The organism is Moritella viscosa, assembly GCF_900120065.1.
GTDB lineage: Bacteria > Pseudomonadota > Gammaproteobacteria > Enterobacterales > Moritellaceae > Moritella > Moritella viscosa.
In genome coordinates this window covers 115,343-173,013 of sequence record NZ_FPLG01000156.1, presented here as the reverse complement: position 1 = coordinate 173,013, position 57,671 = coordinate 115,343, and the positions used below count along the sequence as shown (strand labels likewise).

Here is a 57,671-nt window from a genome sequence, read left to right as displayed (position 1 = left end):
AATAATGCCTCATGAAAAGGTGTTTCTGGAATAATGCGGTTGATAATAGTACGTAAAGCATCGAAAGGTGACGATGACTGTAAGCGTGAATCTTCATCAAGGCTATCGTCAGTCGCTGCAAATATTAGTGCTAGTTTATTATGACTCAGAGCGGTAATGGCATCGTTGCCAAATTGGGCTTTAAGCTCATCGGCTAAGAAGGGCAGAAGGTTCTCACCGTTCAGCGTTAATGCAGTGAATTCAACCATACGTCCAAAACAGGCAATTTTAACGGCAGCATCGAGCAAAATTAAACTTTGCAGTGCGGTTTTTGTGACTATATCAGCCGATTCTAATAATAGGCTGTTACCGCTTGGGCGATACATGTGGCGATAGAAGGCAAGGGGATCGTTAATGTGAGGGCAATCTTGCTGAATCGAATGTAATTTTCCTGGCGCTAATAGTTGCGTCATCGCACTTTCCTTGCTTTAGTTTGTCTAAATTTCCAATAAAAAAGCCCGCTTCAATGAAACGGGCTTTAATGTTTGTTATTTTTTGTAGATTTACATTTACTGCAGATATCACAAAATCACATGCCCGTTTAGAGAGGGATGTGCCACCACCAACTGATTGTTTGGTTTGTAATATTTTGCATTGCGTTTGAGCCATAAAGTTATCTAAGTAGGTTAAACTTAGGCGGTTAGGGCTATTATTGTCAATACATTTATTAATTTTTGTGTGAAATTGTTAAATAAAACTTATAATAGGGCCTTATTGTGCCTTTTTCTGACTTTTATCGCTGGATACGCTTTATTTTTATGATATACGATTTACATTCTCATACGACAGCCTCTGACGGTTCTTTAAGTCCCGCTGAATTAGTCCAACGTGCGGTTCTACATCGCGTTGATGTGTTAGCTATTACCGATCACGATACCACGGCTGGTCTCCAAGAAGCCCATGATACGATTGCAGCCAATCAATTGCCGCTTACTTTAGTTAATGGTGTTGAAGTTTCAACCAATTGGCAAAACCATGAAATTCATGTGGTTGGCTTAAATGTCGATCTCGAGAATACCGTGTTTCAGACATTCTTAGCAGAACAGCGTAATAAGCGTGAAGAACGCGCGGTTGAAATGGGGAATCGTTTAGCCAAAGCGCGTATTCCAAATGCGTATGAAGGTGCTAAAGCACTTGCTGGCGATGCCAGTATTACTCGCAGTCATTTTGCGAAATATTTGGTTGAGCAAGGCGTTGAAAATACCTTTCAAAATGTATTTAAACGTTTCTTAGCGAAAGGAAAAACTGGTTATGTGCCACCCAACTGGGCAACAATTGAACAAACGATCGAAATAATTCATCAATCTGGTGGGCAAGCTGTACTGGCTCATCCGCTGCAGTATAAACTGTCAACTAAATGGTTTAAAAGATTATTAGCTGCCTTCGAAGAAGCAGGTGGTGACGCTTTAGAAGTGGGTCAGCCACAACAAGGTATTACCGAACGTACTCAGTTAGCCAGTTATGGTCGTGATTATAATTTGTCCGGGTCTGTTGGATCTGATTTTCATCGGCCAAGCAGCTGGACTGAATTAGGTCGAAATTTATATATCCCTAAAGATTGTACCCCTGTGTGGTCGTCTTGGCCTGAAGGTGATGCGAAACCTGCCTCCGCAGTGGAGCAAGGCGCTTAAGTTTACCGAGTGGTAATTAAGGTGTGTCAGCGATGGTCATTAAATAGTTAAGGAGTAATAATTTATGAGTCAATTTTTCTATGTGCATCCTGATAACCCGCAAGCGCGTTTAATCAGTCAGGCGGTTGCTATTTTACGTAATGGTGGTGTGATCATCTATCCAACAGATTCTGGCTATGCGCTAGGTTGTCATATTGGTGATAAAACTGCGTTAGAGCGTATTTGTCAGATTCGTAAATTAGATAAAGAGCATAACTTTACCTTGTTGTGTCGTGATTTATCGGAATTGTCACTGTACGCACGTGTTGATAATCAAGCTTATCGTGCGCTTAAAAACAATACCCCTGGTCCTTTTACGTTCATTTTTAAAGGGACCAAAGAAGTGCCGCGCCGTTTAGTTAACCCTAAGCGTAAAACAATTGGTATTCGTGTACCAGACAATACAATTGCGTTAGCATTATTAGATGCGCTCGGTGAACCTATGATGTCGACGTCGTTAATCTTACCGGGTAACGAAGGTGCTGAGTTTGATCCAGAAGCGATCCGTGACCAACTTGAAAACAAAGTGGAACTTATCATCAATGGTGGTTACTTAGGCGAGCAAGCAACAACGGTTATTGATTATTCGGAAGGTGATGCCGTTATTCTTCGTCAAGGTGCCGGTGATGCATCCTCTTTCGTGTAACCAGTGGTAGAGTCTAGCACTGCTGTTGCCAAGGTTAATGGCGAACTATTACGTAAAGTACCGAAGGATTTGTTTATTCCGCCAGATGCGTTAAGTGTATTCTTAGACGCATTTGAAGGACCGTTAGATTTATTGCTGTATTTAATAAAAAAGCAAAAACTCGATATTTTGCAACTACCGATGCAAAAAATAACCGCACAGTATATGGAATACGTGGATCTAATGACTACGTTGAAAATTGAACTTGCCGGTGAGTATTTGGTAATGGCTGCTTTGTTAGCTGAAATTAAATCACGGCTGTTGCTTCCTAAATTAGTGGTGGCAGAAGAAGAGTTAGACGATCCACGTCTCGTGCTGATCCGACAGCTACAAGAATATGAAATCTTTAAGAACGCGGCTGAAAATCTAGATAATCAACCTAGGATCCAGCGCGATATTTTTGTTGCTAACGCCGAGCTACCTGAAAATATTACGACAACCCCGTTATTAGCTGAAGTATCTCTGCGTGACTTGGCGTATAATCTGCAAAAATTACTCAAGAAAGCAGAACACTTCGAGCATCATCAGATTCAACGCGAGGTATTAACCACACGTGAAAAGATGACCCATATACTGGCATTACTGGAAGATGGTAAAGTGCGAACTTTCCATCAAGTACTCGATCTTAAAGAAGGTCGACGCGGTATTGTAGTGAGTTTTCTGGCGATCCTTGAGTTACTTAAAGAGTCTTTAATTAGCCTTATCCAGAATAATCCTTTGGGTGAGATATACTTAAGTTTAGCCGAATAAGTATGAGACCTGAGTGTGAATACAACACCTTATAAACAGATTATTGAAGCGGCTATTTTTGTTGCTAAGAAACCGTTATCATTAGCGGCTTTATGCCGTGATGTACTTGGCGATGATGATTTAAGCCGTCAGCAAGTATCTGCCTACATTGCCGAGATAAATGCCGATTATCATGATAAAGGTATCGAGCTGGTGGAAGTCGCCAGTGGTTATCGCTTTCAAGCGCGTTCATATTTAACGCCTTGGTTGCAGCGTATGTTGCAAGATAAACCAGCAAAATATTCGCGTGCGACATTAGAAACATTAGCACTGATTGCTTATCGTCAACCCGTGAGTAGGGGGGATATTGAAGCAGTCCGTGGGGTCGCTGTAAGTAGCCAAACGATTCATACGCTTGAAGAGCGTGAATGGATCAAAATGATTGGCCGTAAGGAAGTACCGGGGAGACCGGCTTTGTATGCGACAACGACCCAGTTTTTGGATTACTTTGGTATTAAAAGTATCCAAGAATTACCCCCATTGGACGAAGCGTTATTGGCTAAATTAGCCGCCATGGACGAAGAAAAACAGTTAGATATTTAACGGTATCAAAAAGAACATTGTTAGATATTTAATACATACAACATTTTATAATTGCGAAATAAGATCGTAACTTAATATTTAGGAAAACTGATGAGTGAAAAGCTACAGAAAGTACTAGCACGTGCTGGTTTAGGTTCCCGTCGTGAGATGGAAGCTGTGATCGCAGAAGGCCGTGTCAGCGTTAATGGTGACATTGTGACATTGGGTAGCCGCGTTGAAGAAGCGGATAAAATACGTTTCGACGGCAACCCTGTAAGCGTGATTAAAGAAGAAGACGCTGTATGTCGTATTCTTGCATACCATAAGCCTGAAGGTGAGTTATGTACGCGTAAAGATCCAGAAGGTCGTAAGACTGTATTTGATCGTCTACCACCACTTAAGAGTGGTCGTTGGATCGCGATTGGTCGTCTAGATATTAATACATCTGGTCTGTTATTATTTACGACAGATGGTGAGTTAGCAAACCGTCTAATGCACCCTAGTCACGAAGTAGAACGTGAATATTCTTGTCGTATCTTTGGTGAAGTAACGCCAAAAATCATTCAAAACCTGCGTATGGGTGTTGAGTTAGAAGATGGTCCAGCTAAGTTCCAAAAGATTAAAGGTGTTGCTGCCGGTACTGGTGGTGAAGGTCTTAACCAATGGTACAACGTATTATTGAGTGAAGGGCGTAACCGTGAAGTACGTCGTTTATGGGAATCTCAAGGTATTCAGGTAAGTCGTCTTATCCGTATCCGTTATGGTTCATTAGTACTTGATCGTCGTTTACCACGTGGCGGTTGGTCTGAGTTAGCACTTGAAGAAATCAACTACTTACGAACTCTCGTTTCATTAGATCCAGAAACAACAGCACGTAGTTTAGAGCGTAAAGAAACACGTATTCGTCAAGGCCGTATCCGTCGTTCATTGAAAAATAATGACGCACGTCAAAAGCCGACTAAAAGCGGTCGATTGGGTAAAGAGATTGAAGAAATCAATGAACCTCGTGGTAAAGGTCGCACTAAACCTACTGGTTCTGGTGTACCTATCCACAAAGGTAAGAAAGGCCCAACTAAACAGCAACGAGGCCCTAAAGCGAAAAAACGTACTCGTATCTAATGACACGTTTTTAATTACAACGCGCTATTTATAACAAAATAGACGTGACTGTATAACGCGTTATCCCTGCCTGTAATCGGCACTGGGTTAACGCGTTTTTTTATGCCTTACTCTCTGTCACCTTACTGTCAAAAAACTGCAATACGTTAGTCATTAACAAGCTTTAATATCACAATTTAAATTGACGTGAAATTATTATAATTGGAAGGGTCCTAGAATGAAAAAAACGCTTGTACTAACGATGGCAATTTTACTTGGTGGCTGTGCAGCAACTGATAGAGCCTCAACTACATCATCCCAAATTGTAAATGCACAAACTGAACAATTCTTTGAAGTACACAAAGATGGCCGTATTTATCTGTTTAGCGATTTCGATCTTTATCAAGATTTCATGCAATTAGGTCACACTGCTTACTTTAAAGCATTCATTGGTGAAGGTCCGCATGGTGAAACACTTAAATTCGGCCTAACTGGCGAGCAGAAAAAGAAACTTGAAGGCGTGAAGCATGTCGATTTATATCAAGGTCAGCGTGAAGTAACTGGTCCTTTCTATGGCGAAATGTTCATGGATAATCGTTACTATGTATTTAGCTCGTGGGCAGACATGAAATTAACACGTGATTCTGGTGAAGCTGCATTACGCTTTAGTGACATCGGAGCAGGTCCTGGCGGTAAAACCGTTATTTACGTACTCAATAGTAAAAACAAAAAGCAGCGTCCAGACGCATTAATGGCAGAGTTTAAAGAAAAGCATCAGATCTGAACGTCGAGCCGATAAACGCTAAGCAAACGGAATACATGAAGTTGAATAAAAAGGTGGCGCTGATGCTCCACCTTTTTCGCTTCTATTGCTTCAAGATTGACTGTATATCATTGCCACTGGGTTGCTGAAAAGCGTGTAGGTCAAATGCAGGTAATACCGAGAAGATATGATCAAAGATATCTGATTGTATGTCTTCATAAAAAGCCCAACGTGTTTCATTGGTAAAAATATAGATCTCGATTGGCATGCCTTGTGTCGTTGGTGCTAATTGTCTCACCAATAATGTCATGTCTTTACGTACTTTCGGATGCTGCTGTAAGTAAGCTAACAAGTATGCGCGGAATGTCCCTATATTGGTCAAACCACGGCCGTTCACCGCTTTCTCATCTTCATTGAAATCCAAATTGAAAGTATTGATGTCAAAGTTTTTATCCGTGAGGTAGTTTTTTAATAAACGAATATTGCTAAGACGTTGTAACTCATCTTTGGTTAAAAAACGGATGCTTTGAATATCAATAAAGAGACTACGCTTGATACGACGGCCACCTGATTCACTCATACCACGCCAGTTCTTAAACGCGTCAGATACCAAGGCATAGGCAGGTAACATGGTAATGGTTTTATCAAAGTTACGCACTTTAACTGTAGTCAATGATACTTCTTCAACGGTCCCGTCAGCACCGTATTTATCCATTTGGATCCAGTCGCCTTTGGTCACCATCTGATTGGTCGCTAACTGAATACCCGCAACAAAACCTAAGATAGTATCTCGGAATATCAACATGATGAAACCTGTCGCCACACCCAGACCACTTAAAAAGTAGATCGGTGATTGATCAGATAAAATTGATACCATAATAATGCCGGCGACAAAGAACAGGAACAGTTTAAGTAATTGGGTGAAACTGGTAATAGGTAATCGTTGTGTGGCCTTATGCTTATCAGCTATCTCGGCAATGGCATTTAATACCGCATAAACCGCCCGTATAAATAGGATCACTAGCAGTGCGCTAAGAAGGCGACCAACAACTTCGGTGATAAAAGCTGATATTGAGGTAAATAGTGGTAGCAGTAGGTCAATGACGAGTAAGGGCACTAATAAAGCAAACTTCTCTAAAACACCATGCGCAACGAAGGTATCATCCCAAGTGACTTTAGAACGAACTGATACCACTTTCATGGCTTTAACGACAATACGTTTTACAATTAAATAGGATATGGCTGCGAAGCTCAAACATAATATCGCGAGTATGACATAGTAAGTATTTGAATCTGCACTATTTAACGTATCGCTGTCCGCGAGCCACTGAGAAATCACTAACCTAAGTTCTTTATCCAATGTAATTATCCTACTACTACAAATAAAACGACATAATATTCATTATGGTTGATGAATAGCAATAGCTATTGTGAAATTGATGACTTTGCGTTGAACTTATTAATTGATAAAGAGCATAAAAACGGCAACTAGGTCACTAAAAACGATTTTCCAATAGCCTCAAACAATTTTATAACATACATTAAACAGGTTTTTATCATTTTGAGAGGGAAGGCACATCACATGGCAATGAAGCTTATTTTAGTTATCTTGTTTGGACTAGCACCTGCTACGTTTGCGTTTGCATCGGGTGGCGGTGGAGAAATTATTGATCTTACTGCGTCCAGAATAGGCTATTTTGCTGTAATTATCTTTACCTGCGCATACTTGCTGGTAATGGCGGAAGAGCACTTACATTTACGAAAATCAAAACCAGTTCTCGTGGCTGCGGGTATTATTTGGGCCCTTATTGGTTGGCACTATGCTAGCTTAGGCATGTCAGATGTCGCCGAGGCCGCATTTAGACATAATCTGTTAGAGTATGCCGAACTATTGCTGTTCTTACTGGTTGCGATGACTTATATCAATGCGATGGAAGAACGCCAGTTATTTGATGCATTACGCAGCTGGATGTTAGGTAAAGGTCTCGATCTTAGGGGCTTATTTTGGTTAACGGGTATTCTCGCATTCTTTATTTCGCCGATTGCCGATAACTTAACCACGGCACTACTTATGTGCGCAGTGGTAATGAAAGTTGCCGGGGAAGACAAAAAGTTCATTAACCTTGCCTGTATTAATATCGTTGTTGCTGCGAATGCGGGTGGTGCGTTCAGTCCATTTGGTGATATTACAACGCTAATGGTATGGCAAAAGGGCATGGTCGAATTTAATGAATTCGCGGCGTTATTCTTACCATCTGTGGTTAACTTTATTGTACCTGCGGCGATCATGACGTTCTTTATTCCTAAAAATGCCAAGTTATCTGGTGTACAAGAAGTCGTACATACCAAACGTGGTGCCAAACGTATCGTCTTGTTATTCCTACTGACTGTTGCATCTGCAGTTGCTGCACACAGCCTGTTACACATGCCGCCAGTATTAGGCATGATGACAGGTTTGGGTTATCTACAATTCTTCGGTTACTTCCTGCGTAAAACGCTGCCAATATCGTTAGAGCGTAAACGTGCAAAAGCAGAACTTGCTCAGGACGAAAAAGCCTTGCAACAGCTTGGTGGTGTTGTGCCATTTGACGTATTTAACAAAGTTGCTAAAGCCGAATGGGATACCTTATTATTCTTCTACGGCGTGATCATGTGTGTGGGTGGTCTCGGCTTTATGGGTTACCTCAGTCTGGCTTCTGGCATTATGTACGGCACGTGGGATACCACAGTTGCTAACGTGGTAGTCGGTATTCTGTCTGCGATTGTTGATAATATTCCGGTGATGTTTGCGGTACTAAGCATGGAACCTGACATGTCATTGGGCCAATGGCTGTTAGTGACCTTAACAGCGGGCGTGGGCGGTAGTTTACTTTCTATTGGTTCAGCTGCTGGTGTAGCGCTGATGGGGCAAGCACGTGGACTGTATACGTTTGCAGGCCACTTACGCTGGGCGCCAGTCATTGCACTGGGTTATGCCGCGTCTATACTTTGCCATTTATGGCTGAATGATACGTTGTTTTAATTTATAAAAATTAAAGTTAGCACTAACTAAATACACTGTGTTTAGTTAGTGTTTTTCAATTCAGTTCATCTTTAATACAAGATTTAGCTACTCTTATCAACCTCATCCGCTTGCGTTTGTACCGCGTATTGTAATTGCTCTTCTAGTGCATCATGTTCAGGTTTATCCTTAATAGACATACTCAATTCACTGTCATCGAATACGTCAGAGCATTGTAATATCTCGACCATGTCGGATGCGACATCAGGAACGGAGTCAATCATAGTACTGGCGATATCGACGGCATATTCAGGGATACTTTCTGCAAGTTGACTCACGTATTCATTAACCGCACTTTCAATGTTGGCAGTTGCATCACCCGGTGTTGCTTCTTCACTTTCAATTAGGTTGCTGACGTAGGCTTCCGCGACCACATTTGATGACTCTGGTAACGCTTCTGATACCGCCAAAGCGAAGTCGGCTGATTGGGTTGGAGATACATCGGTTAAACGACTATACAGTTCGGTTGCGGTCTGTTCAGATGCGGCAGCAGCACGATCAACAGGACGCATTTCATCTAACGAATTAGATAGGTTGGTCATGTATTGGTCGGTCATTTCTAACAATTCTTCTTGGTTATCTTCAACCATATTTTCAGCTGCAACTTCCATTACATCAATCCCGTTGTCTGGCATTGAGTTGGCGATAGCAACAATAATATTGGTAAATTGATCTGGACGCTCGGTTGTGATCCAGTCGACTAATTCTTCAGCTTGTTCCGGAGAGGCGTTGGTAAGCGCTTCGGCAATATGAATGCTCATTTCTGGTGCGGCAGCGGTGATGGCGCGATACAGACGGCTAATATCAATTTCGTCAATGGTACTTAATGCCGCAGCTAAGTTTGAGGCATCATTTGGATCGCGCATGGCTAAGGTTTTTGCCATGTTGACAGCGGCGGCTGGATTGTTAGCGGCTAAACTAATCGCCACTTCAACTTCTGACGTTGGTTCAAAAGAAGGATGTGCATACTGGGTTCTAGGATCCAGTTCTGATGCCACACCTGATGGGGTTTGCATAATGAAGTTTTCTTGTTCATCACGTGGCAACGCTGTTTGCTTGACCATATTGCCGATGATAAAACCCAGTAAGGTAATCGCTGCCATGCTTATAAATGAAAACAGTGCTGCGCTACCAAACTGCTCCATGGCGATAGACGCGAGATTGGGACCCAGAATACTACCCAGTGCATAAATGAGTAATAACGATCCCATTGCCGCGAGGATCTGCTCTCGTAACACTTTATCGAAGGTTTCTGACATGCTCATCGGATAGAGGCAAGCGGTTAGCCCCATCACGACCGCAATCGTTAGCAGGGTGAGATTAAATTGTGATGAATTAATCAGTTGCGGTACTAGTAAAGATAATGCTGCAATGGTTAATACCATACCGATCATGGTTTTACGACGATCAAAATGATCGGACAAATAGGCTATCGGATATTGGAAAATAATAGCACCAAAGATAGATGCTCCCATGAAGATGGATAAACTGAAACCTTGAATACCATTATCATTGGCAAAAATAGGCAGCATGTTGACTAAGCCAGCATAAAGAAACCCGCCATAAAAACAACAGATAACACCGAGCGGTGATAACTTTATTATGGTCATTAATGACATAGACTGACTGTCTTCAATCTGTGGCCCTTGATGCTTGCTGATCACTATAGGGGTAATAGAAAGACTAAATAGAATACCGGATATAACAAACAAGGTGACATCGCTGATCGGTGCCACGTTCAGTAAAAATTGCCCAGAGAACAGTGCAGACATGATCACCATCTGGTTAATCGATAATATTCGTCCACGGCTTTCTTCTGTTGCACTATGACTTAACCAGCTATCGAGTGTGGCGTTGGCACAGGCCATACAAAATCCAGTGAGCATACGCATTGCAGCTAACATTAACGGCTCTGGATACAGGCCTGAAAGCAAGATTGCCACCGAGGTTAAGCTACCGCACATGGCAAATATACGAATGTGGCCAACCCGCTGTAATAGCGTTCGACTATAGATAGCACCCAGTAAGAAGCCCACTGACAGCATAGATAAGATGATACCTATGTTATCGACGCTGATACCGTCATTTTGCATGCGTACAGGCAATAGAATATTACTTAAGCCATAGCCAAGCATGAGCAAAAAGCCACTGATAAGTAGCAATATGAAAGGTTTCAGGGTCGTGGTCACAAGCGTGTTCTCTTTTCTATTTAATCTAAAATTGTTAATTAGTAATTTCTATAAGCTTTATAACATATAACTAACAATTGATGTTATCCGATTACGTCTTTGTGTAAATATTTTCACACCTCAAAAAATGCTGTACACTTAACCAGTCTTAAACAACTTTTTCTGGTCAATTTTGTCTGCTACATATCTGGGTTTTTTATTATCGCGCCATAGCCGTGATCGTAATGGTAACAATGAATTAAGCTACTGGTTAGCATCTGAAATGGGTGCGGTTAAACTGATCCCGGCAACCCAGCAGCTGGTGATGTTCATTCCTCAAGATCAACTTACCACTGCATTAGCTTGTTTAAGTGAGTTGAATCCGCGCTTTACCTTTAAAGACTTGAAAATGCGTAGCTTTGATTTAGAACTTATGAGCGCCTTTTATTTCCGTACTTCCCATGATTTTCACCGCGCACAAGAGTTATTAAGACGTAAGCTGGTTACGGTATTAGAAGCCGATATTCGCCCACCTGAGCGTTACTTAATGGAGCGTTTTATCAAAGGCGCAGTCGAGTTCACTGGTACGCCTGTACAACGTAAAGGCTATGTTGAATTTCAACAAGCACAGCTTAAACCAGCTGAACTGCCAGATAACTTAGTCGATAAAATAAAACAGATCTCACTGGATATCGAATGTTCAGAACACGGAGAGCTTTACTCTATCGGTTTGTATTCCCTAAGCCCTGCTTATTGCCCAGATGGTCAGCCCTTTAAACGGGTATACATGATAGGTGAGCAGCCTGAGCGCGATTTAGCACAAACTCCTGAAAGCGAGCCGTTAATCCATTGGGTTGCCGACGAGAAAAGTTTATTACTGGCGCTGCAAGCATTCGCGATCAGTTACGATCCCGACATTTTTATTGGTTGGAATGTAATTAACTTTGATTTCCGTTTATTAGCCCAACGTGCCACATTCCATAATCTTAAATTAGCATTGGGTCGAGGTGGGCAAAACCTGCATTGGCGAGATGGCCGTACCCCACAGCAACAAGGCTTTCTGACTTTACACGGTCGGGTGGTCGTTGATGGTATTGATAGTTTAAAAACGGCAACTTATAGCTTCCTAAGTTTTAGTTTAGAAAACGTGGCACAAGAGATTCTCGGTGTTGGTAAAGATACTGATGATGTCGATAATCGCATGGAACAGATTAACCACGACTTTCATTTTAACAAGGTAAAACTGGCGAAATACAACCTGCAAGATTGCGTCTTAGTGTGGGATATTTTTGTTAAAACCCGTTTGTTAGATTTTTTATTACTACGCTCGCAGTTAACCGGTTTAGAACTAGATCGTAACGGTGGATCGGTATTGGCGTTTACCAATGTGTATCTTCCTAAGTTACATCGCGCGGGTTATATCGCGCCAAATCTGCGTGAGAGTGGGGTAATGGCAAGTCCTGGCGGTTATGTGATGGATTCATTTCCTGGCTTGTATGATCATGTCATCGTACTGGATTTTAAAAGTCTGTATCCGTCAATTATTCGCACCTTTAAAATTGATCCGGTAGGGTTGCTAGAAGGGGTTCAAAACCCGACTGAGGCGATTCCGGGTTTCCGTGGTGGTTTGTTTGATCGTGAAAAGCATTACCTTCCCGATATTATTACCGAACTGTGGTCGCAGCGCGATCAAGCCAAACTCGATAAAGATGCTGCCCGTTCACAGGCCATTAAAATCTTAATGAATTCGTTTTATGGTGTGTTAGGGTCGGGCGGTTGTCGTTTTTATGATACTCGTTTAGCCTCGTCGATCACCATGCGTGGGCAAGAAATCATGCAGACTACCGCAAAATGGATCGAAGAGCAGGGATATAAGGTGATTTATGGCGATACCGATTCCACCTTTGTATTACTCGATGCCGCCAAGTTTACCGAGGGTGATCGTAGCGAACAAGCCGATCGCATGGGCAAAGAGCTGTCAGAATATATTAACCAGCAGTGGCAACGACACCTACGTGAAGATTACGATATCGACTGTTTCTTAGATATTGAATACGAAGTGCATTATCACAAGTTTTTAATGCCGACTATCCGTGGCTTGGATAAAGGCAGTAAAAAGCGCTATGCCGGATTAGTGAATACCAAAGATGGTGAAAAACTTATTTTTAAAGGGCTGGAAACCGTACGTACCGATTGGACTGACTTAGCCAAGATGTTCCAAATGGAGTTATACCATCGGGTATTTCATGGCTTAGCAGTCGAAGATTATGTGCTGGAAATTGTAGAAAGGACCTTAGCTGGTGAATTTAACGATAAGTTAGTTTATCGTAAGCGTTTACGCCAAGAATTGTCTGCTTATGTGAAGAACGTGCCGCCACATGTAAAAGCGGCGCGTGCTGCTGATGAGAAGAATCGCCAATTAGGGCAACCGTTACGTTATCAGCATAAAGCGTGGATCAGTTATGTGTTAACCCTAAGTGGCCCTGAAGCTGTCGAGCATCAACATTCGGTACTCGATTTTGAGCATTACATTGAAAAACAAATTAAACCCATTGCTGATGGTATCTTGCCTTTTATTGGCTTGAGTTTTGATTTGATAACCGATCAACAAATGGGATTATTTTAATCCTACCACAACTCCCCTGACAGTACTTTACCCGCATTTGTGAAACGTATCCTGACATATTAAGACAAACTAGTTTATCTTAATATGTTATGGATTTATCAACATGGGTTATTCATTCATCAATATTAGTTATGCTCACTATAAATGACGGCTAATTGTTTTGACATAATATCGGCAATTTTAGGTTGTGCAGTGCGGTTAGGGTGAATACCGTCGTTTTGCATTAAGCTTGGGTCGATAGCGATCTGCTCCATGAAAAACGGTAACACGGTAATGTCTTTTTCACTGCCAACCTGCGTAAATACATCGGTAAACATTTTACTGTAGCGTGGGCCATAATTAGGTGGAATACGAATATTCATCACATATACAGGAATATTCTGCGCGTGTGCTAGCTCTACCATTTTAGTCAGATTTTTTTTGATTAACTTGGGAGAAAAACCACGTAAACCGTCATTGCCACCGAGTTCGATGATCAGTGCATCAATGGATTGCTTAGCCAAAATACCCGGTAATCGAGACAGGCCGCCAGCGGTAGTTTCACCACTGATACTGGCATTGATAATATTATACGGGGCATTTTGCTTTACTAATTGTTGATTAAGCAGGGTTACCCAGCCTTCGCTTTGTGTCATGCCATAACTGGCACTAAGGCTGTCACCCAATAACAAGATTTTATGGTTAGCTGTGGCATACGCTGCAGGTAATAAGATAACTATCAATAATAATACTTTAAAGGCATTTTTAAACATGAAGCTAAATTCCGACGTTATATTAAAAGTAAGTGCCTTAACTAAATCAGTTAAAACAGAGGCTAAAATCCTCGATATATTATATCCGATGGATTTAACTGTGACCGCAGGTGATTCATTAGCGATTGTTGGTGCGTCTGGCTCTGGTAAGTCTACCCTATTGTCTATTATAGCGGGACTCGATTTACCTTCGAGCGGTGAAGTTTTTCTTAAAAATCAGCCATTGCACCAATTCAATGAAGAACAACGAAGTGCGGTTCGTGCGAAACATGTTGGTTTTATTTTTCAACAGTTCTTACTTATCAATAGCTTAACAGCATTGGAAAATATCATGTTACCGGCTGAGTTAGCTGGTATGGATAATCCCGAACAATTGGCGCGAGAATTATTAGCCAAAGTTGATTTAACGGACAGAGCCGAACATTACCCATCACAATTGTCGGGTGGTGAGCAGCAACGAGTGGCGATTGCCCGTGCCTTTATTTCTAAACCCGATATTCTTTTTGCCGATGAGCCGACAGGTAACTTAGACACTAAAACAGGGTTACATATTGCTGACTTGCTGTTTGAAATTAACAAGCAAGAGGGGACCACTTTAATATTAGTTACTCACGACCCTAAATTGGCCGCGCGTTGCCAGCGCCAAGTGATCATGGAAAGTGGCCAGTTAACAGAAGCGAATGTAGAGCCTTTGGTTGTTGAGCCTTTAGCTACAAAACAGCAGTTAAGTGAGTCGTTATGAGTTATTGGCGCAAACACTCCCTGCGTTTATTAAAACACGAATTAAAACGCGGGGAACTGACGATCATCTTACTGGCGATCGTATTAGCTGTGTCTGCGGTATTTGCTTTGTCGGGTTTTTCTAGCCGTGTTAAACAAGCATTAACCGCCGAGAGTAGTACCTTTATTGCTGCTGACAGAGTATTGGATACCGGTAGTGTTATTGAGCCAGCCGTATTGGCCAAAGCGACCAGTTTACAGTTAGCCCAAGCTCAGCAGATACAAATGTCATCGATGGTATTCACTGATAATCAGATGGCATTGGCAGCTTTGTCGGCGGTGTCGGATACCTATCCATTACGTGGTAAATTATTGGTAAGTCCGTCGTTAGATGCCTCACAAGCGGTTGCGGCTAATTCACCGAAATCCGGTGAAGCTTGGTTAGAAGCGAAAGGATTAAGACAGTTAGGCATTAAGCTTGGCGATAGCATTGAAGTCGGCGTCATGCGTTTTAAAGTCACAGGGGTGATCACGCAAATACCGGATGCGTCGTTTAGTGTGTTTAGTTCTGGTCCTGTGGTGTTTATTAATACTCAAGATGTACAGCGAACCAAGCTTATTCAACCGGGTAGTCGACTAAGTTATAAATACCTGTTCGCCGGAGAAGCCGACAATATTACCGCATTTGAGCAATGGTTCAAACCACAGTTGACTGATAACCAGCGCTGGTATGATATTAAATCACAAAATTCCCCCTTGGCGAGAGCGTTAACTAAAGCGGATAAATACTTGTCATTAGCTAGTATGCTGGGCATTGTTTTAGCCTCTGTTGCTGTTGCGGTCGCAAGCCGTCGTTATAGTCAGCGCCATCAATCTGTGGTGGCGGTGTTCAAAGCCATGGGCGCATCCAAGCGTTATGTGACTAAACTATATTGCCTGCATTGGTCGCTATTGAGTGTACTGAGTATCAGTTTAGGGCTAATTGTGGGCTATCTGATATTGAATATTGGTTTGTATGCCATGCGCGATTATCTTGATACTTCGAGCACAGGTAATATGGCATATCCCTTCTTAGTCGCGATTGTTACGGGCATTATTTGTGCTGTGGCTTTTGCAATCACGCCATTAAGAGAGTTGGTAAACACTTCGCCTATGACCCTGTTACGCGGTCGTGATAGTGGCGCTGAAAATAGTTTGTTGACGCGGCTGATAGGTCCGTTACCTGCGATATTCGCTATTTTTACGCTGCTGTATTTATTTAGTCAAGATGCGGTGCTCAGTGCTGCATTATTAATTGGCGGTATGCTGGTTGCATTCGTACTGCTCGTTATTGGTCGTTTGTTTATGTCTGCGGGACGTTCTGCGGGCAGTAAGGCTGGAAAATCGTGGCATTTAGCGCTAGCCAATTTGAAACGTCGTGCTAATGAAAATGCGGTGCAATTGATTAGCTTTACCATCGCTATTCAACTGCTATTGGTTATTGTGGTCATGAAGAATGGCCTCATTGATGACTGGCAGAAGCAATTACCGGATAACAGTGCCAATCGATTTTTAGTCAATATTACGGCCAGCCAAGTCGAGCAAGTAGACAATTTTGTTGATACGTTAGGCATTGAATCCAGCGGCCTATTTCCCGTTGTTCGTGGTCGATTAACCAAAATTAATGATGACCAAGTGACTAAACGTGTGAGTAAGGAAGAAACTAAATCTGCTGATAATGGTCGCCGTGGTGTGGGTCGAGAGCTAAACCTGACTTGGCGTGATGTGATCCCTTATGAAAATAGTTTAATTGCTGGTAGCTGGTGGCAGCCAGAAGATACCCGCGCGTTAGTGTCTATCGAATCGACATTAGCAGATAAGTTAGATGTCGCTGTCGGGGATAACTTAACTTTCCAATTGGGGAGTGAAGAAGTGCAAGTGACGGTAAGCAGTATTCGTAAAGTGAACTGGCAAACGCTGCAACCTAACTTTTACATGATCTTTAATCAGCATGTGTTAGCTGATTTCCCTGCAACTTATATTTCATCGTTATATGTGCCAGATGATGCAACTGATGCTTTGCAGGATTTTTTGAGCCAGTATCCGACCATTACCTTAATAGATGTGGACGCTATCATTACCCAGCTAAGAAGTGTGATAGGGCAAGTATCTATTGCCATTGAGTTTATTTTGGTGCTGGTGGTATTGGCTGGCAGTCTAGTATTAGTGGCGCAGGTACAAGCCACTATGGAAGAACGTGAACGTGAACTTGCTATTTTACGTACGCTTGGTGCTAGTGGACGCTTACTTCGTCATAGTGTGTTATTTGAATTTGTAGCCTTAGGCGCATTAGCTGGACTGATGGCGAGTATTGCCATGGAGCTGGGCGTGTATATTTTACAAAGTCGTATCTTCGAGATGCCAGGGACGTTCCATTTTCAGTATTGGTTGTTAGGGATAGGTGCAGGTGCGGGCTTTGTTGGTCTGATTGGTTTGCTTAGTTGTTGGCGTTTATTAAATATGTCGAGTGTGATGCTAATTAGGCGGACTATGTAATTTAAATTTATTCAACTAACCGAGACGCTGTGCCATTACGTTCATCATGGCACAGCTAAATGATCAGTTATCTGGCTGTTTGTATCTTAGTGTTTACTTTCGTATTAGGACGAGAAAGTATCACGAGTGCTGGGATTGCAGCCAGTGCGACGTACAGGCCAACAAACGCAAACCCTTTTGGAATTAATAATCCAATGATGAGCGGTGTTGCTCCACCAAATAATGATAGTGCGATGTTGTACCCAAAACCGAGCGAAATAATATCACCTTCGGACTCTTGCCATAATACCGCTGCCAGATTACCCAATAGCGCGCCTGAAATAAGTGTAAATAGGAAAATTGAAATCCCCATGTAAACCTGATCACCGCTTGAAAGCAGCAAGAATAATGGGATAGAGCAGAGAGCTAATGCGATACTCGAAAAACGGAATACTTGCGTTACAGAGCTATATTTGTCGGTAAACCAACCTACAAATGCTAACGTTGATAATAATAATAATGAGTTAATTAAAGGTAAATTTTCAATTTTTAACTCTTCGCCAATCATTTTACTGGCAAAGTTTTGGGTGTAAAAAATTACAGCGCCAATAATTGTCACCATAAATATACGGAAAATTAATCGCGAGCGCTGCATTGGTCGAATAACCGTTTTAACGAGTGGTAATGCTGGTAGAGACAAACGAACATACAGGCTCATAAGTGTATTTAAAACACCCACCAGTAATGGTAATCGCCAACCATAATTATTCATTTCTTCAACTGTTAATAGCTGATTTAAGGCGTAAACAACAACTAATGATATGACAACACCGGCTAATGAACTCGCGACAATTAGGCTACTGGTTTTGGATTTGTCTGCTTGGTCTGTACCTTGGTGTAGATAAGATATCAAGGTTGGGTATTCACCACCGAAACTAAATGCTTGTACAATTTGAAGTAATAAAAAGGCGACAACTATATATTTTCCAAGTGCTTCAACCGGCATGAACGCCATGCTCAAGGTGGCAAGGCCAATCATTAAGTTAGTTAATATTAATGCTGAGCGTACACCGTGATTTTTAGCATAATGGCCAATAACTAGCCCTCCGAGGGGGCGTACTAAAAATCGTAATGCGAATATTCCCCACACGACGTACTCGGCGTGCTCAATCCCCTGATGGGAAAATAAGACTGAAATGAAGCCTGAAATTGAGGCGAAAACCGCAATGTCATAAAACTCTAAGGCGTTACCTGTCACGGCTCCAATTTTTTGTTTCCATGTTAATCTGATCATTTTATTCCTTTAATATATTGATTAGTTTTAATAATTTCAATTTGATTACCATCTGGGTCATAGCAAAAAAAATAATTAAATGACCCTAATCGAGCTTGCTTGATCGGGGTTACGGTTGTCGTTGTCGATAATGCTTGGTGTATCTTTATTAAGTCATCGACTTCAATTGCTAAATGACGAATGCCAATGGCTTTAAGGTAGATTAAGTCTTCGTGATCTTGAGGCGATACAGCATCAGCAAAAGTAAACAATTCAATATGTGTGTTTCGGTTTTCCAGCAATACTATAGTGCACTGTTTATCTTGAAACTCTTGCTCAATGGTAAAGCCAAACTTGTGATAAAACGCGATGCTGGCAGTCAGCGATACGCATGTTATTGAGACATGATGTAGGCGTCCAGACATGCCAGCGTTACTCCCTGTATTCTTAGTGCGTTAAATAAGAAGGATAAAGGTAAGTTCGCACAATTGAATTTCTCTTTAATGACGTTCACGCGTTTGCGTTCATTTGCTTCACTGCAATGATGATAACGTGCGATTTCTTTAATACTTTTAAGCTCAAGTAAGCAATGAATAGTTGCCATTTCTTTGGCTGTTAATATTACATCTCCAAATTGAATTTTATTGGTATGCACTATTTTAGTTATTGGTAGTGTGGGAATACTGTTGTGTTGTAGATGATCAAACATAGGTAAAGTTATGTCTTTTTTATCGAACCAGAGTTGATTTGCTACTTTACTGACCTTAGGTTTCAGCTGACCAAGAGCCATAATTGCTGATGGGGATAAATGCTTATTAGAAGTAAATGAAAACAGTTCAAAATAATCATCGTGCTTTGTGCAAATATCAATTTTATTTGCGTTATGCAGATATTTTTTTGAAATGTTGCAGTGCTCATCGCTAAATGTATTCCACAAATGGACGCCATGGTGAAGCCGTTCATCTAAGCGACGATATAGCCCTGAATCCCAATATTGTAAATGCCATTCATATTTCGTTGATAAAGTTAAAACTGTGCGTTTTTTTATATTGATTATAGAAAAACTTATATGTTCTTTACTATCCTTGTATGTGAATATATCTGCAAAATTTTGACATCGTTTTTCGTTATCTAAATTATGAACGATCCAAGATCGCATCCTTCAATCTAATCACTTTGGGATAGATGGTACCTGCAAATCTGGGTTAATAACACTAAAATATACTTAAAAAGTCATATTTTTAGTATTGAGAACCCACGTTAAGTAACATTAGGTGAAATTCATTAACATATCTTTGTGCTCAATTATAGGTGTAATTTATGCCACTATTAAACGGGCCAATTGTTGGTATTATGCCATTCGTTAATGGGAACACTGTGTCTCAATTTAAACTAGCAAAGGTAAAAGGGATATTTATGGCTTTCTATTATTATGCAATATTGGCTGTCTTTATGATGCTCATGCCCTGTCTGTTTTTTGTTAATGGGATTATTAATTACAACCGTAATTCAAATTAAAGCTATTACTTATAAGCGTTGTCGAAGCATTAATTATTGACTTGGTTTAAGCACATAATTAGCGGAATCTGCTGTTAGATTTACTTTTAATTATAATAAACCTTATTCATTCTTATCTATGTGGATAATAGATTATTAAATGAACTGTGAGCATTCACATATAGATCTTCTATCGGTAAACTATTGCTCTTAATGATTATTTACTAATTTATTTAGCGATTACAGAGGTTACTGAATACAGTGATTTTTTGGAATCAAGGGGAATGGTTTGCCGATAATTCGACCAATGGTGTCTAGATTTCTTATTATTTTGATGATTGCGCTGATCCCCGCATTATCTTTTATGTCATATAATATTTGGCATGAATTTATGGCTGAAAAACAAAAAATACGTGATAAAGCATTTCTATTTGCTGAAAAGGTGGTAAAACAGCAAAAAAATAAAATTCGGTATACTAAAAATATCCTATTTAATTTAGCGGAAGACCAAGCCATACTTAACCCCGAAAACCCTAATTGTTCTCTGTTTATTTCTAGAATCCAACGCCTTAATCCTATTTTAACTGATATCAAAGTACCGCTAGCCAATGGTGACCTGCTGTGTAATGCGCTGCCATTGCAACAAACAACTAATGTTTCAGGCCGTTGGTACTTTCGTAATACCATTGAAAATGGTTTGTTTTCGATGAGTAAATTCCAGATTGACAGAGAAACTGGCCTCGCTTCAATGAACTTTTCGGTGCCAGTCTATGATAAAGATAACAATATTATAGCCGCTGCTGTGGCAGTTCTATCGTTAAAATGGTGGGGTGAACAATTAACAGATAATTTTTTCCCTAAAGATGGTGCTGCTTTTATTGTTGATCGCGACGGTCAAGTCGTCGCTTCACACTATGGTATTGCTACCGAAAATGAAAGTTTAGCCATGATCCTTACTGATTCACTGCCACAAAAAGAAGGTGTTTATGAAGTAAAGTCGGCAGATAATATACGCCGTTTAGTCGCCTATAAACCTATGTTTCCAGCCGATAGTGGTAGTGATGCATTTGTTCTTATTGCACTGCCGTTAGAAAGCGCTTATGCAAGAGTATATGCAGAATTACAAGAAAATATAATAGCCTTGCTATTTAGCTTAGCCACATTAAGTTTTATATTGCTCTGGGGTTCACGGGTTAAAATTATTCTTCCAATTTATCAACTGTTTGATACAGCCAAAAGTTTGATCTCTGAGCATTTAGAATATACAGAGTCAACGCAAAAAAATAAGGCTTTAGATAACAAATATAATAGTGAATTATGGGCTGTATCAGATCATTTTAATTTGGTTATTGCAGAGCAAAAGAAGCAGCGACAAGAATTGAAAGACTTAGTTTATCTCGACCAATTGACTCAACTACCAAATCGACACGCATTATTAAATAGTATCGAGAATAAACTTTCTTGTCCTGACGATAAATTCGCGATTGTTCTTATCGACATCGATAATTTTGGAGTGTTAAATGATCGTTTCGGGCATGATATTTGTGATGGTCTATTAGTCGAAATTGCTAATAAATTGCTTTCATTGTGCCAACACGATGAAGAGGTTGGCCGTTGGTGTGGTGATGAATTTGTTTATATTCTCCCTTCCCATAAGCGCGATCTTTTGGACCATAGAATTAATTCTATTTTAGCGTCGCTCTCTGAGCCTATTCAATTAGAGATTATTTCTTATGCTTGCCAGGCGCGTTGTGGCGTTGTAGTCAGTCATGAGTTAGCTATAAAAGATGCGAGTAAATTGATGCATTTTGCCGATTTAGCCGTATCAAAAGTGGGAGATAATAAGGCTTATAAGATTACTTACTTTAAACAAGATATGGAAACTGCAGGTCATGAGCGGTTCGAACTTGAGGCTGAGTTACGTCATGTAATATCGCGTGGTGAGCTACGATTACACTATCAACCTATTATTAATTTTAAAACGGGTAAATATGAACTAGCGGAGGCATTAGTCCGCTGGCAACATCCTCGTCGAGGTTTAGTTGAGCCATTGCAATTTATTGAATTGGCTGAAAGAACGGGATTGATTATTAATATTGGCCGTTGGGTTCTATGTGAAGCTATTCGTCAGTTAGCCATGTGGCGTAGTGATGAGCTAATTGATATTAATGAAGTGGCTGTAAATTTATCTCCAATACAGTTACAAGATAATGAGCTAATTCAGATGATTACGGCGACATTAATAAAGTATGATATTGAACCTAAATGGTTAACATTGGAGATCACTGAATCTGTGTTACTTGATGGTGGTGATGAAGCGTTAGCAACAATTGCCCAGTTTAGAAGCATGGGAATTAGAGTCGCGTTGGATGACTTTGGTACGGGTTACTCAAGCCTTAGCTACCTGTCTCGTATTCAGCTGGATAAAATCAAAATTGATCGTTCATTCGTTAATGAGATCGGTAATGCACGTGATGATATTTTAATTGAAACAATAATAACAATGTCGCATCGGATGAATTTAGCGGTTGTCGCAGAGGGGATTGAAACCGTATCACAATCAATGCTTTTGGAGAAATTAGATTGTGAATATGGGCAAGGTTACTATTTTAGTAAACCGCTTGAGGCTAGCGCTATAACAAAATTTTTTAAAACATTAAATGAACCTTGTATAAACTCATGAAGAATAAGGAAATCGTAATGAATAAAACGGTAATTAAATATGGCCTTATATTAGCTGCGCTGGTTAATATTGGTGGGGTACTTACGTTCTCGAAATTGTTTAGTAATACGGCAATTAATGATGCAGATCCAGTTGTGATGTCTAACTTTGGTTTAGTTATGATTGTGGTATGGGGACTGGCATATTTTGCTGCCGCGATGACTAAAGGTAATATTCGTTTGTTAGTCTCAGTTTTTGCGGTAGAAAAGCTGGTATACGTGGGCGCATGGGTGTATTGGTTAACAACAAATAACTTATTTAACTTGTACGAAGTAGATTTACTTGCCGGTATCTTTTATACCATTTACGGCTTAAATGATTTGTTGTTTATGGTGTTCTTTATCAAGGTTACTATGTATAAAGGCACTGATGTTTAATGATAAATTAGCGTTAATAGAAGCTAATAAGCGTAATCACAGTGCCTTTTCTTATTTAAAACGATTAACTGACTTGATCTAACTGTGCGTTACGATAAGTCACAATATCTTCAATCGTTAATACCGGTAAGTCGTGCTTTTCACCAAAAGTAATGATTTCTGGTAGACGTGCCATTGTACCGTCAGGATTGGTTACTTCACATAATACGCCAGCAGGTTTTAGCCCCGCGAGTTTCATTAAATCAATTGTCCCTTCGGTATGACCACGGCGCGTTAATACACCACCTGGTTGTGCGCGTAGTGGGTAAACGTGACCTGGACGTGCCAAATCACTTGGCATTGCATTATCGGCAATCGCGGCTTTAATTGTGGTGACACGATCCGCAGCAGATACGCCTGTTGTTACGCCAACGGCCGCTTCGATGCTAACTGTAAATGCCGTACCATATTGGCTTGAGTTATTCTCAACCATAGGTGCAAGCTCTAAATGCTTAACACGCTCGTCAGGTAGACAAACACAAACAATACCACTGCCTTCTCGGATCAGTAGCGCCATTTGTTCATTGGTAAGCGACTCAGCCGCATACACCATATCACCTTCATTTTCACGGTCTTCATCATCAACAACTAAAACCCCTTTGCCTAAACGTAATGCGGTTAGTGCTGTTTCAACACGCGTGATTGCGTCGCCAAAAGGGGAAAGTAAAGACTGATTCATGGTTTAAATCCTTAATATACAACTATATAAAATATTGGGTTCCAGAATCAGGGCGTACAGAATTAGAGGTGCGTGATTAATCATCTACCAAGGTAAATGTTAACGCATCTTATATTCTCTCTCATCCGGACTTAGACATATTCGTGAATATGTCATTACCGTCGGCTCTGGACTAGGCTATATGGCATAGCATTCACCAGATCTGCTGACCCTAAGTGATGACTTTATTAAATCATATGCCACTTAGGCGCTCGCGGGCTGAAATAGGTGACGAATAAATCGACCGCCTGATTATTACCGCCGGTGGGGAATTACACCCCGCCCTGAGAATTTAATCGATTAATGATCATGTGATCACCGTCGACAAGGTTATGTTGCCTTGATTTTATGCAAATGACAAGTGTTTAAAAGCTGACGGGGTGTACTGAAAAATCTAAGTAATAATATCGTGCAAACACCAAACTGTTGTTTGACATCAGATATAGAAATGGCGCTGTGAGTGAGACTCATAACGCCATTCTTTATATCGTATAAATTAATAAGAGCAATTGAAATTATCCGCCTGCGAGTTTCACAGTGTAGCCTTTCTTCTCTAAAAATTCTTTTGCCATGTCACGCTGATCACCTTGGATCTCGATGATAAAATCTTTGACACTGCCACCCACACCGCTTTTCTTTTTCAATTCTTTTGCGAGTGCTTTTAATTCTTTTTCGGGTAATTCTATACCGCTAATCGTCGTCGCACCTTTACCTTTACGGCCTTTTGTTTCGCGGCGGATACGTACAATGCCATCACCTTCAGGTGCAGTTTCAACTTGTTTTTCTTCTTTAATACGACCGCTTTCGGTTGAGAAAACCATGCGGATATTGTCATCGAAATGCATATCAATACTCATTAACAGTCAATAAAAGGGATTATAGCAAATAAAAGTAAAAATGATAACGCTAGAAGTGAGCCCGCTCCAACTGTATTCGTGAGTTTAGAGCGAATTTTTTACGCTGATGTTTCGTTAGTCATTATCATATTCATGAATGATATGATTGAGTAGGCTTCCTTCCAATAGTGCCTTGCGAACTAACGCCACACCGGCCATAGAGGGTTCATTTTGAAACTGTGCTTCGTTAATCACGACGTTGGGTACAAAACTACCTAATGCATGTTGTTGCACACTGTGTTCAATGATTGGGAAGATTAATTCTTTTGCTGCGACAATCTCGCCCTTGATTAACAACTTTTGCGGATTGAACAAGTTAACTATGATTGCGATTGCTTGACCGAGTAACTTACTCACTCGTTGTAATACTTGTACGGCTAATTCGTCACCGCTATTTGCAGCATTACAAATGCCTTCGATAGTTAAGCCCTCGATAGTGAGACTTGTTTCGTGGCCTTGATTAATTAATCCTGTTATCTGTTTAAGGATTGCTTCATTAGAGGCGATCGTTTCTAAACAACCATGGCTGCCACAATGACAAGGTAAACCGAGAGGATCAATGCGAATATGGCCTATTTCACCGACTTGATTATTGTAGTTGGTAAAAATTTTACCGTTATTAATAATACCAGAACCAACACCATCATGAACGGACAGTAATACACTGTCTTGGCAATCTTGCGCCGCACCAAAGTACAACTCAGCTAATGACAGAGATTGGGTGTGGTTGGCAATATACGCAGGAACACTAAACTCTTTGGTGAGTAGGCTTCCGAGTGGGATATCTTTTAGATTATGTTTTGGTAGATAGACAATTGTACCTGACTCTCGGTCGATCAAACCGGGTGACGTCACCGCAATAGCGATTAAGCGTTGTAAATCAGTATTGATATTAGCGTCAATGAAGTCGGCAATTTGTGCTAATAAAAATGGGATTACATCGTTGTCTGGTGCAGTGTCTAAAGCAACACGGTAAGTGGTGAGCTTCGTTCCTGCAATATCATGCAACGCGATGGTTAAATTATTACGACCAAGTTTACAACTTACAAAGATAAACTTTTCTATCTCGCAGGTCAGTGATATGGCTGGTCTACCGCCAGTCGAGGCTTGCTGTGCTACTTCTTTAATTAACCCTGCCGCCATTAATTGACGTGTCATCTTAGTAATACTTGCAGGCGCTAGCTCGCTTAATTTTGCTAAAGCGACCCGTGAAATTTGCTTTTTTTCATCGATAAGGCGATAAACAGAAGCGGTATTTACTTGTTTAATAAATTCAATATTGGCGACTGGGCTATGTTTCATAATTAGAAGCTTTTCACTTGTCCGTTTACAATCGTTTTGATAACGGTGAAGTCGGCATTGAAGGCTGTTAAATTCGCAACTTTGCCTTTTGCAATGCTGCCAAGTTTATCTGCTACACCAATTGCTTTTGCTGGGTATAGGTTCGCCATACGCAGTGTTTCTGCCAGCGGTAAGCCAACATGTTTCACTGTATTTTCAACTGCTTCGATCATCGTTAATGCTGAACCGCCTAGTGTACCATCGGCACCAACACATTTACCATCACGATAGAACACTTCCGTGCCAACAAAGTCAAAAGATTCGATGTTGGCCCCGGCTGGCGCAACAGCATCAGTCACTAAGACTAATTTTTCGCCCATTAATTTATGGCTCATACGTACATTAGCGTAATCGACATGGTGGCCATCAACGATAATACCGGCGTAAACGTCTTTATGATCGTAAATTGCGCCAACCACACCTGGGTCACGACCCGTAATCGAGCTCATGGCATTAAACAAATGCGTCGCAAAACGCGCACCAGCTTCAAAACCTTGCATGCATTCGGTGTACGTTGCGTTAGTGTGACCAACTGATACTAATATGTCTGCTGCGGTTAATTGTGCAATGTGTGTCGCGTCAGTATTCTCTGGTGCTAAGGTTACTTTGCTGATCACTGCACTGTTGGTACAGATATGGTCGATCATCGTTTGTTCACTGCGGCGAATAAGGTTAATACTGTGAATGCCTTTTTTCGCTGTAGACAGGTAAGGACCTTCTAAATGCAAGCCGAGTGCTTGGTTGCTGTGTTTTTCTAAATACGCCGTCATGGTATCAATCGCAGACTTCATTTCTGCATCGGTAGCCGTGATCAATGTTGGCAAGTAGCTAGTACAGCCAAAGCGCTCGTTGGTTTTTTGCATAATTTCAAGGGTGTTAATACTGATATCAGTATTAAACAATACGCCACCACAACCATTCAGTTGCAAATCAATAAAGCCAGCTGTTAAGCTTGCACCTACAAGGTCAATACGTTCGATATCTGTTGGGCAATCTGCGATAGCAACCAAGTCATGAATGTATTCACCATCGACAATTACACAGTGCTCAGTTAGCACACTGTCGTTTGTGTAGATAGTACAATTAGTGAGTGCATACATAGAGTTACTCCGCAATAAAGCTTTGAATGTTTTCCGCTTCTAGTTCTTTAAAGTAGCGTACCGTTTTCACTTTTAATTCCATCGTTGCAGGCTCGTCACACGCAATAATTGATTTAGGGTGTAACTGTAGCGCAGAAATAGTCCAAAGGTGGTTTACACTACCTTCAACAGCGGCTTCAAGTGCCTGGGCTTTATTGTGACCTGTGATTAACACCAAGATTTCTTGTGAGTCTAATAGTGTGCCGACACCAACGGTCAGTGCTAATTTTGGCACTTGGCTAATATCGTTGTCGAAGAAACGTGAATTAGCAATACGTGTATCTTCTGTTAGTGTTTTGATGCGTGTGCGTGAAGCCAGTGATGAAGCTGGTTCGTTAAATGCGATGTGACCATCAACGCCTACGCCACCCATGAACAGATTAATTTGACCGTAGCTCTTCATTTTATCTTCATAACGCTGGCATTCAGCATCCAGATCGTCAGCATTACCATTCAGTAAGTTAACGTTTTTATCTTGAATGTTTACGTGATTGAAAAAGTTGCTGTACATGAATGTGCGGTAGCTTTCTGGGTGATTTTTATCTATACCTACATATTCATCCATGTTGAAAGTAACAACGTGTTCAAAACTAACTTCACCTTCAAGGTGTAATTTGATTAACTCTTTATAAGTTGTGAGTGGAGTACCGCCTGTTGGTAGACCTAATACAAACGGCTTGTTTGCAGTTGGATTGAATGCATTAATCTTGTTAGCTATATAAGCAGCGCTCCAGCGACCAACTTGAGCAGGGGTAAGTAAAGGAATTAATCTCATGCGATACTCTCTATAATTTTTTGGTTGTGAACTATTCTTTTTTTTAATTGTAAATTAAGTTTTAAGATCCAGCTATCAAAACTTGCCTTTTTCTGCTCAAATCGTTGAAATAGATCACACTGCAGGGAATTAAAAGCGAATTAGGTTTGTCATCATGGCTATCTTACTTTACATTACAAAATAAGTTGTGTGGTGAGCGAAAAGTATGTTCTTTTAATGAAACCGAAACAGTTTTATAACAAGAATAAAACATTTATTTGGATTTTAAACTTAAACGAGGGAGATGGCTGTATGTTTAGCTATTTGCAAAAAATTGGTCGTGCACTGATGGTTCCGGTGGCAGTTCTACCTGCTGCTGCGGTATTAATGGGTATTGGTTATTGGATTGACCCAGTCGCTTGGGGCGGTGAAAATATGCTTGCAGCATTTTTCATCAAATCGGGTGCTGCGATTATTGAGAACATGTCATTACTGTTTGCTGTTGGTGTTGCTTACGGAATGTCAAAAGACAAAGACGGTTCAGCCGCGCTTGCTGGTCTTGTTGGCTTCTTAGTGGTGATAACGTTACTTTCACCGGGTTCAGTTGCTGCAATCCAAGGTGTGAGTGCTGACCAAGTGTCTGCTGCATTCGGTAAAATCAATAACCAGTTTGTTGGTATTTTAGTGGGTGTTATCACTGCTGAACTATATAACCGTTTCAGTGAAGTTGAGTTGCATAAAGCGCTGACCTTCTTCAGCGGCCGTCGTTTAGTGCCAATTATTACTTCTTTTGTCATGATGGGCCTGTCATTTGTACTGATGTACATCTGGCCAATTATTTTTGATGGTCTGGTTACTTTTGGTACTAGCATTAAAGATATGGGGCCTACTGGTGCTGGTATCTACGCGTTCTTTAACCGTATGCTGATTCCGGTTGGTCTTCATCATGCACTTAACTCAGTATTCTGGTTTGATGTTGCAGGTATTAATGATATCCCTAACTTCCTTGGCGGTGCAAAATCACTTGCTAATGGTGCTGCAACTGTGGGTATTACTGGCATGTATCAAGCTGGTTTCTTCCCTATCATGATGTTTGGTCTACCAGGTGCGGCGCTTGCATTCGTGCATACAGCTAAGCCGGAAAATAAAGCGAAAGTAATGTCAATCATGATGGCTGCTGGCTTTGCAACATTCTTTACGGGTGTTACTGAACCACTTGAATTCTCATTCATGTTCGTGGCGCCAGTTCTATTCGTTCTACACGCATTCTTAACGGGTGTGTCTGTATTCATCGCTGCATCTATGCAGTGGATTGCAGGCTTTGGTTTCAGTGCGGGTCTGGTTGATTTAGTATTATCATCACGTAACCCACTAGCAACACAGTGGTACATGTTGCTTGTTCAAGGTGCTGCATTCTTCGTAATTTACTACGTTGCATTCCGCGCTATCATCATTAAGTTTGACCTTAAAACGCCAGGTCGTGAAGACGCCGGTGAAGAAGCGGCTGCTCCTGCTAAAGCGGGTAAGGCTTCACACGTTGAAGTTGCGGCTAAAGTTTTCGAACTTGTTGGTGGTAAAGACAACTTAGTACATGTTGATAATTGTGCAACACGTTTACGCCTTGACGTTAAAGATTCATCACTAGTAAACGACGCAGAACTTAAACGTCACGTACCAGGTGTGATCAAGCCAAGTAAAACAGCGGTACAAGTTGTAATTGGTCCACAAGTTGAATTCGTTGCTAACGCACTTAAAAAACTTGTTTAATATCCTTGCCATGAGATTAGCTATTTTGTAGTTAATCTTTAGGTACAAAAAGGGCGATACATTTAATGTATCGCCCTTTTTTTATCAGTGTGATCTTATTCTCAAGCGGGTCTTGGTTATTCAACCTTAACGTCGTTTTCGCATAAATATTGAGTTTAATATAGCACTGTTGAATCTATGTAAGGTATTGTTATTTATAAAGATTGTAAAAAACCCTTTGACAGTGTAAATATTGCAGGCATCATGTTGAGTCAGGTGAAATACCTAGAGCATTTAAATTAAATCAAGAAAAAAGGATGAGTAATGAAACATCACTGCAAGATATGAATAGTATTTTTATTATTGACGATAGTGGGCTGAAGCTCCCACCCTGTACAATTAACATACATAAAAGAAATACTTTAAGTGAATATGAAAAATTACCACGAGCCATGTTAGTGCGCATAGTTTTGCATTATTCGGCGTTATACCTATAAGCTTTACTACTCGAGAAGTTAGAGCTCGTAATGAATTCTTACGTATTTCGACATTATTGACCCCTCGGTATCATCAAAATATATTTGGACACTAATAGGTCCAATTGTTCGGTTCACACTAGAAGCAACCCAATAAGAAAAATATTAAGACACGCGTTGTCTAAACATGAGTGCATTAAATGATCAAGTTAAATACCTTAAAAAGACGTTTTGCTGCTTTATCCGGGATAGTTGTTATTCTTATGATAATAAATGGTGCTTTCCCTGCTAGTAAGTTAAATAATATAGAAAATTCTTGGCATGCCTATCACCATAATGTTGTAAAACGCCAAGAACTGTTAATGGAGATCAAAGAAAATTTTGGTTATGGTGGTTTAATCCATAACTTTAAAAACTACGTTCTTCGTGCAACGCCCAAGTATGCAACGCGTGTGTCACAACGATATCTAGCTGTATCGCAACGGATAGCGGAATATCGTACTATTCCATCACTCAGTAAAGAGGAGCGCAAGGCGCTTGATAATATTGAGGCCGTTGCAAACAAATATCGAAATATGCTGGAAGTCATTATCCCTATGGTTGAGGGAGGAAAATCAATCACATCTATTGATTCGATAGTAAAGATCGATGATGCTCCCGCATTGACCGCTTTTGACATTCTCAATGGTCATTACCATGACTTGAGTTCTTCTACGATAGAAAATATGGAAAGTGATATTGCAATGGCTAAGAGGGTCGTCATAGGCACTGTTTTTCTGATAACAGTGCTCCTTACCATCGGCAATTTCCATATGTACCGCTTGACGGTCGTGCGGATAATACAGCTGAAAAATGCCATTGTACGCTCTAATAATAATCGCGACCTTAGTGTGCGTTCAAGTATCAAGGGCAGCGATGAAATTACTGATACGGCAGAGGCATTTAATGAGTTGATGAGCGCTACACAACAAGCCATTACATTATTTTCAGCATCTGCAGATGAAGTTGCTGTAGCGGCTACTCAGCTCTCAACTTTATCGATTAACACTAACCAGTTAATGGAGCAACAACAGAATGAAACTGAGCAGGTTGCCACTGCGATGAATGAGATGAGTGCAACCGTACAAGATGTGGTAAACAATATATCAAATGCCGCTAATTCAGCAAGAGAAGCTAATGATATTGCATCAAATGCTGGAGGTGTCGTATCCGAAAGCATAGTCGGGATTGGTTCTCTAGCAGATCAAATTGGATACACTGCGGGCGTTATAACGCAGCTGGAAAATGAGACAACAGAAATTAGTGTCATTCTGGATGATATTTGCGGCATTGCGGATCAAACCAACCTTCTTGCACTTAATGCTGCCATTGAGGCTGCGCGCGCTGGAGAGCAAGGTAGAGGTTTTGCAGTAGTTGCTGATGAGGTACGTAATTTGGCACAAAGAACACAAGGTGCAACAGAGAAAATTCAAAAATTGATTATTCGATTGCAAAACGGAGCAAAGGATTCCGTGCAAGCGATGGACTCAGGTAAAAACCAATCGTTAGTGTGCGTCAATCAAGCTGGAGAGACAGGAAGTGCGTTTGATAATATTATTCGTACTATTGGAAACATATCTGACATGACTCAACAAATTGCTTCTGCATCCGAGGAACAAAGTGTGGCCACTGAAGAGATGAATAGAAACATTATTAATATTCATCAAGCCTCCGAAAAAACATCTTCCAGTTCTAATGAGATAGAGCAGTCTTGTCAGCGCCTAGCTACCCTATCATCAGAGCTAAAAGAGACGGTAAATAAGTTCCAGGTTTAATCATATCTAGTCAGAGCTATTATACATTGGAGTTAATAAAACAAAGGACCGTTTGCAAAAAGGATTCACGAGCACGCTTTTCTTGAAAGCGTGCCTTCGTTCGGAGGGGCAACTACAGACTGAACGTGAACGAGCAGCAAAAGACCAGCGTTTATTGATTATGCATATTCCGCCAGTTTTCGCATTGACTCACCAATAATCGTTTTTTAGCTAAACTCAGCAGTGATTTTTGATCAGTACCTTTAGGGCCAACAAAGCCATGAGACCAGCGCATTTGTTTCAGGTAATTGTCACCGTCTGCTTCTGAGTTAACCCGACGTTGTTACTCAAAATAATTCGCTTCGGATATGTTAAGTAATGTCAGCACTTGCTGATAAGGATAGGCTTGCAGCGCGGCAAAATTACTGATCTTCTTGGCTTTCATTTTCATGAATAGCGGGGTACTTATGCCGGATAAGAAACGCGTGATTAATACTGGCGTAGGCTGTTTGTCGCAAGCATTAATAAACGCTTGGCTTAGTTCGATAACTTGCTCTATCGATAGTGGAGGCATGCTGGCAGGTTGTGGCAATTGTGCAATACGTCCTTGACAGACAGAGCAAGTTCCGCATTTTTCTGGTGCATTCTTATCACCAAAGTAAGTCGATAAACCTTTACTCAAGCATTGTGAACTCTGAATATATTGGCCTACCGCATGCACGCGTTTAATTTCACTTTGTTCTTTATGCGCAAATTGTTGATGCAGTGTTTCGGCTAATTGCTGACTATCAAAACGTGAATTCAATATCTGATATACATCAGTCATTAACTTGCTTTCAAGGACGATATTATTGCGTTCATGTAAAAATTCTAACGCGGTGATCACACGGCTCCGCTGTTCTTGATAACCTTCACTCATTCGTTCAAAGTTAACTGTTGCCCAAGTGCGTTTCGCTGGTGATGCGTTAAATATTTCTTCAATAAACACGCGTTTTTCATCAGTGAACTGGTTGAGTATTTGCGCCGGATCGTTTAAAAATTTAAAGCGGTACTCGGCAAAATACGAATACAGTGGCTTGATGATGCCTTGCATTTCTAAATACACCAATAAGGTTTTTAATGGGGCTTGGCGTAAGTTGCTGCTCATCGATAACCCGTATAAAGTATGTTCCCATTCAGTCCCGGCTGCTTGGATCTCGGCAAGTACCGTTTCAATGCCATTGAGCTCGGGTGTATCACCGTAAACGAAGTTTTCGAGAATACTTTGGTTATCTAGATTCGCTAATACCAAACATTGTGAATCATTACCGTCACGACCCGCACGGCCAATCTCCTGACTGTAGTTTTCGATGGATTTAGGTAAATCAAAATGCACTACGTTACGGATGTTGCTTTTATCGATACCCATCCCGAAGGCGATGGTTGCAACAATACAGTCAATGCCATTACGCATGAAGTTTTGCTGCACTTCTTCGCGTATCTCGGTAGGCATGCCTGCGTGATAAGCCACGGCTTCAATACCTGTTTGTTGCAGGGCACTGGCTAGTTCTTCTGCGGTTTTTTGCAAGGTGACATAGACAATTGATGCTTGTCCGGCCTTTTTACCTAGCCAACGAGTTAGCGCATGCAGTTTTTTGTCTTGGGCAATAGGATGCATTAATAAGCTAAGGTTAGCGCGATGAAAACCTGTTTGTATAATATCCTCTGGCTTGATATTAAATTTGGTTTCCATGTCTTTAATTACCGCAGGTGTCGCGGTTGCCGTCAATAACAAAGCTTGTTTAATGTTTAGCTCTTTTTGGTATTGCGGCAGTTTTAAGTAATCGGGGCGGAAGTTGTGTCCCCATTCTGAAATACAGTGGGCTTCATCGATCACTAATAATGAAATCGGTACTTGCTTGATGAATTTACGAAAGCGCTCATTCTTCAAACGTTCAACCGAGATCATTAAGATCTTTACTTCGCCCTCACGAACTTTTGACATGGTATCTCTAACTTCATCGACTGACATGCTCGAATCAATTTTAGCGGCTGCGACGTTATGTTTCTTTAAAAACAATAACTGGTCTTGGATTAGGGCTAATAGCGGTGAAATAACCAAGGTCAAATGAGGTAAGTGTAAGGCTGATACTTGATAGCATAATGATTTACCTGAGCCCGTTGGAAAGATGGCTGCACTTGAATTGCCACTAACAATACTGTTAATGACAGCTTCTTGGCCTTCTCTAAATTGATCATAGCCAAAATAGTGTTGTAACGTCTGGTGCAGCATATCTGTCTCTCGTATTATGAAACCAAAGGGCGGTTGAGCAGGGGAGTATATAGTTTTTTGTTGAAAAAGTGATCCTGTAGATGGGGAAAAAATAGTTGCAATGCTATATTTTTAACAGTAAATCACGATATTACAGGGGGGGATTATGACGTATAAGCAACAATTTGGAGCTGATTTCCTATCAAACGTTTCATTATTCATTATTCATTATTCGTTATTCGTTATTCGTTATTCGTTATTCGTTATTCGGTAATGGCGGTAATTGTAAGTGGCTAGTTGATGCTGGGTTAATACGGCAAGGGTAATTAATATGGGCGCAAAACTGGCATTTTAGACTATGCTCAATTAATGTTTTGATACTATTATATGGATTTAATCATGACGTTAACAAAAAAACTGGCTGCTGAGTTTATTGGCACATTTTGGTTAGTTCTAGGCGGTTGTGGTAGTGCTGTGTTAGCCGCTGCATTTCCAGATGTCGGTATCGGATTATTAGGGGTGTCACTGGCATTTGGCTTGACCGTATTGACTATGGCGTTTGCGGTAGGGCATATCTCGGGTTGTCATCTAAATCCTGCAGTGTCAATCGGGCTTTGGTCTGGCGGTCGTTTCTCTGGCGCAGAGCTTGGACCTTATATTTTTGCGCAAGTATTAGGGGGGATTGCTGGTGCTGCGACCTTATATGTGATCGCGAGTGGTCAAGTTGGTTTTGATGCTTCAGCTGGTTTTGCATCAAACGGTTATGGTGAACATTCTCCAGGTGGTTATACGTTAGTTGCGGCATTAGTGACAGAAATAGTCATGACGTTCATGTTCTTAATTATTATATTGGGTGCAACGGATAAACGCGCACCACAAGGTTTTGCACCGATTGCAATTGGTCTTGCTTTAACCTTAATCCACTTAATCAGTATTCCAGTAACCAATACCTCGGTTAACCCTGCTCGTAGTACCGGTGTAGCTATTTTCCAAGGTGACTGGGCATTGTCGCAGCTATGGTTATTCTGGGTTGCACCGATTGTCGGCGCTATCTTAGCGGGTATCGTTTACCGTTGGTTTGAAAGCGAAGATACAGCTTAGATACCTATTTGGTTTATGCTTTAACGGGCACTGATTTTTTCGCTGTTACTAGCCCTGAAATAACTATGGTTATTAACCCTGCCACAATCCCCCATAATGCTGAGCCAATATGCCACAAGGTAAAATCAGATGCGGTGACTAAAAAGGTCATAAGTGCTGCATCTTTGTAAGGTGATTCAACAAAAGCCTGTTGTAAACTACCGCCAATCGTAGAGAATAGCGCTATCCCTGCTAATGCATATATCAAGGCTGACGGCATGGATTGAAACAAGGTCATAAGGCTGAATGCACAAACTCCCATTAACAAATAGAACGCTCCCGCACTCACCGCAGCCCAATAACGTTTTTTAGGATCTTGGTCGACCTCTTCTGACATACAGATTGCCGCAGTGATCGCCGCTAAATTAATACCGAAGCCACCAAATGGTGCAATAAGCATATTTGTCATGCCTGTTACCGTCATTAATTTAGATACAGGCGTGTGATAACCGTGGGCTTTTAAAATAGCGATACCGGGCATGTTTTGAGTCGCCATAGTGACCAGAAATAAGGGTAAACCGATATTGATTAACGCGGCTAAATTCCATTCCGGTTCAATATAAATAAGTTGGCCGACCCCCCATTCTAAATTTGGTACGACAAAGAGTCCTTGCATCGATGCAGATGTCATTCCTACCATTAAAATCGCGAACATGGAAAATCGCGGGATCAATGATTTACAGACTAAGTAGGTAATAAACATCAGGCCGACAAGCAGTGGGGACTCATTCATTACATTAAATACATCAATGCCAAATGACAATAAGATCCCAGCTAGCATGGCACTGGCGATTTGTAAGGGCACGCGATTCATTAACTTTTCAAATAAACCGGATATACCTGACAGGGTAATTAAGCACGCTGAGAAAATAAAGGCGGCAACGGCTTCATTAATGCTAAAGCCTTGGGTACTAGTGATCAGTAATGCTGCACCGGGTGTTGACCATGCGATTAACAAAGGGGTGCGATAATAGATTGATAGGCCAATAGAGGAGATCCCCATACCAAGCCCTAGCGCAAAGACCCAACTTGATATCATCACTAAGTCTGCACCGAGATTCGAAGCTGCTTGGTATATTAAAGCGATAGAGCTGGTAAAGCCGATTAAAGAAGCAATAAATCCCATGTTTATTCTATTTAAAATTGTGCTGGTCATTGTCACTGCTTCTCCAATTATCGATTCTGTGATAAAGTGCCCTGTGCGCTATAGCGCACGTACCTATCGACAAAGTAGCACTGTATGTTATAACGCACAAGTCTAATTTTAATAAATTTTTACAAAGAAAGTGATTACAAACAGAGTTATCATAAAGGACATTATTATCAATATTCATGCATCTTTAGGCTCGCGCCTTAAAACTGCGCGTACTAACAAAGGCTGGAGTTTAGACAAAACCAGTCAATACACCGGCGTATCAAAAGCCATGCTAGGCCAAATTGAGCGCGGAGAATCAAGCCCTACCGTGGTGCGGTTATGGAATATTGCCAATGGCTTTGAGTTGCCGCTCTCTTACTTTCTGACTGATTTGGCACAAACACTGCCAGCTAAAACATCGATAAATAAATTGGAAAATAGCGAGCAAGATATTCACATCTTGACACTTTTTCCTTATGACGCTCTGACTAAGATTGAAGTGTTCCAGATCACGTTAGATCCACAGCGTTCGCATATTTCGGAACCGCATAATACGGGTGTAGTTGAGCATATTATTGCTGTTGACGGTACGATGGAATATTTTTTAACTCTGGCTCATGCTGGCATTGAACAGGAATGGCATATTTTGAAGCAAGGGGAGAGTGTTAAGTTTAATGCTGACCAGCAGCACGGTTACCGCAATATGACGGGGAAGCCTGTGACTATCCACAATATTATTAGTTACCCCCAAGCCTAATTAAACTGAAATAAGCGAACGATAACCGAGTGTCCACCTTCGAGTATTCGCTTACCATCTGGTATGGAAAATATTTTATTAAGGCCTAGATCAAGGCGGCTCTCTTTTTTATGCAACTTTTTCGTATTTACCTTGTTTGAGGTATTAATAAATCCTAGTATAGAGAAATATTAATTATCTATAGGTAAGAGAAAAATGTTCACATTAAATGTTGCTCCTGACTTACAATTAGCGATTGTGCAGCCGTCATTCGCTCGTCGCTATTTAGATATTGTTACGGCGGAGCGTGCGTATTTATCGAAATGGTTACCGTGGGCGACTAATGCCGATAATGAAGCCTTCTTCCTTGAGTTTGTCCGTAAATCCTTGCAAGGATATGCAGAAGGTAAGTCGATGAGTTGTGCGTTGGTTTATCAGCATACCGTGGTGGGTAATATCAGCTTTAACCATATTGATCAAAATCTTAAAAAAGTTGTGGTTGGCTATTGGTTAAGTGAGAAATACCAAGGCATGGGCATAGTGACGAAAGCGGTGAGTTTTTTAATTGAATACGCATTCTCTGAGTTAAGCATGGACAAAGTCGAGATATGTGCCGCTGTCGACAATATCGCAAGTCGTCGAGTATGCGAGCGTTTGAATATGGCGTTAGAGGGTATTATTAGTAACGCTGAAAACGTTAATGGCGAGATAGTCGATCATGCGATTTACGGTATTCACCGTACAGATCTGCGTTAAAATTATCAGATTAATACATGATTAAAGACAGAGACAAAGAGAAAGCAAAAGCAAAAGGGACCTCGGTTGAACAATTATTTTGAAAGCCCATTTGTGGGTAAATCGCTAAAAGAACAGGTGACAAATCCAAATATTATTGTTGGTGAACACAGTTATTATTCTGGCTATTATCATAATCATAGTTTTGATGATTGCGCGCGTTATTTATTACCTGATCGCACTGATGTTGATAAGCTAATTATCGGAAGTTACTGTTCTATTGGTTCGGGTGCTGTGTTTATGATGGCAGGTAATCAAGGCCATCAACATCAGTGGGTCAGCACCTTTCCGTTCTTCTATCAAAGTAATGAAAACTTTGCAGATGCAAAAGACGGCTTTCAACGTGCTGGTGATACTGTGATTGGTAATGACGTTTGGATTGGCACCGAAGTTATGATCATGAGTGGTGTTAGAGTGGGTGACGGGGCGATTATTGCCAGCCGGGCTGTGGTGACTAAGGATGTTAAACCTTATGCTATCGTCGGCTCAAACCCAGCCAAACACATTCGTTATCGATTTACCGAGCAGAAAATTGCGATATTACTCGAGATCCAATGGTGGGCGTGGACGGAAGAACAGCTGAAAGGTGCAATGCCGCTTATGTGCTCAGAAGATATCGACGGATTACACCGTTATTGGCAAAACCAAGTGCGTAGTTAGGGATTCCGATTATATGAAGGTAACGACTATATGGAAATAGCAGAATACTCACCGCAATATTTACCGGCGTTACGTGCGCTTTACATGGTATCAAGGACCTCTACTTTTACTTGGTTGGATAGCTGTGGTTATCAGTTAACAGACTTTGATGCGGATACTATCGATGAAGCTATTTATTTAGCCATTACTGGCGATAAGGTTTTGGGATTTATTAGTGTGGATGAACCGGACAACTTTATCCATCATTTGTTTGTTGCCGATGATGCGCAGGGCATGGGGGTTGCTTCTAAATTACTCACCATGCTGACAGAGTTGAATGGTCGACCGCAGACGTTGAAATGTATGGTTGAGAATGAAAATGCTAAGCAGTTTTATCTTGCTAAAGGGTTTGTTGAAGTCGGTAAAGGTACAGGGATTGTGGGGGATTATCTGGTGTTACGAAATGAATAAGCAGGTCATCGACCTGCTTATCTATTACTACTAAACCGACCTTCTAACTAACACGCTTTTCACTCACTTTATCTACAAGATATAATATCGAACGGTATTCAATATTACTGTGCTCGGATAAACCAATCTCACAGGTTCGGCTATTCGAATAACCCTCACTGCAATTACTCGGTACTTGATGTGCTAATGGTGACAAGGCCGATGCGTTTAATTCTGGTGTGGTAAAGCCTTTATCACCAGCAAAACCACAGCATTGAATGTCTTCAGGAATAATCACTTGTTGCGCACAAGCACGACTGACTTTTTCCATCACACCCGCTAAACCTTGCTTACGTGAGGTACAGGTAATATGTAACATCACAGGCTCTGGTTGCGGGATAATATCAACATGCTGCATCACGAACTCCGCCACAAAGCGGAAGGGTTCATAGATGGCAATGTCTTTGGTCATCAGTTCAATACTGGTACTCGCACACGGGCTAGTATCCATTAATACCGGTAATTTACCTTGCTCTGATGCTTCCCATAATGCGGCTTCTAACTGCGTTGATTTACTCAAGGCTGTATCCACAAAACCTTTACTCTTATACGGCATTCCACAGCATTTTTCTGATAACTTGCTTGGCATCACCACTTCGATACCGGCTTTTTGTAATACAGCTTGCGTCACTTCAGCAAGTGGGCGGTTATCTATGGCATGCTTCGCTGTGCCCATATTGCGTGCTGCACAACTTGGGAAGTAGACGACTTTTTTATGCGTCAGCCCATCATTGGTTAATAACGTCACTTTACCTGCGGCTTTCGGCATACTCGGCGTCCATAACGCTACTGTTCCACCACTGGCTTTATGCGTTGCTTTAGTGACAACACGCATAGCCTTGGATCCTAAAACAGTATGAATACCGTTAGCCACACTTAATCCAGCCTGTGTTGCACTCGTTAGTCCAGCAAAGTGATCGCTACTCCAACGTGCAATGATATTGGCGATCGGGGAATGTTCTTGGCGTAACTTGCGAATAAGATCTCCGGTATTAATATCCACTGGACAACGTTCTGCACATAAACCTGTCGCGGCGCAGGTATCAATACCTAAATATTTAAATGACTTTTCTAACTCAGCAAGACGTGTAGGCTCTTCTTGGCTGCGTTGTAAACGGCTGATCTCACGGTATACGGTATTACGTTGTCGGGGCGTTAATGATAATTCTCGTGACGGGCAAACGGGTTCACAGAAACCACACTCAATGCATTTATCAATAATTTCGTCTGCTGCGGGCATTACTTTTAAATCGGTAATATGGCTGTCTTTATTATCATTTAAGATCACACCTGGGTTTAAAATTCCCGTTTTATCAAAGATGCGTTTGATCTCTTGCATCAAGGCATAACCTTCGCTGCCCCATTCAAGCTCGACATACGGTGCCATATTACGGCCAGTACCGTGCTCGGCTTTTAATGAACCTTGATACTCGACCGCGACTAACTGCGCCACATCGTCCATAAAGCCACTGTAACGGTTAATTTCTTCTTCTGTTTCGAATGCTTGGGTAAATACAAAGTGTAAGTTACCTGCTAACGCATGACCAAAGATGATTGCTTCATCATAATGGTATTTTTTAAATAGGATCTCTAAGTCACGTACTGCTGCGGCCAATTGTTCAATAGGGAAGGCTACATCTTCGATGATTACTGTTGTACCCACTTCACGTACCGCGCCCACAGCGGGGAATAGCTCTTTACGGATTGCCCATAATTGATTATAGATCTTGGTATCGGTACTAAACTCAACCGCTTCAGTAGGATTAAATTGATTAATCAACGTGCTGATTTCAGCGATTTGTTGATTTAAAGATGTTTCGTTCTCAGCGTGGATCTCAACCAATAATGCCGCGGCTTCGGTATTGTGTTCAGCGGCAAGTCGGGTAATAAACCCTGGCATCCCAGGTTTGTCTGCAACTGAATTTAAGGCACGATTATCCATTAACTCTACAGCTGCAATACTAGTGTTAGCAAGTGCACTCACTGCTAAACAGGTCTGTTCAATATCGGCAAACAAATAAAGGCCAGTGGCTTTAAAACTATGGTCGATCACCGTATTGTAAGTGACATCAGCAATGAAGCCTAACGTGCCTTCCGAACCAATAAACAAATGCTGTAATACATCAATTGGATCGCTGTAATCGGTTAATGAGTTAAGGCTATAACCTGTGGTATTTTTAAGGCGATATTTGTGGCGGATTTTGTCTGCCAATGCGGTGTTGTCTTTACACGCTTGCGCGAGATTAGTGAGATCATTGAGCATCTCTTTATGACTAATTTTAAATCGCGCTACACTATAGCTATCCAATGTATTCAGTACCGTACCGTCGGCAAGTACAACGGTCATACCCGCTAAGGTTTGATAACTGTTTTGCGCTGTACCACAGCACATACCTGATGAATTGTTTGCAGCAATACCACCAATTTTACAGGTGTTGATAGAGGCTGGATCTGGACCGATCTTACGTTGGTAAGGGGCTAAGATCTTATTCGCTTCGGCCCCGATAATACCGGGTTGTAACCAGATCTGTTCGCCGTTGTTTAATACTTTATGTTCACGCCAATCAGAGGTAAGCATGATAAGTACTGAATCTGATAAGGCTTGACCAGATAAGCTAGTGCCTGCCGCGCGGAATGTCACTGGAATTGCCATGTCATAGCAAGTCTTAATTACTAATATCACTTCGTCTAAGCTGGCAAGTTGTAAGATTAATTTTGGGATTAAACGATAAAAGCTGGCATCCGTACCGTAAGCGAGTGTTAGTGTTGGGTCGGTAATAATTCGTTTTATATCAATGGATTGTCGTAATTTATTAATGAGTTTGTGGTAAGGGTCAGACATTGCGGCTCCTAATAATACGGCTATTTTATTTTTATTTTGTTGTTAATGTGCCACATTATATTTATTTAAATTTAGTTTTACATCCTAATGGCATAGTACCGAACTAGCACTATTTGATATACTAGCCCGATTACACATGACTGTTTCATAAAGTGGACCAATAATGCGAAGTACCGATGATTTTTTAATTTTTTATCACCTAATCGAACAAGGTTCTTTTAGCAAAGCGGCTGATATTGTTGGTTTAACTAAGTCTGTGGTGAGTAAACACATTACCCGTTTAGAAAAAGAGATGGGGGTGCAACTGATCTTTCGTACCACGCGTAAATTAACACTAACGGAAGCCGGTAAAGTATTTTTTGAACATGCCAGAACCATTTACCAATCGGTGCAAGGTGCGGTTGATGCGATGAATGGGCTCGGGGATAGTTTATCCGGCTCTATTCGGTTAACTGTACCTACAGTGTCTGGTGAAATTATTTTAGCCGAAGCAATTGCCGATTTTAGTGCCAGTTATCCTGATATTCATGTACATATGGACTTAGATAATAGCTTTGTTGATTTAATTGATAACAACTTTGATTTAGCTATCCGTACTGGTGCGTTACAAGATTCTAGCTACATTGCTCGCCGCCTCGTGCAAGCACAATGGGTGATCTGCGCATCACCAATCTATTTAGCTAAAAACGGTACACCGAAGCGCCCGCAAGATTTAGATAAGCATAATTGTTTAGCTTACAGTCAACAGGAACGCGGCGCGAATGAGTGGTTATTTAAAGGGCGTGAAGAAGACTACAGCGTCAAAATATCAGGTAATTTCAGTACCAATAACTCAGCCGCATTACGTAAAGCTGCGTTATTTAATTTAGGCTTGATCTACGTACCAAAAGTGCTGGTGGCCGATGATTTACAAGCTGGTACCTTGATTGAAGTATTGCCAAAGCAAGTAGCTAAATCGCTAGGTATTTATGCGATTTATCCGTATACCAAACTTCAGCCGTTAAAAGTAAAGCTGTTTATTGAACATATTTATCAGTTTTATCAACGCCAAGCAGATAACTTTAGTTAAGCGTTGATGAAAAACACATGCAAATAAAAAGATAAGAAAACAGCAAGGATGATAATGATGCTTAAATACAGTGAGATGTTACTTGATCGTGCATCTAATCAACGTAAAAGCCCCGAGTGGTTAGCGAGTCAAAAGAATAATAACAGCCGCTGGGTATTAACCCATTCAGACCAAAACTATTTTAACCAAGTAGATAACGCGCCCTTGTTTTTAACGCTTGAGATTGTCCAACACCTTGATTTAGAAGCCGCTGTGTTTTTAGGACTTGATGAAAAAAATGGTAATACGCCTTATTTTGCGTTGGACTTAACCCATGTTGATGAGGCATTAGTTGCTGTATTTTTGGTCGAAGGTGAATTTGGCGACCTGCGTAAAGTTGCGGTGATACTGGATAACCAATCGGCCTCATTAATGGCTCTGGCGCGTGGTTTATGTTTTTGGCATCGCTCGCATTGTTTTTGTGGCCGCTGTGGCAGTGTGAATAAGTCTGAACCTGCCGGACATGCGCGATTATGTACGAATCTAGATTGTCAGCATCAAACATTTCCACGTACCGACCCTGCCGTTATCATGATTGTGCGAAAGCTCTTTGCAGATGGTATTGAGCGGTGTTTGCTAGGTCGTCAAGTCGAATGGCCAGAAGGTGTGTACTCGACCTTGGCGGGATTTGTTGATCCCGGTGAAACATTAGAAACTGCTGTTGTCCGAGAAGTACAAGAAGAGTCGGGTATTACCGTGACGAATGTACAATATGTAGCTTCGCAACCTTGGCCATTTCCATCTTCTATCATGCTTGGCTTTATTGCTGATGCCAGTAGTGATGATATTCAGGTTGATAAACAGGAAATTGATGATGCCCGCTGGTTTTCTCGTGCTGAATTACAATCGTTTGGTGATTGGGGCGATGATGCTCCTGGTTTTAAAGTACCAAGAGTTGATTCAATTTCGCGTTATTTAATTGATCACTGGGTTAGTTTAGGGGATAAACTTTTGTAGTCGTACAGTTCGTTGCGTCGTTATAAGACGGCATATATTCCATTAAATACAGGCTTTCCGCGTAATCACAGGCAGATAAATGAAAGAGTTTTTACAGCACAGAGCTTATCAGATCGTATTTTTTAATGCCTTGGCTACTAGCGGTAGCCTAACTAAAGCGGCAGAGATGCTTAAAGTGTCGGTCTCCCATGTGAGTAAGCAGCTTCATAGTTTAGAAGAAGATCTGGGTGTGCAGCTGATTAATCGCAGTACCCGAACTCGAACCCTGACTGAAGAGGGTAAGCGTTATGCGGAATACAGTGCCCAAATAGTCTCCCTTATTCAGGAGGCTGATACTTTGGTGACAGATACCCGAGATGAAATTTCAGGTCATATTCGCCTCGCACTGTCGCGCTCTTTTGCTACTCTGCATATTATTCCGGCTTTAGATAAGCTGCAAAAAAAATATCCTCAACTCACTCTAGATGTCAGCTTGTTCGATCACAAGGTTGATATGTTGGCGGAGGACATTGATCTCTGGGTTACCACTTATGAAGACATTAGCGAAGGTTATGTGGCTCAGCGTATCGCAGATACCCGCTTCTTGTTACTTGCAGCCCCCGAATATTTGAAGGCTTATGGTACTCCGCAACATCCGGATGAGCTGACCCAGTACAATTGTGTGACTTACCACAGCAAGAGTCGTAGTTGTAATCATTGGTCTTTCGCCAGAGAAGACGAAGAATTTAGTATCAGTGTCTCGGGTAACTATCGTGTCAACCTTGCCGAAGCGGTTAGAGATGCACTTATTGCTGGTAAAGGCGTCGGCTATCTTGCCAGTTATCTGCTCACCGATGAACTGGAAACTGGCAAACTGGTGCAGCTGTTACCAGACTGGCGCGCTAATCAAAAGATGCCAGCCTATGCCGTCTATCCGCGTAATAAGCATTTGCCAGCCAGAGTGAGAACGGCCATTCATTTCTTGAAAGATACCATAGGCCATCCGCCATACTGGGATAAAGCATTAGCTAAATGGGCCAAATTTTGAATCAGGGAATTACCTAACTTGGGTATACATGTAGACGTTTTCTGTATGGAAAAGATGTTTCAACTAAAAGCCTATGGGACGACTGATTTATATTCTCTATTATAGCGCCACACTAAAGGCTTAACCTGCAGTTAAATCCAAGCCTATTCTTTTAGTAATTCAGGCGTTTATCTGGTTTGGTGTTCTAAAACCATGACCGTAAACGCTCTTTTGGAGATATGATTCATGAGTAATTTAAAAGCCGCAGCCTTGAAAGCACTTAGCCTAATTGACCTAACCACACTGAATGATAGTGATACCGATAAGATAGTGATCGCATTGTGCCACGATGCTAAAACAGTCGTTGGTAATACTGCTGCAATCTGTATTTATCCAAGGTTTATTCCAATTGCTAAGAAAACATTAAGAGAGCAAGGCACTCCTGAAATAAAAATTGCGACAGTAACAAACTTTCCACACGGAAATGATGACATCGCAATCGCTGTTGCTGAAACAAAGGCTGCTGTTGCTTATGGTGCTGATGAAGTGGATGTTGTTTTCCCTTACCGAGCGTTGATCGCGGGTAATGAACAGTTAGGTTTTGAACTGGTTAAAGAATGTAAAGAAGCTTGTGGTCAAATATTACTTAAAGTCATAATTGAGACTGGCGAATTAAAAGAAGCACATTTAATTAAACGTGCTAGCGAAATTTGCATCGAAGCCGGTGCTGATTTTATTAAAACGTCGACAGGTAAAGTACCAGTTAATGCGACGCCTGAAGCCGCAGAAATTATGCTTAACGTAATCAAAGATATGGGAGTTGCTCAGCGTGTCGGTTTCAAACCCGCAGGCGGAGTGCGTACTGCTGAAGATGCTAAATTATTTTTGGGTATGGCTGCAGACATCCTAGGTGAAGAATGGATTGATACCGATCATTATCGTTTTGGTGCTTCAAGCTTGCTAACTAGCTTACTCAATACGTTAGAAGTAAGCAAAAAGGCTGTCGAGTCAGCTGCGTACTAATTGCCGATACTTCTATTGGTTTCATAGTCTTTACTATAGAAGAAAGCAATAAATCCTTGATGTAAAATCCCACTTATTTGCAGTAAGTGGGATTTTTTTCACCCTCAATTCATTCCAATTAATTCTGTGTAGTCAAGGTGCTGTGGTTTGTACTACGTGTCCTCCTTGGACTTGAGATGGATGATTATCTGGTATTTTTACGAGTTACGGAGTATTGAGTTAACTAATATACTAATAGCAAGCAAGGCAAAGTTCACGTGCTATAACTGAGGATATTAATAATGCTCATAGATAGCAACGGCGTAAGACTTGTTTTTAATCTGCGTATCGACTAAACAAAATTGGAATTGTTCATGACAAAAATAAATAAAGCATTATCTCTCACATTAGCAGCTATTGTATCTATGCCAACTCTTGCAGAGAGCGTAAATACTGACGATTTTTCTTTTGGTGGACGTGTTGAAGCTAGAGGCGTCCTTGCTGACAGTGATTTTGATGATAAATCTCGTGTACGTTTTAACGGTCAAGGTAAACATCAAGTTAATGATGATATCACTGCTGTTGCAAAATTCGAATTTGAATTAACACAAGAAGACAATAGCGCAGATACCGAAGTTAAAAATAATACTCGTTATTTATATGTTGGTGTTGAAACTGCTTACGGTACAGTGACATACGGTACACAAGATAATGCTGTTACATACCTTACTGATTTTACCGATATGGCAGAAGTATTTAGTGGCTCTACAAACGAATACATCACAGCCAGTGGTGACAGAGCAGAAGATACTATTCTTTATAGTGTGACCAAAGGTGACTTTAAATTCAATGCATCGGCTAACCTTAAAGCTACGGAAAATGGCGGCGGTGTGATGGTTGCTTATCAACTACTTGACAATGTTGAAGTAAGTACTGGTTATGCGGCTACAGAAGCACTTGAGACAGAAACTGACTCATCAGATGTTTACATGATTGGTGCTCGTTATACTCAAGGTGATTTTTTACTGTCTGGGCTAGTACAAACAGGCAACTTGGCTGATGCTGATTTCAATGCTTTTGATGCATATGCAGCTTATGCATTTGGTCAAAACAATGTAAATATTTCATATAACTACTACAGTGCTGATGAGACAAAGAGTAAAGATATTAACTATGTTGCTTTTGAATATGCTCATTATGTTGACAACATGGCAGTATACGCGAGCTATAAAGTTGCACTAAGCACGGATACTTCAGCTGGACATGGTAATAATGATAATGCTGATGAATTTCAAGTCGGCGCTCGTTATTCTTTCTAAGACTTAGATAACGAGTGAGCACTGTGTTTAGTCTTGATCGTAGTGCAAAATAATAAATCCTTTATGTAAAATCCCGCTTATTTGCAGTAAGTGGGATTTTTTTTGATCGTTTAATATTGGTATTACTGTAACATCCCCCCACAACCGGACCTATAAAACTAATATTTGGAAGTATTGCTCAAGATATGATCGAGATTGAATATGCTATTGGTGAAATTAAAACGTCGATGTTTGTCGTAGAAAGTCACTCTTTTTACCTTGTTGCTAAAGAGTGGATAAAGGCCGAAGGTCTTAATGTGGGAGATAGAATATCCAGTTGCAGTGGAACTGTAGCAGAGATTTTATCCATCAATAAAATAGACGATCCACAATATCGTCCAGATTTAAAACTGAGTCACAATCATCACTATTTTGTCACTACAGGTAGTGTGTCAGCTCATGATAAAATCAGTGCCGACGCCCCTACTGATCCGCTTGAATCAATCGCATATCTGTTAGCAAACAAACCCTCTAATTTCCCTGATGGAACACCAACTGGTGATCATGCTGGTCCTTGGGCTGCAGCGAAATATGTAAACAGTGATACCAGTGAAGACGTTATCGGCTGGGGTCGTGCAAGTGATCATATGTGTGCAGAAGATGCCGCGATAAGTGATTTGAGGCATAAACTGGATGATGCTATCGGATTACATCGAGGTAATGTTAAAATCTCACATGCCTATGTGAGAAAGTATACTCGCAAAGGTCGCTTCGTGAATAAAATGAGCCCTTGTACTCACTGTCGCGACAATTATGGCAGTGCACTCAATGACGTAACGATGGGAACGAGTAATGTAGTTAAAGAGGGCCGAGGGTATTTGGCTCTTGTAGGTAACTAAGGTTAATTTAAGCTATCCACAGATTAAGAGGTGGTCGAAATCGCTCGGCTACTTATCCTGCCACTCTGTCGCAGTTTTTAATCAGATACTATGATTTCATACAGTGTTATTTGTTTATTTCTCAATTTTGTCACACTTTGTCAGAATCTGATTTCATTTCAGATTGATATTTTACCTTATATTTCATTTTATTAGTTGCTATTAACTAGGGGGGCAGGTTAGGGTCATCGAGACGTCCTGTTATACAGACTTTAGGTGACTATTTGAGAATGAAGTATAAAAACGTAAGATCTGCAATACACAATTTCGGGCATAGTTTTGTAAGTTATGAAAATTATGTCGATGGTGATTTTGTTTTGTATGAATTGAGAAATATTCACAATAAAGGTTATGATATTTCAATTAACTGGCTAACTAAAGAGTTTGAGCCGAATCTGCTTCGTAGCGATCACATCTCTAAATCAATTGATTATTGGGCAAAGCCTTTAGAAGAACAATTGTATAAACAAGATGTTTTGTTGGCTTCATTATCAAGTTTCATTTTTGTATGGCCAGCTAATAAAGGGCACTATGTTGAAGCTATTGACGATCGCGGTATTACTCATAAAAAAGAAATAATGTACGCGAGTTAAGTCACATAACAAAGTTGTAAACGCGGACAAAACAGTTGGCTTTGTTTGTGCATCACTTATTTTAGCCAATCATTTACGCCGATTATGCTGGTGTTTCCACTTTTTAGCTGTAGATAGAAATTAAGGATAATAGAAGTACTATGTCGGAAATTAAGAACCTAAATAGCATTTCGTATGCCACGTTTTGGGGGCTGATTTTATCCATAGTCTGGTAGCTTTAGGGGTTAGTATCGCAATTCCACCAATGGAAGTATTAATATTCATACCTATGTCAGGATAACCACTCTCGCTATTAACTGAAAAAGAAAGAGGATTAGCACTGAGCACGTCGTTAGCCTTAATGCTAAGTCTGAATATTTGCCTATCGCTGTGTTATATTTCCATTCCTGAACTGCCACTACCGTGTAGAAATGATATGTAATAGATAAGAGGATAATAATTTGCGTCGCGATGTGGCTAATTTCTAATATTGTATCGGTATGCATGGTGTAGCCTCAATCATTTAGTTTTAACTAAACCTAGCTAATAATGTCGATTTTTAAGGAGCTACTGCGCTTCCTTTGATAGAAATGTGACAGGATAGGTATATGATTTTTTGAGATGTGAGCTTTGTGCTAGATACAATATCTCCTTAGGATGTTTGGCGGTAACTACATGTCTTGAACAAACAAAAAACCAACAGTTCTCACTGTTGGTTTTTTATTTAAACATTAATCAAACAGGGTTATTTCCCTTGCATGTAACATTTATAAAAACGTGCTCATTACCGCTGCAATCAGTCCGTAGATAATCATCGGAATAACTGTACGTTTAATGATGTAACCTTCTTTGTTCGAAATACCTAAGATAGTTGATACTGCAATGATGTTGTTAATGCATACCATGTTACCCATAGCACCACCAACAGATTGCAGTGCCAAGATAGTTGTTTCAGGTAAGCCAACCGTGGTTGCGATTGTTTGCTGAATACCACCAAATGTTAGGTTAGATACCGTTGCCGATCCCGAAAAGAATGCCCCTAGAGCGCCAAGGTAAGCTGAAGCAAACTGCCAGTTAGTACCCATGACATCAGAGAACGCCATGCCGATAATTAGGATAGGTGAGTTCTCACCGCCAGCCATCATCAGCTTAACCATGATCAATGCACCAATTAAGGTAATGAATGGCATTTTGATTCGGCTACCGGTTTCGCTAAACACTTGCTTAACCATGCAGCCTTTAAGCTTAAACAGTGGAATAGAAATCAATACCACTAATAAGAAAGGAACAAGAGCTGGAACATAAAGTGCTTTGTATGCCCATGCTACGTTAGTCCCTAAGATATTACTTAGTTTGAAGATTAATGCTTGGCTAATGCTAAAGTCACCTAGAATACCAAACGACGCTGACATTGCTTCAGTCGCATCCGTTAGCATTGACTTAATACCAAGCTGCTTGATACGTGTCACAATCAGAATCGCAATCAATAAGATCGTTGGTGTCATTGCCTTGAAAATTTCACCACGACTTACTGTCGACTTTGACGTGTTGTCGTCTGCACTTGCGGCTACTTTACCCAAACCGACGTTTAACTTAGCTAGGCCAATCGAGATAGTCATACCAATCGCGCCACCTACTAATGCAGGGAATTCATAGTTCCATTGTGCGAACAAGAAATACGGGATAGTACATGACAGGGTACTGAGTAGAATGAATACGTAGTTACGACGGATCTCAGTCCATGACATGACAAAGCGTAATGCCAATACCGGAATAACAAATGCCGCGAAGAAGTGGATCATTGCAGTTTGCTGACCGATCTCAAGTAATGCTGAATCACTTAAACCTAGATTTGAGAAGCCAAACCAGGTCGGTGTGCCAACCGCACCAAATGATACTGGTACCGAGTTCATTACTAGCGCTAGCATTGCTACTTGTAAGGGTGGGAACCCCAAACCAACTAAGATAGGCGCTGCAATGGCTGCGGGTGTGCCAAAGCCCGATGCACCCTCAATCATAAAGGCAAACGCCCAACCAATAATCATTAACTGAGCAATTTTATTACGGCTAATGCCTTCTAACCAGCGACTGATCGTATTCTCAGCCCCCGATAGACACATCATGCGGTTCATCAAAATTGCCCCGGCAATAATTGATATTGGGGTTATGGCTGACAAGCTACCTGCGATTACATTTGCCCAGATTAATGTCAGGTCTGTTTGGAAATAAAAGATTTGCAGTGCTGCCACAAACAACGCCGTTAACGGCAGTGCAATGTACGAGGGTACACCATTCTTTTTGGTCATCATCCATATTAGGACTATAATTGGCATCATTGCCAAAATTAGGGATGTCATTGCTACCCACTCCATCTGTGCTCAGGCTATACGTCTATCTGGTTACTTATTATGATAGTTATGCATGAGTTTATTTATTATATTGTTTGAATGTATTGTTGATAAAGTACAAGTAAGTAAATTCCTGTGCTTTCCTAAATATCCGTATCGTGTGGGGAATGGATTGTAAGAGCTTAAGCCTCAAACTCCACCCCTCTTTTTGGGTATGTAGTTATGGCTATGAGTAACAAATGTGACATAAATAACAATGTGTAAAATAATGTAAATTATCAAATCAATAAAAATCAATAACTTACATTTTTGTTGGTGAATCACTACAAATGATTGTAGTTGTATTGGAAACAGTGATTGTCATAATTCACGGTAATAAAAAGGCGTATCACTATCGATAAAGTAACCTATTGACGAAATTTTTGTGATACGGTAATTTATTATGATGAAATTTAACCACAAAAAGTAGGGGATATAGATTTAAAACCATATTTTCGTTATTTAATTACACGTAAGGATCCTTATTAACTCTGGTGTGGTAGCCAGTTGCTGTTGACTAATCACACTAAATTGAAAAATGGCTTATTACCGTTAATGTCGAACTTCATTGTTTCCATATCTGCCCCAATAATCCCAATCCCAATTCTGCACTTTAAGTATAACAATTTGATTTGTCTGTATTTATTTGTTTTTGCTAAAAGTTAAGATCACACAAACTCTGATATTAAGATATTTGCTGGCATTAATCACGTTCGTTTTTTGTAGTGCTTGCTTATATCATGCCCCAAAAAATAAGCTCGGTGAGCAAGGTGAGATGATGAAAGTTAATTTTTTTGTAACCTGTCTATGTGACGTAGTTAAGTCAAACGTAGCCAAAAAAACAGTGCTATTACTGGAACAGCTAGGCTGCGAAGTATTGTTTCCTAAAGATCAAGGCTGCTGCGGTCAACCGTCATTAAATAGCGGGTATATCGAATCAAGCAAGCCAGCGATGAAATCATTAATTCGTGCCTTTGAAGGTAACGAGTATCCAATCGTAACGCCTGCGGGTTCATGTGCGGCAGCGGTAAAGAAATACCCTGAGTATTTAGCGAGTGAACCTGAATGGGCAGCGCGTGCACAAGCCGTATCCGATCGTTTGTTCGAATTGACGCAGTTCCTTGTTAATGAGCTTAAAGTCGAAAATGTTGGCGCGAAACTACCTGGTCGTGGTGTTTATCATCCGTCTTGCAGTCTTATCCGTAAATTAGGTGTGCGTGAGGAACCGCTTAAATTATTGGGTAATGTCGAAGGGTTAGAGCTTGTGCCGATTAAAAACCAAGAAACCTGTTGTGGTTTTGGCGGTACTTTCTCAATCAAAATGTCAGAGATTTCTGGCGAAATGGTGAAAGAGAAAGCGACAAACATAACTGCTGTAACACCTGATTATTTAATTGGTGCTGACGTCAGTTGCTTAATGAACATCGCCGGACGTTTATCGCGTGAAGGTAAAACAGTCAAAGTACTACATATTGTTGATGTGCTAATGAGCAACATTGTTGATAGCCTTACCGTGGAGGTTAACTAACATGTCGATGAAAACCAGTGATGTGATCTTTAAACAGCGTATTAAAGAACAAATGCAAGATGGCTTCATGCGTAAATCGGTGGCTAATGCCCAAGAACGTATGTTTACCAATCGTCAATTAGCGGCAGACAAACTCGGTAACTGGGATGAGTGGCGTGAAAACGGCATGGAGATCCGTAATCATGTGTTAGACAACCTTGATTATTACTTACATCAGTTAAGTGAAAACGTACAGAAGATCGGTGGACACGTATTTTTTGCTGAAACAGCGCAAGACGCTACTGATTACATTGAAAACATCATCAAAGAAAAAGACGCGAAGAAAGTCGTTAAATCTAAATCGATGGTGACAGAAGAGATTGGCTTGAACGAAGTCATTCAACGTAATAATTGTGAAGTGATTGAAACCGATTTAGGTGAATACATTTTACAAGTGGATGATTGCGATCCTCCGTCACATATTGTTGTGCCAGCGTTACATAAAAATCGCGAACAGATCCGTGATGTATTCGAAGACAAAATTGGCTATAAAGGTAGTTCTGATCCTGAAGAGATGACGCGTTTTGTGCGTGAGCATATTCGTCATGATTTCCTTGAAGCCGATATCGGTATTACTGGTTGTAACTTTGCGGTTGCAGAATCGGGCTCAATCAGTTTAGTGACCAATGAAGGTAACGCACGATTAGCGACATCATTGCCAAAAACGCACATTGCGGTAATGGGCATGGAGCGTATTGTCCCTACATTTGAAGAACTCGATATCATGGTGAGCTTGTTATGTCGCAGTGCGGTTGGTCTGCCATTAACCGGTTATGTTACCGCCATTACTGGACCTAGAGAGTCGGATGATATGGATGGTGCGGAAGAGTTCCATTTAGTTATCTTAGATAATGGGCGTTCAGACATTTTAGCCTCAGAGTTTAAAGACATCTTACGTTGTATCCGCTGCGCTGCGTGTGTGAATACGTGCCCAGCTTATCGTCATATTGGTGGCCAGTCTTACGGTTCTATCTACTCAGGTCCTATCGGTGCAGTATTGTCACCATTGTTGGGTGGTTATGATGACTTCCAAGACTTGCCGTATGCTTGCTCGTTATGTCAAGGTTGTAATGATGTGTGTCCGGTTAAGATCCCGTTGTCTGATTTAATCTTAAAACATCGTGAAAAAATGGTGATTAAGAAAATTACACCATTGGCAGAACGATTAACAGTATCTGCATTTAACTATCTGAACTCAAGTCCAAAGTTGTGGAACATGAGCATGAAGGTTGGTGGTAAAGTTGCCCCTAAAGTGATCAAGGACGGCAAGTTACCGATTAATGTTGGCGCGATAGCTGACTGGACAGAAGCTCGTGATTTACCACAACCCGATGGTGAATCATTCCGCAGTTGGTTTGCTAACCGTGATACCGATACAGCAGCTGTTACAGGTATCGTTGAAGCTAAAGCTAATAAGAGTGAGAAATAACCATGCAAGGTAAAATACATAACCGCGATACTTTTCTAGGTTCACTGGCTAAAAAACTGGGTCGTGAACTGAATACTCAAGGTGTAGAACGCCCACCATTACCACATCGCCCTCATCATGATGTGATGGCGGATTTTAGCCAGCAACAACTTGCAGATGTGTTTTTAGAATATACCAAGACTAATTTAAATTCTTTGGGTGTTAGCTGTACTAAAGATGAGTTAAATGAAACATTAACCAGTATTTGTAATGGTTTTGGCGCAGGTAAAGTCGTTGTTTCTGGCGATCGCCGATTAGCAGAATTGCAAGTAACCAATAATTTAAAGTTACAATTTGATGATGTTTATACTTGGGATATTGACCAAGCGAATGACATCAATATCAAACAAGCAGAGCAAGCGAAAGTAGGCATTGTATTTGCAGAACAAGCTTTAGCAGAGTCGGGTACAATGGTATTACACAGTGCTGCGTCCCATGGTCGTTCGGTTAGTTTGTTACCAGAAACATCGGTGTTTTTGATACCACAAAGCCAAATTTTTCCGCGTATGACGCAAGCAGCAAAACAGTTGCATGATAAAGCCCAAGCGGGTGAACGTTTACCATCTTGTGTTAACTTTATCTCGGGCCCAAGTTCGACAGCCGATATTGAGTTGATTAAAGTTATTGGTGTGCATGGCCCTATTCATGCGGCTTATGTCGTGATTGCAGATATGTAGTCTAAGTGAAGTTTACGAGGTTGGGTCTATTCAACCTCGTTACATTTATTGACTATCGTCTAATGTTACGATTTCAGTGTATAATTACAGATTATTCCTCCCAAAAATATTAGCTGAGAATGGCATGCCGCAAATTGATGATTTAGTATTATTTACCCAAGTAATAGAACAAGGTTCGTTTAGCAAAGTTGCCGAAGCGAATAAGGTCACTAAGTCTGTGGTGAGCAAACGTATCAGTCGATTAGAAGAAGACCTTGGCGTACAGCTAATCTTCCGTACCACGCGTAAACTGACATTAACCGAAGCGGGGGAGATGTTGTTTTACCGCGCAAAAGGCATTGCCCAAACTGCGAAGAATGCCTTTGATACCGTGACTAGTTATAGCGAAACTCTAGCGGGCCATATAAAAATGTCAGTACCCACTATCTCTGGTGAGTTATTATTAGCGAGAGCCGTAGCTGAATTTTGTGAAAAACATCCGGGACTCACGGTAGATATGTCGATGAATAATGATTTTGTCGACCTGGTCGCAGATGGCTATGATTTAGTTATCCGTACCGGGCATTTAGAAGACTCAAGTCTGATCGCGCGTCATATCTTTAATTCACGTTGGATGATCTGTGCTAGCCCTGAATATTTAGCGCTACAAGGTGAACCACTATTTCCCGAGCAGTTGGCCCCACACAATTGCTTAGGGTATACTTGCCAAACTAGTGGTGCATTTAATTGGTTATTTACCCGTGATGACGCCACATATAAAGTTAAAGTATCGGGTAATTTTAGTTCTAACAATGCAGTCGCGCTTAAACAAGCAGCACTGGCAGGGAAAGGCTTGGCTTATCTACCGAAATGTTTGGTCTATAACGAACTTGATAGTGGCAAGCTGGTGGAAATTTTGTCACAGCAAACAGCGAAGGTAATTGGTATTTATGCGGTGTATCCTTATACTCGTAAACCAGCGAAAAAAGTGCAATTGCTCATTGAGCATATTCGTACTTGTTATCTGGAAATGAAAGAAAACTTTTAAAGTGTTGGTATCGGTCCATAATTCATCACGGTGCTCTACATTATAGATCGATGACCTAATCAAAATGGAATAATAGCGTGTGTAATCGCTATACTAAATTTTCCATATTGCTTTTTATTTGTCTTCTTAGCATCCCCATACTTAGCACTCCCAATCCTAAGAATGCAACAGTCGTTGGTGCTGGTACATTGATTATTTCCTCTACTTTAATATCGACAAAAGCATTGGTAAATGAAGTCGCGGTAAGGCCACCTGCTCTAAGTTGATTTAAATCCCATGCTGCCCCGCCAGTATCAAGTGCCAAATTAACGTAATCAGCGATTGAAGTACCTGTCCCCGTCGTTGCTGTCGCACCAGTACAAGTACTAAAGCCACCGCTACCATCCGCTTCATAACCTAGAGAGGTCGTCATACCAAGTGCTGTATTACCGTTACCACACTCGAAACTGACATTAATAATAGCGTTAAGTAATGCAGCTGCGCTCGATAGACTTGTTGCCGCATTTACTACACCGAATGACCCATCACTGTCTTCGTCGGTGACTAATATTATGTTCTTGACTGCACCGCCTGTGTACGTATAACTAGTGAGGGCATAGTCAATTGCTTGGAGACCATCTTCATGAGCACCAGTGAGAACTAACCCGCCCGTCGCTGTATCAAATTGAGCTGCTGAGCCTAATTGACCCCCACCAACGGTATGTTGATGACCAGCTACAGCGTGACCACCGCTACCCGATGCACCATAACCTGTTAAGCCATAGGTAGCGCTGAACGAATCACCAGCAGCAGCGAGTAATGCTGCATCTAAACTTGTAATCATCATTCCTAACCAGCCATGCTCGGTACTCATTGAACCGGATTCATCTACAACTGCGACAACGTTAGTATTAATTGGTGTTGCCTTTACCGGTGCTATCATAACAGCCATTGTAGATAAGATCATTGTTGATAATATGTTTTTAAATATTTTTTTGTGTTTCATGACGTTTGCCCTTGATACCATTTTCATAACGTTAAAAATTGAATTGAAACCTACTCCTACTTAGCATTTAGGATTGAGCATACCCTATGCCATATTAATTTTTATATTTAAAATCAGTATGATATGGTTTTTAAATAAGCCGTTTTTTAATATGTTGTAAAAAATCCCGACAGAAATTTAGATAGGTTTAGTGCTGCAGGTAGTAAGAGAAGATATCCAGAGTTAATATTTTTGCTTGATTTTATTTATATTATTAACTGGGGATTAGGTTAAATAGTAGGTGTAAATTTTGTGAAATATATTACAATCCAGTTTCTTTTTTTGTAATGCGAACCCTTCATGATTGATTTATCTATTCTACCCGTCTATTTGACTGCCGTTGTAGCCCTCTTACTGATCCCTGGTCCTGACATGTTATTAATTGCCAGTTCAAGCTTAAGCTATGGCCGAAAG

The 57,671-nt window shown here is 40.9% G+C and carries 50 protein-coding genes and 1 riboswitch (2 of these 51 running past the window's edge); of the genes, 32 read left to right on the top strand and 18 right to left on the bottom strand.

Annotated elements, in window-relative coordinates; all coding sequences use genetic code 11:
* Together BT797_RS22960 and BT797_RS23740 are read right to left on the bottom strand one after the other, a co-directional pair.
* Positions 1 to 452, bottom strand: the 5' end (the start) of a protein-coding gene (locus BT797_RS22960) for an anthranilate synthase component 1 (protein WP_075473631.1). It extends 1,192 nt beyond the left edge of the window; the window shows 452 of its 1,644 coding nt (coding positions 1–452); its start codon is at positions 450 to 452; its stop codon lies off the left edge, out of view.
* Positions 391 to 648 (bottom strand): hypothetical protein, encoded by a 258-nt coding sequence (locus tag BT797_RS23740; protein WP_139291755.1) that lies wholly within the window; start codon positions 646 to 648, stop codon positions 391 to 393. Before BT797_RS23740 ends, BT797_RS22960 begins: the two co-directional genes overlap by 62 nt.
* A gap of 149 nt (positions 649 to 797) precedes the next feature.
* Between BT797_RS23740 and rnm the strand changes: the two genes are divergently transcribed.
* From rnm to BT797_RS22930, 6 genes are all read left to right on the top strand, one after another.
* Positions 798 to 1,670, top strand: coding sequence for an RNase RNM (gene rnm / locus BT797_RS22955; protein WP_045109441.1), 873 nt, complete (start codon positions 798 to 800; stop codon positions 1,668 to 1,670).
* A gap of 64 nt (positions 1,671 to 1,734) precedes the next feature.
* Positions 1,735 to 2,355, top strand: coding sequence for an L-threonylcarbamoyladenylate synthase (locus BT797_RS22950; protein ID WP_075473630.1), 621 nt, complete (start codon positions 1,735 to 1,737; stop codon positions 2,353 to 2,355).
* Positions 2,356 to 2,358: 3 nt separating this feature from the next.
* Complete coding sequence (locus BT797_RS22945; RefSeq protein ID WP_045109443.1) at positions 2,359 to 3,144, top strand: segregation and condensation protein A; 786 nt, start codon at positions 2,359 to 2,361, stop codon at positions 3,142 to 3,144.
* Between the two features lie 15 nt (positions 3,145 to 3,159).
* Positions 3,160 to 3,726 carry an SMC-Scp complex subunit ScpB gene (gene scpB, locus BT797_RS22940; RefSeq protein WP_370429924.1) on the top strand — a complete coding sequence of 189 codons (567 nt, stop codon included), beginning with the start codon at positions 3,160 to 3,162 and terminating at the stop codon, positions 3,724 to 3,726.
* Positions 3,727 to 3,816: 90 nt separating this feature from the next.
* Complete coding sequence (gene rluB / locus BT797_RS22935) at positions 3,817 to 4,824, top strand: 23S rRNA pseudouridine(2605) synthase RluB (protein ID WP_075473629.1); 1,008 nt, start codon at positions 3,817 to 3,819, stop codon at positions 4,822 to 4,824.
* Between the two features lie 217 nt (positions 4,825 to 5,041).
* Positions 5,042 to 5,587: a hypothetical protein gene (locus BT797_RS22930; RefSeq protein ID WP_075473628.1), complete on the top strand. Its 546-nt coding sequence runs from the start codon at positions 5,042 to 5,044 to the stop codon at positions 5,585 to 5,587.
* Positions 5,588 to 5,669: 82 nt separating this feature from the next.
* On the opposite strand, the gene BT797_RS22925 is transcribed toward BT797_RS22930, so the two are convergent.
* Positions 5,670 to 6,926 carry a mechanosensitive ion channel family protein gene (locus tag BT797_RS22925; protein ID WP_075473627.1) on the bottom strand — a complete coding sequence of 419 codons (1,257 nt, stop codon included), beginning with the start codon at positions 6,924 to 6,926 and terminating at the stop codon, positions 5,670 to 5,672.
* A 222-nt stretch (positions 6,927 to 7,148) separates the two neighbouring features.
* Between BT797_RS22925 and nhaD the strand changes: the two genes are divergently transcribed.
* Positions 7,149 to 8,588 carry a sodium:proton antiporter NhaD gene (gene nhaD, locus BT797_RS22920; RefSeq protein WP_075473626.1) on the top strand — a complete coding sequence of 480 codons (1,440 nt, stop codon included), beginning with the start codon at positions 7,149 to 7,151 and terminating at the stop codon, positions 8,586 to 8,588.
* Positions 8,589 to 8,671: 83 nt separating this feature from the next.
* Here the strand turns inward: nhaD and BT797_RS22915 are convergent, their stop codons facing one another.
* Positions 8,672 to 10,816: an MFS transporter gene (locus BT797_RS22915; RefSeq protein WP_075473625.1), complete on the bottom strand. Its 2,145-nt coding sequence runs from the start codon at positions 10,814 to 10,816 to the stop codon at positions 8,672 to 8,674.
* A gap of 172 nt (positions 10,817 to 10,988) precedes the next feature.
* Between BT797_RS22915 and BT797_RS22910 the strand changes: the two genes are divergently transcribed.
* A complete protein-coding gene (locus BT797_RS22910) occupies positions 10,989 to 13,421 on the top strand; it encodes a DNA polymerase II (RefSeq protein WP_075473624.1) in 2,433 nt (810 codons plus the stop codon).
* 125 nt (positions 13,422 to 13,546) lie between these two features.
* Here BT797_RS22910 and BT797_RS22905 read toward each other — a convergent pair whose 3' ends face one another.
* Positions 13,547 to 14,173, bottom strand: a complete 627-nt coding sequence (locus BT797_RS22905; RefSeq protein WP_075473623.1) for an arylesterase — start codon at positions 14,171 to 14,173, stop codon at positions 13,547 to 13,549.
* On the opposite strand from BT797_RS22905, the gene BT797_RS22900 reads away from it, so the two are divergent.
* Together BT797_RS22900 and BT797_RS22895 are read left to right on the top strand one after the other, a co-directional pair.
* Positions 14,172 to 14,915, top strand: a complete 744-nt coding sequence (locus BT797_RS22900; RefSeq protein WP_045109452.1) for an ABC transporter ATP-binding protein — start codon at positions 14,172 to 14,174, stop codon at positions 14,913 to 14,915. The genes BT797_RS22905 and BT797_RS22900 overlap by 2 nt on opposite strands.
* Complete coding sequence (locus BT797_RS22895) at positions 14,912 to 17,428, top strand: ABC transporter permease (RefSeq protein WP_075473622.1); 2,517 nt, start codon at positions 14,912 to 14,914, stop codon at positions 17,426 to 17,428. Before BT797_RS22900 ends, BT797_RS22895 begins: the two co-directional genes overlap by 4 nt.
* Before the next feature lie 67 nt (positions 17,429 to 17,495).
* Here the strand turns inward: BT797_RS22895 and BT797_RS22890 are convergent, their stop codons facing one another.
* The 3 genes from BT797_RS22890 to BT797_RS22880 are packed head-to-tail and all read right to left on the bottom strand — an operon-like array spanning position 17,496 to position 19,839.
* Positions 17,496 to 18,701: an MFS transporter gene (locus BT797_RS22890; protein ID WP_211705612.1), complete on the bottom strand. Its 1,206-nt coding sequence runs from the start codon at positions 18,699 to 18,701 to the stop codon at positions 17,496 to 17,498.
* Positions 18,698 to 19,105: a VOC family protein gene (locus BT797_RS22885; RefSeq protein WP_045109453.1), complete on the bottom strand. Its 408-nt coding sequence runs from the start codon at positions 19,103 to 19,105 to the stop codon at positions 18,698 to 18,700. The genes BT797_RS22890 and BT797_RS22885 overlap by 4 nt, the downstream gene beginning before the upstream one ends.
* Entirely contained in the window at positions 19,075 to 19,839 is a 765-nt protein-coding gene (locus BT797_RS22880) for a helix-turn-helix domain-containing protein (RefSeq protein WP_052678259.1), read from the bottom strand. The genes BT797_RS22885 and BT797_RS22880 overlap by 31 nt, the downstream gene beginning before the upstream one ends.
* 161 nt (positions 19,840 to 20,000) lie before the next feature.
* Here BT797_RS22880 and BT797_RS24020 point away from each other — a divergent pair, with 161 nt between their 5' ends.
* The 3 genes from BT797_RS24020 (at position 20,001) to BT797_RS22870 (ending at position 23,276) form a co-directional block, all read left to right on the top strand.
* Complete coding sequence (locus BT797_RS24020) at positions 20,001 to 20,198, top strand: hypothetical protein (protein WP_045109454.1); 198 nt, start codon at positions 20,001 to 20,003, stop codon at positions 20,196 to 20,198.
* Between the two features lie 268 nt (positions 20,199 to 20,466).
* Positions 20,467 to 22,860, top strand: a complete 2,394-nt coding sequence (locus tag BT797_RS22875) for a bifunctional diguanylate cyclase/phosphodiesterase (protein ID WP_244534306.1) — start codon at positions 20,467 to 20,469, stop codon at positions 22,858 to 22,860.
* A 17-nt stretch (positions 22,861 to 22,877) separates the two neighbouring features.
* Complete coding sequence (locus BT797_RS22870) at positions 22,878 to 23,276, top strand: hypothetical protein (protein WP_075473621.1); 399 nt, start codon at positions 22,878 to 22,880, stop codon at positions 23,274 to 23,276.
* A 64-nt stretch (positions 23,277 to 23,340) separates the two neighbouring features.
* Here the strand turns inward: BT797_RS22870 and ribB are convergent, their stop codons facing one another.
* From ribB to nagB, 5 genes are all read right to left on the bottom strand, one after another.
* Positions 23,341 to 23,994 (bottom strand): 3,4-dihydroxy-2-butanone-4-phosphate synthase, encoded by a 654-nt coding sequence (gene ribB / locus BT797_RS22865; protein ID WP_045109456.1) that lies wholly within the window; start codon positions 23,992 to 23,994, stop codon positions 23,341 to 23,343.
* Between the two features lie 109 nt (positions 23,995 to 24,103).
* A riboswitch (FMN riboswitch) is annotated at positions 24,104 to 24,329 on the bottom strand.
* 219 nt (positions 24,330 to 24,548) lie between these two features.
* On the bottom strand, positions 24,549 to 24,890 hold the full coding sequence (gene yciH, locus BT797_RS22860) for a stress response translation initiation inhibitor YciH (RefSeq protein WP_006030229.1): 342 nt from the start codon (positions 24,888 to 24,890) through the stop codon (positions 24,549 to 24,551).
* A gap of 114 nt (positions 24,891 to 25,004) precedes the next feature.
* Positions 25,005 to 26,231: an ROK family protein gene (locus tag BT797_RS22855; RefSeq protein ID WP_045109457.1), complete on the bottom strand. Its 1,227-nt coding sequence runs from the start codon at positions 26,229 to 26,231 to the stop codon at positions 25,005 to 25,007.
* Positions 26,232 to 26,233: 2 nt separating this feature from the next.
* Positions 26,234 to 27,370: an N-acetylglucosamine-6-phosphate deacetylase gene (gene nagA, locus BT797_RS22850; protein ID WP_045109458.1), complete on the bottom strand. Its 1,137-nt coding sequence runs from the start codon at positions 27,368 to 27,370 to the stop codon at positions 26,234 to 26,236.
* 4 nt (positions 27,371 to 27,374) lie between these two features.
* On the bottom strand, positions 27,375 to 28,184 hold the full coding sequence (nagB, locus tag BT797_RS22845; RefSeq protein ID WP_045109459.1) for a glucosamine-6-phosphate deaminase: 810 nt from the start codon (positions 28,182 to 28,184) through the stop codon (positions 27,375 to 27,377).
* Positions 28,185 to 28,475: 291 nt separating this feature from the next.
* Between nagB and nagE the strand changes: the two genes are divergently transcribed.
* Positions 28,476 to 29,930: an N-acetylglucosamine-specific PTS transporter subunit IIBC gene (nagE, locus tag BT797_RS22840; RefSeq protein ID WP_045109460.1), complete on the top strand. Its 1,455-nt coding sequence runs from the start codon at positions 28,476 to 28,478 to the stop codon at positions 29,928 to 29,930.
* Positions 29,931 to 30,585: 655 nt separating this feature from the next.
* Complete coding sequence (locus BT797_RS22835) at positions 30,586 to 32,199, top strand: methyl-accepting chemotaxis protein (protein WP_052678260.1); 1,614 nt, start codon at positions 30,586 to 30,588, stop codon at positions 32,197 to 32,199.
* A 322-nt stretch (positions 32,200 to 32,521) separates the two neighbouring features.
* Here BT797_RS22835 and BT797_RS22830 read toward each other — a convergent pair whose 3' ends face one another.
* Positions 32,522 to 34,450: a RecQ family ATP-dependent DNA helicase gene (locus BT797_RS22830; protein ID WP_045109461.1), complete on the bottom strand. Its 1,929-nt coding sequence runs from the start codon at positions 34,448 to 34,450 to the stop codon at positions 32,522 to 32,524.
* Between the two features lie 378 nt (positions 34,451 to 34,828).
* Here BT797_RS22830 and aqpZ point away from each other — a divergent pair, with 378 nt between their 5' ends.
* Positions 34,829 to 35,530, top strand: coding sequence for an aquaporin Z (aqpZ, locus tag BT797_RS22825; protein ID WP_045109462.1), 702 nt, complete (start codon positions 34,829 to 34,831; stop codon positions 35,528 to 35,530).
* Between the two features lie 13 nt (positions 35,531 to 35,543).
* Here the strand turns inward: aqpZ and BT797_RS22820 are convergent, their stop codons facing one another.
* Positions 35,544 to 36,725 (bottom strand): benzoate/H(+) symporter BenE family transporter, encoded by a 1,182-nt coding sequence (locus BT797_RS22820; RefSeq protein WP_045109463.1) that lies wholly within the window; start codon positions 36,723 to 36,725, stop codon positions 35,544 to 35,546.
* Positions 36,726 to 36,855: 130 nt separating this feature from the next.
* Between BT797_RS22820 and BT797_RS22815 the strand changes: the two genes are divergently transcribed.
* The 4 genes from BT797_RS22815 (at position 36,856) to BT797_RS22800 (ending at position 39,345) form a co-directional block, all read left to right on the top strand.
* Entirely contained in the window at positions 36,856 to 37,461 is a 606-nt protein-coding gene (locus tag BT797_RS22815; RefSeq protein ID WP_244534305.1) for a helix-turn-helix domain-containing protein, read from the top strand.
* 195 nt (positions 37,462 to 37,656) lie between these two features.
* Complete coding sequence (locus BT797_RS22810; RefSeq protein ID WP_045109464.1) at positions 37,657 to 38,196, top strand: GNAT family N-acetyltransferase; 540 nt, start codon at positions 37,657 to 37,659, stop codon at positions 38,194 to 38,196.
* A gap of 66 nt (positions 38,197 to 38,262) precedes the next feature.
* Positions 38,263 to 38,895: a type B chloramphenicol O-acetyltransferase gene (gene catB, locus BT797_RS22805; protein ID WP_075473620.1), complete on the top strand. Its 633-nt coding sequence runs from the start codon at positions 38,263 to 38,265 to the stop codon at positions 38,893 to 38,895.
* A gap of 30 nt (positions 38,896 to 38,925) precedes the next feature.
* The gene (locus tag BT797_RS22800) at positions 38,926 to 39,345 is read left to right on the top strand and encodes a GNAT family N-acetyltransferase (protein WP_045109466.1); all 420 of its coding nucleotides are present in this window, start codon (positions 38,926 to 38,928) and stop codon (positions 39,343 to 39,345) included.
* A gap of 43 nt (positions 39,346 to 39,388) precedes the next feature.
* Here BT797_RS22800 and BT797_RS22795 read toward each other — a convergent pair whose 3' ends face one another.
* Positions 39,389 to 42,226 carry an FAD-binding and (Fe-S)-binding domain-containing protein gene (locus BT797_RS22795; protein ID WP_075473619.1) on the bottom strand — a complete coding sequence of 946 codons (2,838 nt, stop codon included), beginning with the start codon at positions 42,224 to 42,226 and terminating at the stop codon, positions 39,389 to 39,391.
* A gap of 163 nt (positions 42,227 to 42,389) precedes the next feature.
* Here BT797_RS22795 and BT797_RS22790 point away from each other — a divergent pair, with 163 nt between their 5' ends.
* From BT797_RS22790 to BT797_RS22760, 7 genes are all read left to right on the top strand, one after another.
* Positions 42,390 to 43,295: a LysR family transcriptional regulator gene (locus tag BT797_RS22790; RefSeq protein WP_045109468.1), complete on the top strand. Its 906-nt coding sequence runs from the start codon at positions 42,390 to 42,392 to the stop codon at positions 43,293 to 43,295.
* A 57-nt stretch (positions 43,296 to 43,352) separates the two neighbouring features.
* On the top strand, positions 43,353 to 44,291 hold the full coding sequence (gene nudC, locus BT797_RS22785; RefSeq protein WP_075473669.1) for an NAD(+) diphosphatase: 939 nt from the start codon (positions 43,353 to 43,355) through the stop codon (positions 44,289 to 44,291).
* Between the two features lie 79 nt (positions 44,292 to 44,370).
* A complete protein-coding gene (locus tag BT797_RS22780) occupies positions 44,371 to 45,318 on the top strand; it encodes a LysR family transcriptional regulator (protein WP_045109469.1) in 948 nt (315 codons plus the stop codon).
* 225 nt (positions 45,319 to 45,543) lie between these two features.
* Positions 45,544 to 46,320 (top strand): deoxyribose-phosphate aldolase, encoded by a 777-nt coding sequence (deoC, locus tag BT797_RS22775; protein WP_045109470.1) that lies wholly within the window; start codon positions 45,544 to 45,546, stop codon positions 46,318 to 46,320.
* 353 nt (positions 46,321 to 46,673) lie between these two features.
* Entirely contained in the window at positions 46,674 to 47,618 is a 945-nt protein-coding gene (locus BT797_RS22770; RefSeq protein ID WP_045109471.1) for a porin, read from the top strand.
* Positions 47,619 to 47,803: 185 nt separating this feature from the next.
* A complete protein-coding gene (locus BT797_RS22765) occupies positions 47,804 to 48,496 on the top strand; it encodes a polymorphic toxin-type HINT domain-containing protein (protein ID WP_045109472.1) in 693 nt (230 codons plus the stop codon).
* Between the two features lie 269 nt (positions 48,497 to 48,765).
* Positions 48,766 to 49,128 (top strand): hypothetical protein, encoded by a 363-nt coding sequence (locus BT797_RS22760; protein ID WP_045109473.1) that lies wholly within the window; start codon positions 48,766 to 48,768, stop codon positions 49,126 to 49,128.
* Between the two features lie 746 nt (positions 49,129 to 49,874).
* Here the strand turns inward: BT797_RS22760 and BT797_RS22755 are convergent.
* Positions 49,875 to 51,464: an L-lactate permease gene (locus BT797_RS22755; protein ID WP_075473618.1), complete on the bottom strand. Its 1,590-nt coding sequence runs from the start codon at positions 51,462 to 51,464 to the stop codon at positions 49,875 to 49,877.
* Between the two features lie 805 nt (positions 51,465 to 52,269).
* Here BT797_RS22755 and BT797_RS22750 point away from each other — a divergent pair.
* The 4 genes from BT797_RS22750 (at position 52,270) to BT797_RS22735 (ending at position 56,233) form a co-directional block, all read left to right on the top strand.
* Positions 52,270 to 53,022, top strand: a complete 753-nt coding sequence (locus BT797_RS22750) for a (Fe-S)-binding protein (RefSeq protein WP_254795871.1) — start codon at positions 52,270 to 52,272, stop codon at positions 53,020 to 53,022.
* A 1-nt stretch (position 53,023) separates the two neighbouring features.
* Positions 53,024 to 54,490, top strand: a complete 1,467-nt coding sequence (locus tag BT797_RS22745) for a LutB/LldF family L-lactate oxidation iron-sulfur protein (RefSeq protein WP_045109476.1) — start codon at positions 53,024 to 53,026, stop codon at positions 54,488 to 54,490.
* Positions 54,491 to 54,492: 2 nt separating this feature from the next.
* Positions 54,493 to 55,206, top strand: a complete 714-nt coding sequence (locus tag BT797_RS22740) for a LutC/YkgG family protein (protein ID WP_045109477.1) — start codon at positions 54,493 to 54,495, stop codon at positions 55,204 to 55,206.
* A 124-nt stretch (positions 55,207 to 55,330) separates the two neighbouring features.
* On the top strand, positions 55,331 to 56,233 hold the full coding sequence (locus BT797_RS22735) for a LysR family transcriptional regulator (protein WP_045109478.1): 903 nt from the start codon (positions 55,331 to 55,333) through the stop codon (positions 56,231 to 56,233).
* 88 nt (positions 56,234 to 56,321) lie between these two features.
* Here the strand turns inward: BT797_RS22735 and BT797_RS22730 are convergent, their stop codons facing one another.
* Positions 56,322 to 57,218, bottom strand: a complete 897-nt coding sequence (locus tag BT797_RS22730; RefSeq protein ID WP_075473617.1) for a hypothetical protein — start codon at positions 57,216 to 57,218, stop codon at positions 56,322 to 56,324.
* A 339-nt stretch (positions 57,219 to 57,557) separates the two neighbouring features.
* On the opposite strand from BT797_RS22730, the gene BT797_RS22725 reads away from it, so the two are divergent.
* On the top strand, positions 57,558 to 57,671 hold the 5' end (the start) of the coding sequence (locus tag BT797_RS22725) for a LysE family translocator (protein ID WP_045109480.1). Its footprint extends 531 nt past the window's final position; 114 of the gene's 645 nt are visible here — the first part of the coding sequence; the start codon lies at positions 57,558 to 57,560; its stop codon lies beyond the right edge, outside the window.

What these genes read in the sequence shown, in the direction of transcription:
- BT797_RS23740 (WP_139291755.1), bottom strand. Translation starts at nt 648, where the DNA reads ATGGCTCAAACGCAATGCAAAATATTACAAACCAAACAATCAGTTGGT.
- rnm (WP_045109441.1), top strand. Translation starts at nt 798, where the DNA reads ATGATATACGATTTACATTCTCATACGACAGCCTCTGACGGTTCTTTA.
- BT797_RS22950 (WP_075473630.1), top strand. Translation starts at nt 1,735, where the DNA reads ATGAGTCAATTTTTCTATGTGCATCCTGATAACCCGCAAGCGCGTTTA.
- rluB (WP_075473629.1), top strand. Translation starts at nt 3,817, where the DNA reads ATGAGTGAAAAGCTACAGAAAGTACTAGCACGTGCTGGTTTAGGTTCC.
- BT797_RS22930 (WP_075473628.1), top strand. Translation starts at nt 5,042, where the DNA reads ATGAAAAAAACGCTTGTACTAACGATGGCAATTTTACTTGGTGGCTGT.
- nhaD (WP_075473626.1), top strand. Translation starts at nt 7,149, where the DNA reads ATGGCAATGAAGCTTATTTTAGTTATCTTGTTTGGACTAGCACCTGCT.
- BT797_RS22900 (WP_045109452.1), top strand. Translation starts at nt 14,172, where the DNA reads ATGAAGCTAAATTCCGACGTTATATTAAAAGTAAGTGCCTTAACTAAA.
- BT797_RS22905 (WP_075473623.1), bottom strand. Translation starts at nt 14,173, where the DNA reads ATGTTTAAAAATGCCTTTAAAGTATTATTATTGATAGTTATCTTATTA.
- BT797_RS22895 (WP_075473622.1), top strand. Translation starts at nt 14,912, where the DNA reads ATGAGTTATTGGCGCAAACACTCCCTGCGTTTATTAAAACACGAATTA.
- BT797_RS22890 (WP_211705612.1), bottom strand. Translation starts at nt 18,701, where the DNA reads ATGATCAGATTAACATGGAAACAAAAAATTGGAGCCGTGACAGGTAAC.
- BT797_RS22885 (WP_045109453.1), bottom strand. Translation starts at nt 19,105, where the DNA reads ATGTCTGGACGCCTACATCATGTCTCAATAACATGCGTATCGCTGACT.
- BT797_RS22880 (WP_052678259.1), bottom strand. Translation starts at nt 19,839, where the DNA reads ATGCGATCTTGGATCGTTCATAATTTAGATAACGAAAAACGATGTCAA.
- BT797_RS24020 (WP_045109454.1), top strand. Translation starts at nt 20,001, where the DNA reads ATGCCACTATTAAACGGGCCAATTGTTGGTATTATGCCATTCGTTAAT.
- BT797_RS22870 (WP_075473621.1), top strand. Translation starts at nt 22,878, where the DNA reads ATGAATAAAACGGTAATTAAATATGGCCTTATATTAGCTGCGCTGGTT.
- ribB (WP_045109456.1), bottom strand. Translation starts at nt 23,994, where the DNA reads ATGAATCAGTCTTTACTTTCCCCTTTTGGCGACGCAATCACGCGTGTT.
- yciH (WP_006030229.1), bottom strand. Translation starts at nt 24,890, where the DNA reads ATGAGTATTGATATGCATTTCGATGACAATATCCGCATGGTTTTCTCA.
- BT797_RS22855 (WP_045109457.1), bottom strand. Translation starts at nt 26,231, where the DNA reads ATGAAACATAGCCCAGTCGCCAATATTGAATTTATTAAACAAGTAAAT.
- nagA (WP_045109458.1), bottom strand. Translation starts at nt 27,370, where the DNA reads ATGTATGCACTCACTAATTGTACTATCTACACAAACGACAGTGTGCTA.
- nagB (WP_045109459.1), bottom strand. Translation starts at nt 28,184, where the DNA reads ATGAGATTAATTCCTTTACTTACCCCTGCTCAAGTTGGTCGCTGGAGC.
- nagE (WP_045109460.1), top strand. Translation starts at nt 28,476, where the DNA reads ATGTTTAGCTATTTGCAAAAAATTGGTCGTGCACTGATGGTTCCGGTG.
- BT797_RS22835 (WP_052678260.1), top strand. Translation starts at nt 30,586, where the DNA reads ATGATCAAGTTAAATACCTTAAAAAGACGTTTTGCTGCTTTATCCGGG.
- BT797_RS22830 (WP_045109461.1), bottom strand. Translation starts at nt 34,450, where the DNA reads ATGCTGCACCAGACGTTACAACACTATTTTGGCTATGATCAATTTAGA.
- aqpZ (WP_045109462.1), top strand. Translation starts at nt 34,829, where the DNA reads ATGACGTTAACAAAAAAACTGGCTGCTGAGTTTATTGGCACATTTTGG.
- BT797_RS22820 (WP_045109463.1), bottom strand. Translation starts at nt 36,725, where the DNA reads ATGACCAGCACAATTTTAAATAGAATAAACATGGGATTTATTGCTTCT.
- BT797_RS22810 (WP_045109464.1), top strand. Translation starts at nt 37,657, where the DNA reads ATGTTCACATTAAATGTTGCTCCTGACTTACAATTAGCGATTGTGCAG.
- BT797_RS22800 (WP_045109466.1), top strand. Translation starts at nt 38,926, where the DNA reads ATGGAAATAGCAGAATACTCACCGCAATATTTACCGGCGTTACGTGCG.
- BT797_RS22795 (WP_075473619.1), bottom strand. Translation starts at nt 42,226, where the DNA reads ATGTCTGACCCTTACCACAAACTCATTAATAAATTACGACAATCCATT.
- BT797_RS22790 (WP_045109468.1), top strand. Translation starts at nt 42,390, where the DNA reads ATGCGAAGTACCGATGATTTTTTAATTTTTTATCACCTAATCGAACAA.
- nudC (WP_075473669.1), top strand. Translation starts at nt 43,353, where the DNA reads ATGCTTAAATACAGTGAGATGTTACTTGATCGTGCATCTAATCAACGT.
- BT797_RS22780 (WP_045109469.1), top strand. Translation starts at nt 44,371, where the DNA reads ATGAAAGAGTTTTTACAGCACAGAGCTTATCAGATCGTATTTTTTAAT.
- deoC (WP_045109470.1), top strand. Translation starts at nt 45,544, where the DNA reads ATGAGTAATTTAAAAGCCGCAGCCTTGAAAGCACTTAGCCTAATTGAC.
- BT797_RS22770 (WP_045109471.1), top strand. Translation starts at nt 46,674, where the DNA reads ATGACAAAAATAAATAAAGCATTATCTCTCACATTAGCAGCTATTGTA.
- BT797_RS22765 (WP_045109472.1), top strand. Translation starts at nt 47,804, where the DNA reads ATGATCGAGATTGAATATGCTATTGGTGAAATTAAAACGTCGATGTTT.
- BT797_RS22760 (WP_045109473.1), top strand. Translation starts at nt 48,766, where the DNA reads ATGAAGTATAAAAACGTAAGATCTGCAATACACAATTTCGGGCATAGT.
- BT797_RS22755 (WP_075473618.1), bottom strand. Translation starts at nt 51,464, where the DNA reads ATGACATCCCTAATTTTGGCAATGATGCCAATTATAGTCCTAATATGG.
- BT797_RS22750 (WP_254795871.1), top strand. Translation starts at nt 52,270, where the DNA reads ATGATGAAAGTTAATTTTTTTGTAACCTGTCTATGTGACGTAGTTAAG.
- BT797_RS22745 (WP_045109476.1), top strand. Translation starts at nt 53,024, where the DNA reads ATGTCGATGAAAACCAGTGATGTGATCTTTAAACAGCGTATTAAAGAA.
- BT797_RS22740 (WP_045109477.1), top strand. Translation starts at nt 54,493, where the DNA reads ATGCAAGGTAAAATACATAACCGCGATACTTTTCTAGGTTCACTGGCT.
- BT797_RS22735 (WP_045109478.1), top strand. Translation starts at nt 55,331, where the DNA reads ATGCCGCAAATTGATGATTTAGTATTATTTACCCAAGTAATAGAACAA.
- BT797_RS22730 (WP_075473617.1), bottom strand. Translation starts at nt 57,218, where the DNA reads ATGAAACACAAAAAAATATTTAAAAACATATTATCAACAATGATCTTA.